This window comes from Kribbella antibiotica (assembly GCF_004349055.1).
GTDB lineage: Bacteria > Actinomycetota > Actinomycetes > Propionibacteriales > Kribbellaceae > Kribbella > Kribbella antibiotica.
In genome coordinates, this window is sequence record NZ_SMKX01000017.1 from 1 (window position 1) to 55813 (window position 55813).

Sequence of the window (55813 nt, forward strand, 5' to 3'; positions counted from 1 at the left end):
GCAGCACCCCACCGCCTCCCAGCACCCCGCCTCCCAGCACACCTCCAGCCAGTGCGCCGGTTCTGCCGTCGGTCAAGCCGTGGGCGCCGGGCGCGGGTGAGGTGGCGCCGGAGGCGAAGCGCACCGCGGTCGCTGCAGTCATGGAGATGCTGCAGCAGGAGAGGTCCGTCGTCGAGGTGATCGACGCCCAGTATGGCGGCATTCTCGCCAGCACGGCGAGCGTGTTGGTGCCATGTCGCGTGTACTCGCTCACCGATGGCCGAGTAGTCACCGGTGGCACGACAGTCGACGTACGGCTGAGTCGTTCCGGGGATGCATGGCGGGTCACGACGATGCATCCGGCGGTCCCCGGCCCGGCGGCGAAGACGATCTCGGCCGTGGCCCGGCAAGTGCTGGCCAGCAAGCAGATTCTGTTGCCGCCGGCATCGATTGCGGACGTGCGGTCCGGGCAGGTCCACGACAGCGTGCTGACCGCGATGCTTGAGCTCGCGAAGACCTACCGGATCGGCGTCAGTGTGATCCGCTCCGGCCACCCGCTCAACGTCTTCGGCACCGACCGGCCAAGCGACCACCCCCGCGGCCGCGCCTTCGACACCTGGCAGATCAACGGCCACGCGGTCGTGTCGCCAACCACCTCACGCAGCCTGATCTCGACGTACATGAAAGCTTCGGGGCGCGTCGGTTCCTACAATGTCGGTGGGCCGGTGATGCTGTCCGGCGCGGCCTACTTCTCCGACCAGACCCACCACGACCACGTCCACGCCGGCTTCCGCAGCTAGCGGGTCTTCTGCCGGAGGTCGGCGCCCGAGAGCTCGCCGGGCGCGAAGACAGCGGCTGCGATGCGAAGCCCGGGCGGTAGTGCTGACCAGAGCTCGTCCAGCAGGTCGGTGCGGTTCCGGGCTGTGCTGGTGACCTCGGTGAACGGGGCGCCGGTCGCGATGCCGTCCTCGTTGGTGCGGTAGGTCGTCATCAGTACGCCCTCGCCCGGCGCCAGGTCGCTGACGTGCAGGGTCAACCGGTTGGTGGCCGCCCGGTCTCCGACGCTGTGCCGCGCGGCGCCGAACCAGGCCCGCCCGCTACCTTCGCCTTCCGCGATAACGGTGAGGCGGGGCGTGAAGATGGGCGGGTCCGGCTCGTAGTCCAGCCCGTCGAGTGCCAGCAGCGGAGCCTGGCCGGAGACGAGCCGGTCAGCGACCGTGGAAACCTGTTCGCCGTTGCCGAAAACAACCTGCGCTCCGACTTGGCGGGCCGCGACGTAGTGCCGGAGGTGGTCATGCTCGCCGGGTTGGGACGGCGCCACAATCAACTCACCGTCGGAGGTGAGGTGCAGGGTGCGAGCTTGCGACGCGGCGCTGCGTCCGGTCAGGAAGTAGGCACCGAGCGCAGAGCCGTCGACGGTCCTGCACCACAGGACACCGCGGCCAGGATAGGAATTGCCGGTCAGCGCTTGAGGCAGTAGTTCCATGCTTTCTAGTCCCATTCCCAGGAGATCCCGAGCAGGCCGGGTTCGGTGGACGGCTCGATCACGTGGGCGCGGCCGTCGGGGGTGAGCATCAGGTCCTGGCTGTGGGCTTCGGCGCCGTCGGCGTGGCGGTGGCGGTATTCGTTCACGCGGACCGGCAGGGCGGCTCGGTCGAACTGGACCTCCAGAACGTAGTGCGTGCCGCCCCACTCGTCGAAGCGGTAGTAGTTCTTGGTGGGTAGACCGGTGAGGTCCTCGAGCTCGTACTGGACGACGGCCGTGTCGCCGGTCGCGAGGTTCCGGTCGAGCAGCAGCTCCGCGAGCAAGGCGCCCGCCTCGGAGTCGCGGGCGACCCGGCCGGTCCGGCAGCCGCTGAGCCCGTGAACGTTCAGCCGGTTGACGTCGCATCCCGGCTCACCTTGGTGGGCGATGATGATGCGGTCGACCGGCTGCACCGCCACCACGCACTGGATGACGTGGCGTCGCTTCAGAGCGCGGTCCGGGCCGTGGTGCACCTCCTCGAAGACGGAGAGGTTGCGGAGCCGGCCATGAGCGTCGCGGCGGAGCCGATCGAGCAGGTGCCCGAGAGCTTCGGCGTACTCGACGACGGCGTACGGGCGGTGGGTTGCGGCCAGGTCGGAGCGGGCCGGTGGGATGCGCACGGTCAGCCAGCCGTGCGGGACGTGCAGGAGCTCCTCGAGCGCGGTAATCACGGCGAGCGAGTCTTCGCGCGGGACCCGGCGGCCGCTCTGCCAAGTGCTGAGAGTGGCGACCCCGACATGCAGGCCGCGGTCGGCCAGATGGGTGCGAATGCGGTTGAGGGCCAGGCCGCGATGCGCGATCGCCTGCCGGAGGGCCGCGGCGAACGACGTGTCCGGCGTGACGTCGGGTACCGACGATCCGGTCATGCGCGTCAGTGTAAACGTTCACAGCCCCCGGCGATATTCGCCAGTCACGCGCTGTTCACGCTGCGTTGGGATTCACAGCCGAATGCGGGCCGGGAGTTACTTCTTGCCGGGGCCGCGGCACATCCTGACTATGGCGGTGCTGCTTATAGGTGGCACCACACCCCATCCAAGGAGGGTTCATGAGTCGGCTCCGCCCCCGCCGCTCCTGGTCATTGCTGCTGGCAACCGTGCTCGGCGTGGCCACCCTGGCCCCGCTCGCACCGATCGCCGCGGCCGCGCCTGGGAGCTACTACCTGAACGTCACCGGGCAGTCCCAGCAGAAGAGCAACTGGTGCTGGGCCGCCACCGGCAACAGCATCGCCGCCTTCTACGGCAAGAACTACTCGCAGAACCAGTTCTGCAACCTTGCGTTCGGCAACAGTCAGAACGCGACCTGCCCGAACAACCAGGCCACGCTGGGCAACGACCAGCGCGCGTTCAACTCGATCGGGATCAGCTCCGGCAGCTACATCTCGGGCACGCTCGCCTTCAACACCCTGGTCTCCGAGATCGCCGCCGGCCGTCCGGTGATGACGCGGATCGGCTGGACCGCCGGTGGCGGGCACATGATGGACATCATCGGGTACAACTCCGCGGACTCGACGATCAAGTACTACAACCCGTGGCCGGACGACCCGCGCTACAACTTCTCGACGTACAACTGGTACCGGTCCAACTCGCAGTTCACCTGGACGCACTCGCTCTACCGGATCGGAGCCTGAGATGGGCGGCTTGAAGCACTTCCTGTTCCGGGCGGGCGCCGTACTGGCCGCCGGTCTGGGACTGACGCTGAGCACCGCCGCGCTGGCGAGCGCTGCCGCTCCGCAGCCGGTTCCGGCCACTGAGTTGTCCAAGGCAACGACCGCGGCCGGTTCGCCGACCGCGCTCAGCCTCCTAGGCAAGGCGACGGCGGGGACTGCACAGTCGGTCAACGGCAAGGCGGCCGCCAAGCTCGCGGTAGGCCAGGACGCCCGCCCGGTCTACGCCCTCAATCCGGCCTTCGTCCGCGACGCCTCGGTGCCGGTCGCAACCTTCTGGTACGCCGCCACCACCGCAACCCGCGGCACCGATCGCCTGACGGTCTACACCGCCCCCGACGCCAAGGGCACCTGGCAGGCCGTCAACGTGGCGACCGGGGACACCGAGGCCCGCATGTTCACTGCGGCCCGCGGCGCCCTCGTCTTCACCGAACCGCAGATCGGCGCCTGGTACGCCCTCAACGGCGACCGCGTCCGCCCGCTCAACGCCTCCGCCACGAAGTCAATCGGCACCGCGCCCATCACGGTCGCCGCCTACCAGGACCTCGTCGCCGGCCGGTACGCCGACAAGCTCCCCGGCTCGCAGTACAACGACAACGGCACCGCCGGCGGCTACGACACCACTGCCACCACCGCAGCCACCACCACCAACACCACGGCCGCACCTAGCCGCAACCTGGCAATCCCAGCTACAGCAGCCGGCATCGCCCTTCTGGTGGCAACGGCCTTCGCCCTCCGGCATCGTCGTACCGCCTAACTGTCCACGCCTGCTCGCCGTACCACCTTCCCGGTGCGGCGAGCAGCCGCGCGGCGAAGAGGTCTGAGCGATTCGGCGAGCATCGCGCGCAGCGGATAGAAGGCAACGACCAGTACGACAGCATCGCGCGGACCGAGGATCGTGCCGAACCAATCGTCGATCGCCGTCTGGTCGGAGGTCGGGCGCTCGGTGTAGAGACCGCTCTGCGTGGTGTCGTAGGCGTCGCTGATGATCAATGTGGACGGATCGAGACGGTCGGCCTGACCGAGGCTGTCAGCGGCATCGGCCGCGATCCGCCGTACGGATTCCGGGACAGTTCCGCCCGGCGTCGGCCAAGTGGTGTCGGTGCGACCGGTCGCGGCCGACCAGGCGCTGTAGACGAGCGGATTGCCGGTGCGCATGACGGCGTACAGGGTCCGTGGCGCGGACCTGATGATCGCCGAGCGGAGCAGTACCCGCCAGATCGTGCTGGACAGGCCAGTGCCCTGGTATGCCGGATGCACGCCGGCGGAGTTTGCGTAGAAGCACTTCCGGCCGCCGAACCGGCGGAGGTTGCTCGCCACCCAGGCGACCGGCTGGTGGTCGTGGTCAACGACCAGGACGAGCCCCGACAGCTCATCCAGCTTCTCGTCGGCCAGCCAGGTGGTCCAGAACTCCTCAGTTGTCCCAGTGAACGCCTGTACGGCGACTGCGGGGAAAGTGTTCCGCAGGTGTGCTCGGTCGGGCTGAGTCAGTTGTGTGTCGAGCCGGGTCCAGAGCAGACCGGTGAGGCCGGCACGGACAGGGAATCGTTGTGCTCCGGCGAAGAGGCTCATCGGATCGGCTCGATGCGGGCCGGGACGATCTTGTGCCAAGGGCTTCCGGTGAACTTGTCGCGGCGGTTGTTGGAGGTGAGGGTGTTCAGCGGTACACCGACGGTGCTCCCGTTGTAGGCGAGGCCCATGCCGTTGGGGAGCGAAATGTGTCCTGGTTGCATGATGTCGTTGACCTCCACCGCCGTGCGGGCTGAGCCGGTTTCGGTCACCACCCGGACCATGTCACCGGTCTCGATGCCGAGCGCGGCCGCGTCCGAGGGGCAGAGCCGCAGGGCGCCTTCGGCATCGCGGCGGCGCCACTCGGGATTGCGGATGATCACGTTCGCGGTGAACGAGCGACGTTCACCAGCCGCCAGGACGAACGGGAACTCCGCGCTGGTGTACTGCGGTTCGACGCCGTCGATGCGGGCCAGTTCCTCGAGCAGAACCGGAATCGCCGCCTGGATCTTGTGGTCCGGATGCTGCACGTAGTTCCAGGCGTCGTCGTACCGGTCGTCGGCGAACAGGACCCCGCCGCGTTGAGTCCGGAACGCCTCGAACAGTTCCTCGCCCAACGCGAATCCGCGGGCGCTGAAACCGGCCCGGGCGACGGCATCAGGTTGGGCGATCGCGCACAGGTGCGCCATACCCCAGATCAGAGCGAGCGGTTTCTCGCCAGGCGGCAAGGTTTCGCCGAGCGTGCGGTAGAGCAGATAGGGCACTAGGCCGGCCAGTCGTGGATCGTTCTCGACGGCTGCGAAGAACGCGAGGCCGAAGGACTGCCGGCTGATGCGCGCTGCCGCGATGAGATCCGCGATCAGCCGGGGGTCGACGACGTTGAGACGGTCGATGACCTGGGCATAGATTTCAGGCTCGGGCTGTGTCCCCGGCAACGGGTCCATCAGCGGCGCGCGGACCTGGAAGGTGTTGTGCGGGAAGTGCAGCGTGAACAGCGACGCTTCGTATTTCTCGAACTGGCTGGCCGCCGGTAGGACGTAGTCGGCGCAGCGGGCGGTCTCTGTCATCCCGACCTCGATCACCACCGACAGGTCGAGCTTCCGCATCGCCTCGCAGAAACGCTGGGAGTCGGCCAGTGAGTGGGCCGGGTTGGAGGCGTCGATCCACATCGCGCGCAGCCGGTCCGGATGGTCGGTGAGGATCTCGTCGGCGATGGCGTTGCACGGCGTCAGCCCGGCGATGACGTTCGCGCCGCTGACCGGCGTGGTGCCGTTGGCATCCGGGCGGCCGAGGGCGTCGGCGATCCGGCGCGCGGACGGGACGGCGACCGCCTCGAAGAACGCTTGAAGAGCGCTCTCGGCGACCAGACCGGCGACTGCCCGGGAACCGCGGCCCTGTGCTTTGGCCAACGTCCGCCGCAACGGCTTCGCCGTACGGCGCATCGCTGTCTGGCCGAGCTTTTGGCGCGCCCGGAATGCGCGGGGCGGGCCTTCGGTGCGGGGGACCGGGTGCCAGCGGCCGGCGATCGGGAAGACCCAGGAGTGGATGTGCATCCCACCGGGTTTCGCGAAGTTGCCGGTGAGGATCCACAGCAACTTGTTCAGGTAGGAGATCAGCGTGCTGTTCGGACCCTGCTGGATCCCGAGATCCTCGTACGTCGCGGCGCTCTTCGCGGCGGCGATCCGGCGGGCCGCCGTACGGATCAGGTCTTCGGGAACGCCGCACCGGCGTGCGTAGTCGCCGATCTCGATCGCGCGCAGTGGGGCGAGCACCTGTTCGATACCGACGGTGTGTTCGTCGAGCCAGGCTTTCGCGATCAGGTCTTCCTGGACGAGGGTCGCGGCCAGCGCGGAGACACACCAGGCGTCCGTGCCCGGCTTGGTCTGCAGATGGATGTCGGCCAGCGCGGCGGTCTCGCTGACGCGTGGGTCGATGACGATGAGCGCCCGCTCCGGGTCGCGGGCCAGTTCCTTCAGGACCGGCCGCGTTCGAACCAGGCCGTGGGACTGCCAGGGGTTCTTGCCGATGAAGATCGCGACCTCGGCATTCTCGAAGTCGCCCGAGGTGTGGTTACCGTAGAGCTGCTTGTCGACCCAGCCCTCACCCAGCTTCTCCTGGGCCAGCGCATTGGACATGTATTCGGCGCCGACCGCATGGAACAAGGCGCGCCCGTAAGCACCACCCATGTGGTTTCCCTGCCCGCCACCGCCGTAGTAGAAGATCTTGTCGCCGCCGTAGGTGTCCCGCACGGCGGCCAGCCGCTCGGCGATCTCGTCGAGAGCGGTCTCCCAGCTGATCTCCTCGTAGCTGCCGTCCGGCCGCCGACGCAGGGGAGTGTCGAGCCGATGCGGGTCGCTCTGGTACTTGTCGAGCCGGAGCGGCTTCTCGCAGGTGTAGCCGGCCGAGGCCGGGTGGTCCTTGTCGCCGCGGATCTTCACCAGCTGGCGGTCTGCCACCTGCACCTCCAGCCCGCAGTTGCTCTCACACAGGATGCAGGCCGTCCTTGCCCATTCAGCGGTCATCGTGTGCACTCCCGACGTCATGGCTACTTCCGGGTAACTATGGTCTCTGTCATACTGCTGAGTCAAGGAGCTACTGTGTCGAGGAGCTGCTGAGTCAGGGGAGGTGGAATGCCGAAACCAGGTGAGACCAAGCAGCGGATGCTGATGAGTACAGTCACCCTGCTGCGTGAGCGCGGTGCCCGCGGGACCAGCATCGACGCCGTCCTAGCGCACAGCGGTGCGCCGAGGGGTTCCGTCTACCACCACTTCCCGGGCGGGCGGGCAGAGCTGGTGACGACCGCCGTACAGCAGGCAGGCGACTTCATCAGCTCAGTGTTCGATGCGGTCTCCGAGAGTGGTGACATCCGCGGTGGGCTGGAGTTGTTCGCCCAGTTCTGGAAACAGGCGCTGATCGATTCGGACTTCACGGCCGGCTGCCCGGTGGTCGCGCTCACGGTGGACGGGCATGACGACGTACCGGATGCAGTTGAGACGGTCGCCGGCATCTTCGCCCGCTGGCACGACGCCAGCGTCCGGCTGCTCGAACAGCACGGTTACGAGCCCGCCCGAGCCCAACGCCTGGCCACGCTGACCGTCGCCGCCATCGAAGGCGCCGTCGTCCTCTGTCAAGCCAGACGCAGCGCTGATCCTCTCGATGAGGTCCTCGTCGAGCTCCTGGCGATCCTGGACTGACATGCCCCCAATCGTCGCCGACTGCATGATCACCGCCCCGAAAACCCTGCCCCTCAACGCGTCCGTCGAGGCTGCTCGTGCAGAGTTCGAAGACACCCACGTCCACCTCCTGCTGCTAGTTGCCGACGGCATCCTTCACGGCACCATCCTCCGTACCGACCTCCTCAACGCCCCACCCGAAACCCCGGCCCTCTCCCATGCCACCCTCACCAACCGAACCATCGCCCCCAATGAACCCATCACCACAGCCCAGCAATCCCTAGCCCGTCTAGGCCAACGCCGCCTAGCAGTAGTAGACGCAACCAACCGCCTCCTAGGCCTCCTCTGCCTCAAACGCGACCACACCGGCTTCTGCACCGACGAAGGCGTAGCCGCCCGAGCACGCGAAAGAGATCACGCCACCAGGTGATCGACGATGAACTCGCACCAGGACCTGATCGCCAATGGAGCAGCAGTTCGATGCGTCCCGGGGAAAGCGATCAACGGCTTGTCCGGTGAGCCCAGGCGGTCGAACAACTCGAACTGCCCGGCGCGAGGGAACAGTTCGTCGTTCCACTGCACTGCACAGCGCAAACCGCGACCTGCGGCGGCCACGTACGGCAGTCCTAAACGAGTCCCCATCGATAGGCCGAGGTAGGCGACTCGGCTACCGTCGACCAGGTCCAGGTCGATGAGAGCGTTCAGGGTTGCGCTCCAATCGTCCGCCATGCGGTCGTGGTGTGGCCGGTCGCCGTGGAAGGGGCCGTCGATGGCAACAGCGGCTGTGTACCATCCGCCGGCGAACCACCGGGCCAGGCTCAGTTGCCGCGTGGCCTGCTTGTGTCCGCTGCCGCCATGTCCCAAGAGTACGAGCGGATACGGCGGGCGCGGATGGTCAATGCCTCCGGGCAGCCACAAGATGCCCGGCACGATGCCGGCCTCCCGGACGAGGTTGAAGCGGTGCTCGGCGACTCTGCCGTCGGCGACCGGTTCGCCGATCCAGTGCACGATGTCAGCCATCTGGTGCCTCCTTCGAGATGCGGTGGGTGCCGGTCGGGTCGACGCGGAAGACGAACCCGTGGGGAGTGGTCCACTCAAGGGTCTTGCGGTCGATCCGCCGGGCTCGCCATCCGTCGGCGTGCGTCTTCACCCGGTGACCGAAGCGGCTCAACGGTGCCAGGTTGTCCAGGCTGGTTTGCCCCGGTGGCCCGAGTGAGTCATAGGGCTCGATGTGGTCCAGATCGATGGTGTTGCTCGTCTCGCGCGTCCCGTAGGGAAAGAGTTCGACGGGATGGGTGAGCTTGACGCATTCGCGGATCTGGTGGGTGATCTCGTAGGCGTCGGAGCTGACGGCCTGGTTGAGATCGATGACCGGCTTCACTGCGTAGGGGCCGTAGCCGACGAGTTCGGTGAACTGGGAGGCGAGTAGCGGCCCGATCTCTTCGGCGCGGAGGACGCCGTCACCCGTGGCGAGGGTGTGGTCGGTGAGGTGCACAAAGACCTCGGTCTTCGCCGGCCGTGACGCGACGGACCGTTCACCGCGTGGGCGGGAGTGGGCGTCGTGTTTGACCTGGGCGAGCCGGGCCGCGAGGGCGCGCAACTCATCCGCACTCATCGCCTCAGCGGACTCAGGTGGGACGACGCCTGCTGCCTCGAACGGCTCTGTCGCCCAGCCAACTGACTGATCGAGTGGATCGGGGAGGTCACTCGTGCTGGGATGAGGCGCCTCGCGGTCAGCCTCATCATCCAGGCCAGGCTCGCCATCGAACCCAGGTGGGACGCTCATACCCGCCACCCGGTCAACCGAAATGTCGTTGCCTGCAGCAACAGAACTGGGCGCGAGGTTGCCACCAGAGGCACCGATGACATTGCGCGCAGGGGCGGACGCAGAGGCTGGAGCGGAACTGCGGGCGAGCGCAGGCGCTGACCCAGATCCAGGCCCAGAGCAAGGCTCGGGGTCCGGGGCGGTGCTGGGCGCAGAGGCGGGCACGCAGAGGCGCGCACGCGCAGGCGCCAAGTAAGGCGCCCGGACGGAGGCGCGGCTGGAAGCGGGACTGGTTTCGATATTGGCGCTGGGGCCGGCATCGGGACTGGGACTGGCATCAGAGCTGGGACCGGGATTGGCGTCGGGCATGGGGTTGGTGCGCTGGTGCTCTCGGGCTCGGGCGATGAGTTCGTCGGCGAAGGCGGAGTCGGGCATGATGCCGATCGCTTCTGCGCGCCTGGCCTGGATACTGCGCTTGTCGCCTTGGGCCTGCAGGGCGTCGGCGATCTCGTCGATCTTCGCCTTGTGCCGACGGACCGCCGCCGAGGCAGCCTTGATTACACAAGTCTTGGTGCCATGCTCATCGGACTGACCGACCCACACACCACGCTCGGCGGTTGTCTCGGCAGCCTCGGCCTTCGCCAGGTCAGGATCGGCGTACATCTTCGCGGCCTTGATGATCTTGGCCAGCCGGGTCGGCGAGATCGTGTCCAGCAGAGGCGCGACCTTCTTGTCCACAGTGAGTGCCGCCGCCAGCGACAACTTCTCGCAGTCCCGGGCCAGGTTACGCGCCTTCCACGCCGTGACTTCCTCGGTCAGCACCCGCGCCCACACGAACGGGAACCGGTGCCGCAGCGACAGCGAGTCCGCCAGATACTGCCGCGCCACTCCCGGCGACAGACCCAGCACAGCGCCGTACTCCCCGATGCAGAACTCCATGACCGGCGGACATCCGTCACCACCCAGCACCACCGCACGCTCCCGCCCGTCACTCACCCGCCGGCCCGGACGAACCGCGCACACATCCGGATGGAAGCGATCGGCATACACCACCGCATGCACCAGCGACCGCGTAGCGGATCGGTTCTCGGCCGTGCGCTCACCCGCGGCCGACTCCATCAAGTCGGTCGTCGAAAGCTCGGCAAGCTCATTCTCGAACATGCGTTCTATTTTAGTCACGAAAAGATAACGACGCAAATCCACCGTGCAGGCAAGAGAAATCAGGCATTCTGGTGGTCATGCCGTTCGCCGATGAGGTTCGTCCTGTAGCTGTTTCCGACTATCGCGTGAGCTGGCCGGAGGAGTTCGGGCAGCTCGCCGATCGCCTCCGCGGCGTGGTCGGCCACCACGCCGTCGCCATCGATCATGTCGGCTCCACGTCGGTGCCGGGGCTAGCGGCGAAGGACTGCGTCGACGTGCAGATTCGCGTGCTTGCGCTGGAGCCGCTGGTCGAACTGCTGACTGACGCGGGTTTTCGGTTGCGGCCGGAGGCATGGAATCGGGCGGAGGTCTCTGCCGGGGTGACGTGTCCGAAGCTGGTGTTCGCGCCGCCGGTGGGGGAGCGGGCGACCAACGTGCATGTGCGGCTGCACGACGGGCCGAACGCGCGGTATGCGTTGTTGTTCCGCGACTACCTGCGGGCGCATGACGACGTACGGGATGCTTGGGGTGCGTTCAAGAAGCGCTTGTCTGCAACGGTTTCCGACATCTTCGACTACGGGCAGATCAAGGCGCCGGCGACCGAGGTGCTGATGGCGGGAGCGGAGGCGTGGGTAGCATCGGGTGGTGGCTTTGGCTTTGGTGGAACCCAGCACTGACCTGTACGACGCCTGGCGCGCGGCGCATCGGGAGTGGGGGCCGGGGCTTCACGAGGACGGGTTCGGGCTCGAGACGACGGATGAGGTCGACTCGGTCGAGGGGTTTGCGACTTGGGTTGCGAGGGTGCAATCCAGGGGCGGGACGTCTCGGTGGATTGTTGAGGACGGGCAGGTGCTGGGCGGGATCGGGCTGCGGCATGAGCTGAATGAGCGGACCGGACATATTGGGTATGGCGTTCGGCCGTCCGCGCGCGGTCGTGGCGTGGCGAGTTGGGCGCTTGGCGCGATTCTCGTGGAGGCGCAAGCACTGGGGATCGGGCGGGTGCTGCTCGTGTGCTTGGCGGACAATCCGGGGTCGGCAAAGACCATCGAGCGCAATGGCGGTGTGCTGGAAGGGATTCGTGGCCCTGTCCGGCGGTATTGGATTGAGCTACCAGCGGCGGGGGAGTCTGGGGTGTTGGCAGAGGAAGGCGCCGACAGCTAGTTCGAGGGCCGGGTAGGAGCCCCAGAGGTCGGGGCGGCGGATCGGGATGATGTGCCAGCCGAGCTTCGCGAGATCCGTACGGCGATCTTCGTCGCGCATCTGCTGGCGATCGGTGGAGTGCCAGGCGTCGCTGTCGTATTCGAGCCCCAGCCAGCGGCCGTCCACCGGGTTGTCGGGGTACCCGATGTCGAGGCGGTAGCGCCCGACGGTGACCTGCAGCTCAGGTCGCGGAAAACCGGCGTCGAACAACCGCAACCGCAACCACGACTCACCAGGCGAAGCCGCCCGCCCATCCGCCAGCCGCAGGAGCAGCGCGGCCTGGGAGGTGCTGTCGTCGGCGAAGTAGGCGGGCGCGGCCGCTTGCAGTTCGGCGTGGGTGACGGCCTGGGTGTGCAGCAGCGCGTCGAGGGCGGACAGCGCGAAAGGGCGCGGCAGGCGTTGCGCCAGCTCGATGGCGGTGGCGGCGGGGGAGATGACCCGGAGACCGCACACGTCGACGGCCGGACGGTCGTCGAAGGTCCACTGCGGGTGGATGGTGGGCTCAGGCCCGAGCGCGGTGGAGTCGATGCCATGGAGCCAGGCCGCAGCGTCACCGTGCACAACGGCCTCAGATGGCAGGACAAGGCCGAGCGCCTCCGCCCGCAGCTCCAGGCTGTCGGGCACGCGGACGTCGACGTACACGCCCTTGAGCAGCTGACGGATCTCGCCGCGGCCGAGCAGCCACTGGAGTTTGCGGCCTACCTGATGGGCGCGGAACGGTAGGCCGGCGAAGACGTACGGGAACATCCCAGCAGGATGACCTATGGGGCCACACCCTGCTGGGAGTTATCCACAGGTCAGCGTCAGCTGAACTCGGCGACGGCGTTCTGGGCCTGGGTCAGCCACTCGCGGCGGGCCTCGATGGCTTCGCGGGCCTCGTTGGCCTTGCGGGTGTTGCCCTGGGCCTCGTGCTTGGCGGCCTGCTTCTCGAGGTCGGTGATCAGCGACTGGAGCTGCTTGACGGTGGCTTCCGCGCGGGCGCGGGCCTCCGGGTTGCTCTTGTTCCAGACCTCGTCCTCGGCCGACTTCACGGCCTGCTCGACGGCGCGCAGGCGGCCGTCGATGGCGCGCATGGAGTCGCGCGGGATCTTGCCGATCGCGTCCCAGCGGTCGAGCAGGTCACGGAGCTGGTCGCGCGCGGTCTTGGCGTCGTTGACCGGGAGGATCGCCTCGATCTCGACCAGCAGCGCCTCTTTGGCGGCCTGGTTCTGGATCTGCTCGGCGTTCTCCTCGGCCTGGACGGAGTCGCGGGCGCCGAAGAAGGTGTCCTGGGCGGCGCGGAAGCGGGCCCAGAGCTTGTCGTCGACCTCGCGTGGCGCGGGGCCGGCGGCCTTCCACTGGCGCATCAGCTCGCGGAAGCGGCCGGAGGTGGGACCCCAGTCGGTGTTCGCGGACAGCGTCTCGGCCTCGGCGGCCAGGCGCTCCTTGACGGTCGCGGCCTCTTCGCGCTTGGAGGAGAGCTCGGCGAAGTGCTGCTTGCGGTGCCGCGTGTACGTCGTCCGTGCCGACGAGAAGCGGTGCCACAGCTCGTCGTCGCTGCCCTTGTCGAGGCGCGGCAGCGCCTTCCACTCGTCGAGCAGCTCGCGCAGGCGGGTGACGCCGTGGCGCCAGTCCGTGCCGGCGGCGATGGTCTCGGCCTCGGTCGCGATCTTGGTCTTGGACTCGCGGGCCTCTTCGACCTTCGCGGCCCGCTCGGCCTTGCGCTTCTCACGCTGTACGGCGAGCAGCGGGGCGAGCGCCTCGAGGCGCGTCTTCAGCCCGTCCAGGTCACCGACCGCCTGCGCTTCCTCGAGCGAGCTGTTGACCTTCTTCACCGCTGCCCGGGCGTCGTCCGGGGACACCGTGCCCGCCTGGACGCGCTGCTCCAGCAGCTCCACCTCGAACGCCAAGGCGTCGTACCGGCGGGTGTAGAAGGCGAGGGCCTCCTCCGGCTTCGCGTCCGGCCACTGACCGACCGGCCGTTCACCGTCCTTCGTCCGTACGAAGACCGTTCCGTCCTCGGCTACCCGGCCCCAGCTCTCCTCGGCCACAACTCGCCCCTTCCGGCGGTATGTACTGCGCTCGTGCCCATTCTGGTCGGCCTCTGGTTCACACACGTGCTCAGGGGTCGGCCCGGGCGCGTCGGGCCTGGATCCCAACGCGTATCCCTGAACAATCACAAACTCCCAGCTCGTGCGCAACGGTGTTGCCTAACAATCCGGACGGAAGTCGGGCCAATCCGGACGGAAGTCGGGCCAATCCGGTTCGAAGTCGGCATCCGAGCACCGGTAACCTTGGGTGGTCCAGCAGTAATGCAGTACCGATTCGGAAGGTCTGTCGTGCTCATCGCCGGGTTCCCCGCAGGATCGTGGGGTACGAACTGTTACGTCGTCGCCACCGGCCAGGGCGCGGAGTGCATCGTCATCGACCCGGGGCAGGACGCCACCGCCGGGGTCGAGCAGGTCGTCCGGGAGAACAAGCTGAAGCCGGTCGCCGTGCTGCTCACGCACGGTCACATCGACCACATGTTCTCGGTGCTGCCGGTCTGCGGTGCCTACGACGTGACCGCCTGGATCCACCCTGACGACCGGCACCTGCTGGCCGACCCGATGGCGGGGATCAGCAAGGAGTCCGCGGCGATGCTGCTGGGCGGCAACCACGAGTTCGCCGAGCCGGACGACGTCGCCGAGCTCAAGGACGGGCTCTCGCTGGAGCTGGCCGGGCTCAACTTCACAGTCGACCACACCCCGGGCCACACGAGAGGCTCGGTCACCTTCACGACGCCGTACCTGGGCCCGGAGGATGTGCCCGCGGTGCTTTTCTCCGGTGACGTGTTGTTCGCCGGGTCGATCGGCCGGACGGATCTGCCAGGCGGCGACCATCCGGCGATGCTGCATACGTTGGCCACCAAGATCCTGCCGATGAGCGACGAGATCGTCGTCCTGCCGGGTCATGGTGGCCAGACCACGATCGGCCGGGAAAAGGCGACCAACCCCTACTTGCAGGACCTGGAGATTCCCAACTTATGAGCAAGGTGACCCCTCTCAGCGGGTTCCCCGAATTCCTTCCGCAGGATCGGATCGTGGAGCTGGAGTTCCTCGACAGCATCCGGGAGACGTTCGAGCTGCACGGCTTCGCGTCGATCGAGACCCGTGCGGTCGAGCCGGTCGAGCGGCTGTCCAACCAGGGCGAGGACGCCGACAAGGAGATCTACGGTGTCCGGCGGCTCGCGGCGGAAGCCAGCGAGGGCACGTCGCTCGGGCTGCACTTCGACCTGACCGTCCCGTTCGCGCGCTACGTGCTGGAGCACGGCGGCAAGCTGGCCTTCCCGTTCCGCCGCTACCAGATCCAGAAGGTCTGGCGCGGCGAACGCCCGCAGGAGGGCCGGTACCGCGAGTTCACCCAGGCTGATATTGACATCGTCAACGCCGGTGAGCTGCCGAACCACTACGAGGTCGAGCTGCCGCTGGTGATCGCGGAGGCGCTCCGCAAGCTGCCGGTGCCCGAGTTCGTGGTCAAGGTCAACAACCGCAAGATCCCCGAGGGGTTCTACCGCGGCCTCGGCCTGGACGATGTCGCCACCGTGCTCCGGATCGTCGACAAGATCGACAAGATCGGTCCCGAGAAGGTGATCGAGCGGCTGGTCGAGTCCGGTGCGACGGACAAGCAGGCGCAGCTCGCCGTACAGCTGGCTGATATCTCCAGCACGGACACGTCGTTCGTCGAGCAGGTTCGTGCGTTGGGTGTCGAGCACCCGACGCTGGATGAGGGCCTCGAGCAGCTCAGCCAGGTGATGGCGGCCGCGACAGAGCACGCTCCCGGTCTGCTGATGGCCGACCTGCGGATCGCGCGCGGCCTCGACTACTACACCGGCGCGGTCTACGAGATCTACCTGGTCGGCCAGGAGTCGTTCGGCTCGGTCGGCGGCGGCGGCCGGTACGACGCCCTCGCGTCCGACGGCAAGACGACGTACCCGGGTGTTGGTATCTCGATCGGCGTCTCGCGCCTCGTGCACCGACTGGTCTCCCAGGGACTGCTCAAGGGCAGCCGCAGTACGCCGACCGCCGTACTGGTCGCGTTGAACGCGGAGGAGGACCGGGCCGAGGCGATGCGGACCGCGGCGCAGTTGCGCAGCCGGGGAATCCCGGTCGAGGTCGCTCCGGCGGCGGCGAAGTTCGGCAAGCAGATCAAGTTCGCCGATCGGCGCGGGATCCCGTTCGTGCTGTTCAGCACCGAGAACGGGTTCGAGATCAAGGACATTCGCAGCGGTGAGCAGGTGGCGGTCGACCCGGCTACATGGGCGCCGCCGGCAGACGACGTACGACCAAGTATCGAGGAGATCCAGTGATCCGTACCCATCCCGCAGGCTCGTTGCGTGCTGAGCACGCCGGGCAGACCGTCACCCTGGCCGGCTGGGTGGCGCGGCGGCGCGATCACGGCGGCGTGGCGTTCATCGACCTGCGTGACTCCAGCGGCACGGTCCAGGTCGTCATCCGCGACGAGGAGGTCGCCGGGCCGCTGCGCTCGGAGTTCTGCCTGAAGATCGTCGGCGAGGTGAACGCGCGGCCCGAGGGCAACGCGAACCCGAACCTGCCGACCGGTGCGATCGAGGTCATTGCCGCTGATGGCACAGGGGTGGAGGTTCTGTCTTCCGCGGAGCCGCTGCCGTTCCCGGTCGAGGAGCACCACGCGACCCCGGTGAACGAAGAGGTCCGGCTCAAGTACCGCTACCTCGACCTGCGTCGCCAGGGCCCGGGTGCGGCGCTGCGGCTGCGCAGCAAGGTGAACAAGGCGGCCCGCGACGTCCTGGGCAACCACGACTTCGTCGAGATCGAGACGCCGACGCTGACCAAGTCGACGCCGGAAGGCGCCCGCGACTTCCTGGTCCCGGCGCGTCTGCAGCCGGGCTCCTGGTACGCGCTCCCGCAGTCGCCGCAGCTGTTCAAGCAGCTGCTGATGGTGGCCGGCATGGAGCGGTACTACCAGATCGCGCGCTGCTACCGCGACGAGGACTTCCGCGCCGACCGGCAGCCGGAGTTCACCCAGCTCGACATCGAGATGAGCTTCGTCGACCAGGATGACATCATCGCGCTGGCCGAAGAGGTGCTGGCGTCGCTGTGGAAGCTCATCGGGTACGACGTCCAGACCCCGATCCAGCGGATGACGTACGCCGAGGCGATGGCGCGGTTCGGGAGCGACAAGCCCGACCTGCGGATGGGCCTCGAGCTCGTCGAGTGCACCGACTACTTCAAGGACACCCCGTTCCGGGTCTTCCAGGCGCCGTACGTCGGTGCTGTCGTGATGCCGGGCGGTGCGGACCAGCCGCGCAAGCAGCTGGACGCGTGGCAGGAGTGGGCCAAGCAGCGTGGCGCTCGCGGTTTGGCGTACGTGCTGGTCGGTCAGGACGGCGAGCTCGGCGGTCCGGTCGCGAAGAACCTGTCCGAGGAAGAGCGCGCTGGTCTTGCTGACCACGTCGGCGCGAAGCCGGGCGACTGCATCTTCTTCGCCGCCGGTCCGATCAAGACGTCGCGGGCGCTGCTCGGCGCGGCCCGCCTCGAGATCGGTCGCCGCGGCGGCCTGATCGACGAGTCGACCTGGTCGTTCCTGTGGGTCGTCGACGCGCCGCTGTTCGAGCCGGCCGACGACGCCACCGCCGCCGGTGATGTCGCGGTGGGTTCGGGTGCGTGGACGGCTGTCCACCACGCCTTCACCTCGCCCAAGCCGGACTCGCTGGAGACCTTCGACACCGACCCGGGCAACGCGCTGGCCTACGCCTACGACATCGTCTGCAACGGCAACGAGATCGGTGGTGGGTCGATCCGTATCCACCGCGAGGACATCCAGAAGCGCGTCTTCAAGGTGATGGGCCTGACCGACGAGGAGGCGACCGAGAAGTTCGGCTTCCTGCTCGACGCGTTCAAGTTCGGCGCCCCGCCGCACGGCGGGATCGCGTTCGGCTGGGACCGGATCACCGCGCTGCTGGCCGGCACGGAGTCGATCCGCGACGTGATCGCGTTCCCGAAGTCCGGCGGTGGGTTCGACCCGCTGACCGCGGCCCCGGCGCCGATCACTCCGGCACAGCGCAAGGAAGCCGGCGTGGATGCACGGCCCGAATCGAAGTCGGCGGAGGCCAAGGAGGCCTGACGCTGTTGCGTACTTGAGCAACGCCCCAGGGGCGGTGGGACGGTGAAGTCATTCATCTCCTCCCGCCCCAGGAGTGCTCATGCTCAAGCGTGTCCTCGCGTCGGCCCTGGCCGTCGCAACCGCCAGTGTCGTCGCGACAGTCCCGGCGTACGCGGTGGCTTTCCAGACCACCGCGACCAACCTGAACATCCGGTCCGACGCCTATCTGTCGGCCTCGGTGGTCAAGGTGCTGGCCGGGCCGACCTCGGTCGAGGTCGACTGCCAGAAGGCCGGCGACTCCGTCATCGTCGGCTCCAAGACCACGACCTGGTGGGCGCATCTGCCGGCCCACGGCGGCTATGCCACGGTCGCGTACATCGACACCCCCGGTACGAAGCTTCCCGGCGTACCGGATTGTCCTCAGGATCCGCCGCAGACCAGTGACGTGACATTGGCCGACGTACAGGCGATGTTCGGGTCGCGGATTGCGAACCCGTCGCTCGTCCAGACCGGGCTTCCGTCGCTGAACAAGGCGATGCGCGATGCGCAGATCAACACGGTGTACCGCAAGGCGGCGTTCCTTGCGACGCTGGTGCACGAGTCGCGGCTGGAGTACAACATTCGCGAGATCGGCGACACCCGCGTGTACGGCGGCCGCGGTTACATCCAGCTGACCGGTGACTTCAACTACCGCCCGGCCGGTCAGTGGCTCGGCGTCGACTTGATCAACAATCCTGAGCTCGCCCGCGACATCCGTTACAGCGCTCAGATCGCCCGCTGGTACTGGACCGTCGCCCGCAACATCAACCCGTACGCCGACCAGCTGAAGATGGGCCGTGTCAACGCCGCGATCGGCTACCCGGCCGGCGCCGAGGACGGCCGCCGCTGCGCGACGTTCCGCACCGCGATCGCCTATCTGAGCGGCCAGCCGGCACCCGCGGTGGACTGCAGCCGGACGGCGAAGACGTCTGGTGACACCAGCAAGCTCACCCGGACCGAGTTCGACGCGCTGGCCAAGGCACCTGGGGCTCCCGGCACCGTCGGCTGATCCGCAAACAATTAGGCCTGGTCCGAAGGGGTTGTGAACGGGCGGGATCTGGAGGAAAGTAACCGGCAAGCGCGCCTTGCAGGAAACATTTCACCAATCCCGCCCCTCCGCCCCAGGAGCTCCTCATGGTTCTTCGCCGTCTCACTTCTCTTCTCGCGGGCCTCGGCATCGTGGCCGCCGGTCTGGTCACCGCGACCCCGGCCCACGCCGCCGTCTTCCGGACCTTCGGCACCGGCGTCAACATCCGCGCCGACGCCTATCTGTCCTCGGCTGTCGTCGGGACACTGCCCGGCCCGACCGATATCAACGTCGACTGCCAGAAACGCGGTGACCGCGTCACCATCGACGAAGGCACCAGCGAATGGTGGGCGCATGTGCCCGCCCTCGGTGGGTATGTGACCGTCGTGTACGTCGCGATTCCCGAAGACAAACTCCCCGGTGTCCCCGAATGCGGCGGCAATCCGAACCCGCCGGTCGGCGACATCACGCTCGCCCAGGTTCAGGCGATGTTCGGCAGCCGGATCGCGAACCCGAGCATCGTGCAGCAGGGGCTGCCCTCGCTCAACCAGGCGATGCGGGATGCCGGAATCAACACGGTCTACCGCAAGGCGGCCTTCCTGGCCACGCTGGTCCACGAATCGCGGCTCGAGTACAACATCCGCGAGATCGGCGACACCCGCGTGTACGGCGGCCGCGGCTACATCCAGCTCACCGGCGACTTCAACTACCGTCCCGCCGGCCAGTGGCTCGGCGTCGACCTGATCAACAACCCCGAGCTCGCCCGCGACATCCGTTACAGCGCTCAGATCGCCCGCTGGTACTGGACCGTCGCCCGCAACATCAACCCGTACGCCGACCAGCTCAAGATGGGCCGTGTCAACGCCGCCATCGGCTACCCCGCCGGCGCCGAAGACCAGCGCCGCTGCGACACCTTCCGCACCGCCATCGCCTACCTGTCCGGCCAACCGGCCCCCGCAGTGAACTGCAGCCGCACGGCCAAGACGCTCGGTGACACCTCCGCCATGACCCGCTCCCAGTTCGAAGCCGCAGTCAACCAAGGCACCCCCGGCAAGGGCTGACCCTCGAGCCACCCCGCGACCCGGCCGGACCCCCCGAGGGCCCGGCCGGTTCGTTGTCACCCGAACGTCGTGAAGAAAACCTGCTTGCCGTCCTTGTCGAAGGCGCGAACGTCGATCTCCGCGTTCCCGTGCTCGGCGACGGCGTCAGGCAGGATCCCTTCGAGGTAACCGGCCTGATCGACCGTGACGTCGGCGTACCAGGGCGAGACGCCATTGAGTCCACGGATCCGCAGCTCGACCAGGCCGACGTTCTTCGCGGCGCGGAACGAGTACGACGCTCGCACACCGGCCGACTTCCCTTCGCCGACGTTGTTCCACGCCCACGTCCCTGGGATCGGGTTCTGTTCGTTGGCCGCAGCCGCGGAGGTGTCCCAGCGCAGAATCTCGCCGTCGAGGCACTGGAACCAGAAGTTGCTGTTCGCGGTGACGAAGGTCTGCAGCAGCTGCCGCGACTTCCCGGGCACACCGAACGCCTTGATCCAGCGGGCGGACCTGATGGTCGCGGCGTCCGCATCCGCAGGACCGTACAGGTCTTCGGTGGTGCCGGAGACCGTCGTCTTCAGCTTCAGGCACTGCCTGGCCGCGGCTCGTGCCTGGCTGTCACTCGCATCGCCGAGGTCGAGCCACTCACGCTGCGTTTTGTCAGGAGACTCCTGCTGGATTCCGGTAGAGCCTGCCGGGTCGCCGCTGCGGCTGAGGGTGACGACGCTGGTGATGCCGATCGCGACGGCAGCGGTGGCGGCAACGACCGGAACCCACGCCAGGAACGGCGTCCAGCGCGGCGGCTTCGGGCGGAAGGCTTTGTAGGCGCCGCGGACTACGTTGCGCCGCAGCGTTTCGGTGTACTCGGGGTCGAGCTGCTCGACCGGTGGGGGCGTGGTGAGGTTCATCGGTGCTCCTCCAGTAAAGCGGGCAGACGGCGGCGGGCCCGGGACAGGCGGGCCTTCACAGTGCCTTCGGCGACCCCCAGGACCGCCGCGGCATCGGCCAGGCTCAGCTGTGCCCAATAGACGAGCTCAACGGTCTCGCGCTCATGACCCGGAAGGGCAGCCAGAGCTGCCCGAACAGCCCGGATGTGTTTCTCCGAATCCACCCGAGCCGCAACCGCCTCCGAGTGATCCGGCTGATGCAACGGCGCCGGCTGCCGCAGCAAGAACTGCGCCAACCGGCGTCTGGACCGGACACTGTTCCGCAGCTCGTTGCGCGCAATCGCCAGCAACCACGGCTTCGCGCTGCCGTGCTGCAGCGGCCCCGGATCCGAGCGCCCGAACTGCTTCCAGGCGGTGATAAACGTTGCCTGGACTGCGTCATCGGCGTACGCGTAAGAGCCCGTATGCCGGACCGCATAAGCGTGCACGGCAACGGCGTACCGGCTGAACAGATCGCCGAGCGCCTCCGGTTCCTGGCGGCGCAAGGCGTCCCAGAGGTCATCGTCCCGCACCTCCGGCGGGGGCCGATCCACCTGCCGCGAAATCGTCGTCATACCCCTGAGGGTCCGCACCCGCAGGTGTGGTTGCCACTGGTTAAATCGGCCGTGCCCGCACCCAGGCGGTGTTCGGCGTCAGGTACTCGTCCAGCCGCAGGCCCACCTCGGCCAGCTGGCTGGAGAGCTCCTCCTCGGTCAGATTCTGAGTCAGCACCCGCTGCGACCAGCTCTGTCCGTCACGCGTATGCGTCAACGTGGCCGCGACCTTGTTGCCAGGCAAATGCTCCACATCGGAGATCTCCATTCGGGTGTGCTCACTCTCCAACACCACAGGCCGCGCCAACTGCGAAGGCAACTGCTGCTGAATCACCACCGACCCACCCGGCAGCACATGCTCCGCGCACGTCCGCAACAACCGCAACCGCTCAGCATCATCAGCCACGTTGACCAAGTACGACATCATCAGCACCACGTCGAAGCGCCGCCCGAGCCGCAGCTCGCCGATGGTCGCCTGCACAGTCTCAGCCCCACGGACCCGAGCCAGCATCTCCGCCGACTCGTCCACCGCCACCACCTCATGCCCCCGTGTGAGCAGCGGCCGAGTGATTCGCCCAGTCCCACACCCCAACTCAAGAATGCTGCTCCCCGGCGCGATCGCCGCATCGATCAGCTCGTCCTCCCCACGAGCCTCCGCAAGCTCATACATCTCAACCTGACTACCATCCGGTGCCTGCGCCCCCGGCCCACTTCCACCTTGTCCGACTCTCATCCCTCCAGTCTTTCAGCCCTAGAAAATCTTTCGGCCCACACCGAAAGTCCACTATCTTTGGCCGCATGCCTCATATGCCGTCTTCGTCGCAGAGTTTTCGCGCCACCGCCCCGACCAGGGGCGCTGCGGAGGAGTCGGCCGGCCCCCCGAGGGCCCGGCCGGATCGTTGTCTGCCCCCGCGACCCCACTGGGGTGTGTCGAAGAGGGGGTGGGCGGTTCGTTGTAGGGGTGATAGGAGTTGACGGACGACGAACGGAGTTTGAGCTGTGAGAGTTCTTCTGACTTCCGGCGGCATCACGAATGCGAGTATCGAGAACGCCTTGGTGGACCTGCTCGGCCGGCCGATTGCGGAGTGCACCGCGCTCTTCATTCCGACTGCGATCTATCCCTTCCGGGGTGGGGCGGAGATGGCGTGGCGGGCGCTGAGCGGACAGGCGCCGTCGCGGTTGAGCGATCTCGGGTGGAAGTCGTTGGGGCTTCTGGAGTTGTCGGTGCTGCCGAGCATCGATGCGGAGGCTTGGGTACCTGCGGTCCAGGAGGCTGATGCTTTGCTGGCGTGGGGTGGCGATCCGCTGTTCCTGGCCAACTGGATGCGCCGCTCCGGCCTGGCCGATCTGCTGCCGACGCTGGACTCCGTCTATGTGGGGGTGAGTGCCGGCAGCATGGCCGTCACTTCGACCTTCGTCGAGACCTACACGGAGCCGCCGCGCGGCGACCACGGATCCCTGCAGTCCGAGCCTGCCGTCTTCAGTACGCCGCAAGGTGACGTCGACCGAACCCTGGTCACCGGGCACGGTGCGGGGCTCGTCGACTTCGCCGTCATCCCGCACCTGGACAATGAACGTCACCCCGACGCATCCCTGGCCAACGCGGAGAAATGGGCGGCCCGGATCCCGGCCCCGACCTACGCGATCGACGACCAGACCGCCGTCAAAGTCGCCGACGGCGGCACCGTCGACGTCATCTCCGAAGGCCACTGGAAACTCTTCACTCCTTGACGCCGGGAGAGCGTGCTACCCACCCACCCCGGCTCATCGCCGTCCTACCCCTGCGGACTACCGCCCGCGACCGACCTCGCTTCCACTAGAGGACGGGCAGCCTGGCTGCTGCGTTGGCAGCGGAAGTGGAGGATGCCGGGGACGGACTGCCAGACGGGACGATCGCCGACGGGTTCGGCCATCTGGGTGATGGGCAGGCCGGCTGCTGCGAAGGTGTTGAGGTAGGTGGACAGCATGCGGTGGTAGGCGACGCGTGGCAGGATTGCCAACCGGGTCGGGCTGGTGAAGGGGCCTTCGTCGAAGTAGCGGCCGACGATGCGTCGGGTGCCCCGTCGAAAGAGCCGGTGAAACCCGGCCCAGATTCTGGGCATCATCGTGGTGGAACTCGATGCCGCGCGTCGCGACCCTGCCCGCAAGCAACCGCCGCCACGCGCAGACCGTGGACATCGCCCACCAGTGCATCGAACGTCGGATCGTTCAGTCCGACGCCTTCGGGGTCAACACCTTCGTGGTAGACGTCGGCCAGTTCTTCGTAAGCGCTTGTGAGGTTGGGTATGCCGGGTGGACGGCGGTGCCGTCGTCGGCGTTCCGGACCGGTACGGCGTTCTGCCAGGAGCAGAGCGTTGACAGCGCTGGTTGGTACCAGGCGACACTGGCGGACTGCTTTTATTCTGGTGGTGGGGTGGTGCTGAAGATCGGCCAGCAAATCTCGGTGGCGGTGAAGGTTGTCGGATCCGGGGGCGCCCCGCCGAGGTAGTGTTCGCGGATTGGTCCCTGGTGGCTGATCAGATGCTCGTTTGCGTAGATTCCCAGCGCCCCGTAACTGCGGTCGATGCCTTCGTGGCCGCCGGAGTGGGTGAGCACCGCGAATTCGGCCTGAGGTAAGACCTCGGCACGGATGCCCTCCGGCGGATCCGCAGAGTGCGGTGCGGCGACGAACAGTGTTGCCTTGCCACGCGATTCGAGGAATAGCTCTCGGTCGTAGAGGCCACCCGGCACGATCACCGAAGGTGCGCTTGCTGCCGCTGCAACGGCGTCTCGCAGTTTCCGCACTGTCGACCCGAACCAGCTGTCGAGCTCAGAAACATCGAGGGTGGCACCGATGGACCACACCGCGAGCGCAGGTTCGTGGCGCAACTCCACGTGGGCGGGGGTGCACACGGGAGAAAGCAACTCACGCAGGGCGCCGACGGTGTCACGAGTTTGCTGCAGCTGCACCTCCATCTGCTCGAGATGAGTCGTGATGATGTCGGTGCGGGTCGCGGTGTCGGCTGTGCTCAGCAGCGCTTTGACGTCGGGAATGGACATGCCGAGAGAGCGGAACCGGCGGATGATGTGTGCATGATCGACCTGGCTGGTGTCGTAGAAGCGATAGCCGGTGTGGGAGTCGATATGGGCCGGTTCGAGAATGCCGATGTCGTGGTAGTGCCGCAGCGCCTTCCTGGTCAGGCTGGTCATCACTGCGAAGTCACCGATCGAGACCTGTGCACCCATGGCGTCCTCCTAAGCCGATCCGCCGCTCGCGTTATCGGATAGGCCAATCGTGCAGTTTCCCCCTAGGGCAAGGTCAACCGGGGCCTGGTTGTCGGGCGGTGCGGACACGAAGTCGCCGGCCGAGGTTGACCTTCCCCTTGGGGGAAGCTCCACCGTGGGCTCATGACCACCGAATGGGATGCACTCCCGGACACCATCAAGACGTTTATGACTGCGCTCGACGCCCGAGAGGGCGATCGAACGCTCGACACGCTCACCGCGGATGCCGTCGTGACCGACGAGGGCCACGACTACACGGGCCGTGATGAGATTGAGGCCTGGCTGACCACGGCGGCCAGTGAGTACACCTATACGACGGAGTTCACCGGTGCGACCACGACCGGGACGACCGTCGACGTCGGGCAGCACCTGGAGGGCAACTTCCCTGGTGGAGTCGTCGACCTGCACTATCGCTTCGCGTTGAACGGCGCGCTGATCAGCCGGTTGGTGATCGAGCCGTGACCCGGCGATGGTTCATCACAGGGGGCACGCCCGGCGGCTTCGGGATGGCGTTCGCCGAGGCGGCGTTGGAGACGGGAGATCGCGTGGTGCTCACCTCGCGGCGTCCCGAGGAGCTGCGGACGTGGGCGGACCAGTACGGCGACCGCGTTCTCGTCGTACCGCTGGATGTCACCGACGCGGCACAGGTGCTGCGCGCGGTGCATTCGGCTGAGGAGCGCTTCGGCGGTATCGACGTGCTGGTCAACAACGCTGGCCGCGGCTGGTACGGATCGATCGAGGGGATGGACGATTCCTCGGTGCGGACAATGTTCGAGCTCAACTTTTTCGCGCCGCTGTCCGTGACGCGGGCGGTGCTGCCGGGGATGCGCGCCCGCGGAAGCGGGTGGATCGTCAATGTGTCCTCGGTGGCCGGGCTACTGGCGGCGGTCGGATTCGGCTACTACAGCGCGACGAAGTTCGCCGTCGAAGCCACCACCGACGCGCTGCGCGACGAGGTCGCCGCGCAGGGCATCTCCGTGCTGGCGGTCGAACCGGGGGCGTTCCGCACGAACGCCTACGCCGGCTTCGCGAACGAGCCCGTCACGGAGGCGATCCCGGAGTACCACGACATGCTGGAGCAGGTCCGCGCCGCCTTCGTTGAGCTGGACGGCGTGCAACCCGGCGATCCGCGCCGTGGTGCCCGTGCGGTGATCGCGGCGATGGCCCAGGACGCGCCTCCCCGTCGGCTGGTCCTTGGCGGTGGCGGATACGACGCCGTGATCGATGCACTGGAGCAGAACCTGGCCGACATTCGCGCGAGCGAAACGCTCTCTCGCGGCGCGGACTTCCCGGCCTAGTAGGCCCGCCTGAGCGCGAGAAACAACGGCCCCGCTGACGACGTACCGTTCGTTGCGGATCTATTGGTTACTGAGGTACCAGGCGCGTGTTGCAGCCCGGGCGAGTTTGCCGCTGGAGGTTCGCTGGATGGTGCCGCGTGGGACTTCGAGCAGGTGCTGGATGTGCAGGCCGTGGTCGCGTTGGACGGCGGCTTTGATGGCACCCTCGGGCAGGTTGCTGCTCTCGATCAGTACGACGAGGTGTTCGGTGTCGGGTGCGGTGACGGAGAAGGCGACTGTGCGGCCCGGTTTGAGCTGTGGGTGGGCGGCCTCGACGGTGGCCTCGATGTCCTGGGGGTGATGGTTGCGGCCGTCGATGATGATCAGGTCCTTGAGACGGCCGGTGAGATAGAGCTCCCCGTCGTACAGGGCGCCGAGGTCGCCGGTGCGTAGCCAGGGGCCGGTGCCGTCGGCGAGGTGGGCACCGAAGACCTTGGCCGTGCGGGCGGGGTCGTTCCAGTAGCCGGCGGCGACGTTGGGGCCTTGGAGCCAGATCTCGCCGATGACGCCTGGACCGCAGGGGTGGCCGCCCGAGTCGACGATCTCCAGGCGCTGACCTGTTGGTTTGCCGAGCGAGACGAGCTCGTGGCCTCGGTCGGACGGCTTGAGCATGCCGATCCGCAGGGCCTCTCGATCGAACGCCTGCGCGGTGGGTGGTCGGGAGACGGCGGCGCTGGTGACGAAGACGGTGGCCTCGGCCAGTCCGTACGCCGGGGTGTGGGTCGCGGGCGGGACCTGGAAGGCGTTGGTGAAGGCCTCGATCGTGTGAGCCCGGACGGGCTCGGCGCCGTTCAGGAACACCTTCACCTGGGACAGGTCGACTGCGGCCTTGTTGGTGATGCGGCGCGTGCAGTAGTCGTAGCCGAAGTTCGGTCCGGCGGTGTAGACGTCGAGCGCCGAACGCGCGAGGTCGAGCCAGCGGGCCGGGCGCATCAGGAAGGCGAGTGGGTCGATGAAGCTGGACTGATCGCCGTACCGGAGTGGTACGCCGAAGGCGAGGACCAGGCCCATGTCGTGCCAGAGGGGGAGCCAGCTGACGGTCGTGGACCGGCCTGGCTGGAAGTGGAAGGCGGTGATGAGTTGGTCGATGTTCGCCACGAGGTTGGCGTGGGTGACCATCACCGCGGAGGGGGTTCCGGTGGCGCCGGAGGTGTACTGCAGGTAAGCGATCTCGTTGCCGTCGATCGGTTCCGGTCGCCAGTCGTGATCGCCGAGGTTGTCGAGGGCAACGACTGGGTAGTTGTCAACGGCAACGTCACCGGTGGTCAGGATGCAGACCGGTCTGCTGTGGGCGAGAGCGTTGTCGAGGCGTGCTCGGTGGCCGGACAGACCAGGCGGAAAGAGCGGGACCGCGATCGTGCGGGCGTAGAACGAGCCGAGGAGTGCGACCAGATAGTCGAGGCCTTGCGGTGCGAGGATCGCGACCCGGTCTCCCGGTACGGCGTGGCTGCGGATCGCTGCCGCTGTCGCACGGGCACGCCGGTCGACCCCACTCCAGGTCAGCGTGTGCCGCTGTCCTCCTGGATCGGTTTGGTAGTCGAGGAAGGTGTAGGCGGGCGCATGTGGCTTCTCCGTTGCCCATCGACGCACCAGATCGACGGCGGTCGGGGCCGTCATGGCCGGACTCGGAGTGGGAGGTCGGTGATTCGGCCTGCGCGTGGGGTCAGTGGGTGACCGAGTGCTTCGAGCGAGGCCAGTTGGCGGTGGAAGACGATCGCGGGGTCCTCTGTGCGAGGGAGAGTGAGGTCGAGGAAGAGGTGGTGGCCGGCTTGAGCTGCTGCTTCGCGTGACTCGTAGTACGGGATGCGTGGGGCTTTGGGGTCGGCCGGTTGGCCGGCGATGAGTTGCGCGCCTTCGGTGGCGGTGAGGGCGCCGGCGAGTACGGCAGCGGCCAGGCGGCCGGTGGAGAGTCCAACGACGGCGGCGGGCGTCAAGCCGAACTGGCGCCAGAGAAGGGCCAGGGCGAGCTGTACGCCGTACTGCGCGGCCGGCTCCTGCTCCGGCTCCGGCGGGGCGCCGGTGAGCAGCGTGTCGCGGAGGTGCAGCCCGGAAGCCCACTGCAGCAGCGGATCCAGCTCGCCGATCGTCGCGGCGAATGCGGGCTCACACTCCATCAATCCCCGCAGGCTGAACCACGGCTGCTCACCCGAGAACACCCAGACCGGCTGCGGAACCGCGGCGGCTTCACCAGCAACCACGGCCGGATGAGAAGTGTTGCCGGCAAGAGCCGACAATCCGGCGAGCAGTTCCGGCCGATCTCTGGCGACGACAACGGTTCGAACCGGTCCGCGAGCCACCTGCCGGGCGAGCGTGTACTCGACATTCGCCAGAGCGTCGCTGCCGACACGGAGGTGCTCAGCCAACTCCCCGGCATACAGGCTGATCCGCTCGATGCTGGTGTCGGACAGCGCGAAATGCCCGACCCCCTGCAGCGGTATGTCGGCCAACGACGCCCACACCCGCCGCAGTACCAACTCGGCGCCACTCGCATCCCGCAACCGCACCACCGGATCGCCGTCCAGCACAGCGTCAACCAGTTCGCCGACCTCGGCGTCCTCCGTCGACGTGAGCTCGCTGATCACCGACAGCACCCGGTCCCCGTCCCGCTCAGCGTCCGGCAGCCGCTTCAGCACGACGGACGCGCACCCGGCACTCACCCCGGTCGCCACCACCACATCTGCTTCCCCCGCCCGCAGCCGATCCACCCCTGTCCTGACTGCAACCACCGCGGACTCATCGACCACTGCACCCAACCGCTCGGGCTCGAACAACCCGGCTCGTTCCAACGCCTCCTGCTCGACCTGCGACCGGGCATCCTCGTCGCCCCGGCCCCAGCCGATGATCGCGATCTCGCGTCCTTCCGCGATCAGCCCGCGGACCAGCTGGTTCACCGTCGGATAGCGCCACAAACTCTCCGGCTGCAAGGGTCGATCCAGCAGTTCGCTCAACTCGCCCGTGATCGCCACCGCATCCCGCGAGGACAGCCCGTACTCGTTGAGTAGCCGATCCGGATCGATCTCCCCAACCCCAACCCAGCAGGCCTGCGCCAACCGCTCGACCAAGAACCCCCGCAACTCCTGGTCGCTGACAATGATCACGAGCTAACCGTAGCCACTGTGTGTGGGCTACCTGATCTCGCACGGGTCGACGACGAGTACGGAAGGACTCCGTTGGCAGCGGAAGTGGAGGATGCCGGGGACGGTTTGCCAGACGGGGCGGTCGCCGACCGGTTCGGCCATCTGGGTGATGGGGAGACCGGCTGCTGCGAACGTGTTGAGGTAGGTGGACAGCATGCGGTGGTAGGCGACGCGTGGCAGGATTGCCAGCCGAGTCGGGCTGGTGAAGGGGCCTTCGTCGAAGTAGCGGCCGACGATGCGTCGGGTGGAACCGTCGACGTGGTCGATCAGTTCGCCGGCGGCGGGGGTTTTGTAGCAGGGGTGCACGATCGAGGCGACGAACCAGCCGCCAGGCTTGAGGATTCGGGCGATCGAGTGCACCGTGGGCTTGAGGTCGGGGATGTCCATCAAGGCCATGTAGCAGACTGCTCCGTCGAAGGAGCCAGTGAAATCCGGACCCAGATTCTGGGCATCGTCGTGGTGGAACTCGATGCCGCGCGGATTCTGCTGTTCGAGCCGGCGTGCGTGTGACAGCAGCGATTCCGAGGCGTCGATGCCGACCACCCGTGCCCCGAGGTCGGCGAGGCGGCGTGCGTCGCGGCCCTGACCGCAGGCGACTGCGGCGACGCGCTGGCCGTGGATGTCGCCGACCAGTGCGTCGAAGGCCGGATCGTTCAGTCCGCTGCCGTCGGGATCGACGCCTTCGTGGTACGCGTCGGCCAGTTCTTCGTAAGCGCTTGTGAGGTTGGGCATGCCGGGTGAACGGCGGTGCCGTCGTCGGCGTTCCGGGCCGGTACGGCGTTCTGCCAGGAGCAGAGCGCGGTGGTCGAGGGCACGCGGGGTTGACCGCCGTACTTGACCTCGTCAGTTTGTATCAATACATTTGGTACAAACAAGCGGAAGGGGAGCGCGATGTACGTGATCTTGGGGGCCATGGTTGTCACGATGGTCGTGTTGTGGTTGGCGCGGGGGAAGATCGCTGACTCTGAGGTACGACGGTTGGTGGCGCGCGGTGGGTTGCCGGCTGAGGAGGGGTTGGTGGAGCCGGCGAAGGAGTGGTTCCGGCAGCGGCAGACGATCCTGGTGCTGGGGATTCTGGCCGGGACGGTGGCGGCCGGAGTCGTGCTGGCGGTGGCTGATGCGGTGCTCGGCGGAAAGCTGAAGCTGGGGCCGACTTTCGGGAGCGATTCCTTCGAGTTCACAGTGGACCTGCGTCTGTGGCTGTGGTTCCTGGCGATCACGGCGGCTTGGAGCGGGGCTGCGACCTTGCTGCACGGGTATCGCGCGGTGCGGCTGGCGCGGGTCGACGGGCCGCGGGCGGCGGCGTTGCGGCCGCGCAAGCTTACCGACTACCTGCATCCGATCGAGATCGCGATCTACTACGTCATTGTCCTGGTGCCCTTGATTTGCGTCGGCCTCGGCATCGTCGTGCTGGGGAGTGCGGATCAGCCGGAGCGGGGCTGGGTGCTGGTTGTCAGCGGAGCGATCGGTGTGCTGCTGTGGGGTGGTGGAGTGGTGGTGCAGCGACTCGCGTTGGGCGTCAGTCAGAGGTCGGGGCGCCCGGAGGAGCTGTTGTGGCAGGAGGCGTTGCGGGCAACGACCCTGCGAGACATCGGGACGGCGATGATCACGGTGAGCTGGCTGTTGGGAGCTGGGGTGCCGTTCTCGTTCAGTTGGCCGTCGGACGTGCCGACGTCATTCGAATGGATGGGATGGGGCCTGCTCATGGGGGCGCTGCTGCTGAGCATGGTGGCCAGTGCGGTCGCACACAGCCCGTGGGGGCTGCCGCGGGTACGGCGGGTGGTCGGATGATCATCTCGGTGGATCCGGCGGGAGCGAAGCCGCCGTACGAGCAGGTGAAGGAACAGATCGACGGGCTGATTCGGCGTGGGGATCTCGCGCAGGGGACGCGGTTGCCGACGGTTCGGCAGTTGGCGGGGGATCTGGGGCTGGCGGTCAACACCGTGGCGCGGGCGTACAAGGAGCTCGAGGCCGATCGGATGATCGAGACCCGTGGCCGGAATGGGACATTTGTGCTTGCGTCGCGGAGTCATGTCGACGACGAGGAGACGCGGGCGGCGGCGACCGTGCTGGCGCGGGCGGCGCGGCGGGCCGGGATCAGTTTGCCGGAGGCGACCGAGATCCTGCGCCAGGCCTGGTAGAGATCCGATCTCCCGGAAACGATTCCAAATACCCCGACGAGCCCTGTACACGCTCTCACGGGATTGCTACTGTCCGGCCAGATTTGACATCGATGTCAGCGACAGGGAGTGGTCACGATGGTCTCGAGACGAACGTTCCTGGCGGGCAGCGGTGCAGTGACGGCAGGCGGGATCGGACTGGTCCCGACGCTGACAACCACTGCGGCTGCAGCATCATCGACGTCCGGCAGCCCCGCCCGGCTGCTGCCGGCCTTCAACCGCCCCAAGCATCTGCACTACGGCGATGCCAGCAAACTCAGCGGTCACGACCAGACTCTGCTGACAACGTTGCAAGGCATCGTCAACCGTACTAAGCCGGAGCTGTACTTCCTCTACGACACAGGCACCCAGAGCACGCCGGACGCCAAGTGGCTGACCGACATGCACCTGCCGACGACGCTGTACAAGAACCCGCTCGACCTGGTGGCGAAGTACCGGCACCGGGTCCGCGGTGCGATCGTCTACGACCCCGCCGTACCGGATTCGCTCAACGTCGCGACCACGCTGGCTGGCCTTGAGGACTGCGTTGTGGCAGACGCGGATCAGGCCAAGGCGCACGGACTCAGAATCGTGAAGGACCTGCGGGGGAAGTTCGACGACGACCGGGTGAAGACGTACCGGTGGCAGCTCGACAACCTGTTCCCGCGGGTCACGCACAAGCTGCTTGCCGGCCTGCCGCCGACCAGGGTGGTCGCGGTGGAAAACGTGCAGTGGAAGGAGATTGCCCGCGAGACCCGCCAGATCCGGGACTCGTCCAACCGCGGCAACTTCGACCTTGACGTCTCGGCCAAGCTCGGCAAGGGCAAGGTCTACGTCCGCTGGCAGGACTCGTTCGGCGACGACGGCTGGGGTCCGTCGGTGTCCGAGGTGTGGGTGAAGGCGAACGGCGTCGAGATCGCGCACTTCAAGCCGAACACCCCGGAGGAGGCGCAGTACCTCTTCGACGGCGCGAACTCCAGCATCGGCGGCGACGCCAACCGCTTCTGCGACGGAGGCGGCTACTACATCTACGCCTTCGACCCACCAGCCGGTACGACGTCCCTCGTGGTGACCGTGACCATGTGGAACCAGTACCTCGTGTCGACCACCGACACCGCCCCCACGCGGATCGAGCCGTTCGCGTACTTCCGTGACTACGTGGTCGCCACGAAGGCCATGGTGAGCTGGCTGCCGCCTGGTGGTGCAACCGGCGCACTGCTGACCGAACACTTCGCCAAGTGGCCGACACTGGCGCCGTACATGGGCTGGTTCGCGAACGACGTCTCTGGCGAGTGGGACGGCGTGGACCTTGCCTCCAAGGGCGGATCGCCCGTCATAGCGGCCGACTTCTACATGAACGGGACTGTGCACGCCGGGTTCACCGCACCGATCTCGGAGAAGGTCCGTCCGGTCCGGCGGATCACCAAGCCGAAGAACAAGGTCTATCTGACGCTGACCTTCGGTGAGGGCGACAACATCCAGTACTGCCAGCGCCACATGCGCGATCTGTGGGACGACCCGAAGCGTGGCGAGGCTCCTGCCAACTGGACGATCAGTCCGATGTTGCTGGAGACAGGTCCGGGACTGTTCAGCCACTTCCAGCGCACTGCAACGGCCAACGACCTCCTGGTCTGCGGACCGTCCGGTGCGGGCTACACGTACCCCGGCTCCTGGGTACCGGCCGAGTTCACTCAGTTCCTGAAGCTCACCGGCTCGCAACTGCGCCGTACGGGCATGGACCAGGTGTACTCGTACAGCCACCGTGAGAACGACAAGTGGGTCGTGCTGTCGGAGGAGATCGCCAGAGGCTTCGCCAAGTACACACCGCTCAAGGGCATCATGCAGACCTGGGACGGCGACCTGCTGGCGGTCCGCCAGGGCGGTCTGCCGATTGCCGGTCAGTGGGGTGCTCCGGGCAAGGCGGGGGAGTACAAGACCGCTCTGGACGCACAGGTGGCGAAGTGGGACGGTACGAAGCCCTTGTTCATCTCAGGCGGTATCAACGCCTGGAACTGGACCCCGTCCGATATCGCGGAGTTGGCCAGCCTGCTCGATGACCGGTACGAGCTGGTGCTGGCCAACGCCTTCTTCGATCTGATGGGCCGAGTGCTGCCGTAATCAAATGCACAGCATCACCAGTGGTGGGCCACGTCCACCACCAGACGGGTATTCGCGCCCGGACCGGTCACCGTGGAGACGCGGAACGGCAGCCGGGCGCGAACGCCGACGCCGATCGTCGTCTGCCCTTCGAAGCTTCCGGCGTACGCGACCTGCCGGAAGGTGTCGTAGCCACGGACATCCGGGGCCTTGAGGGGCCGGTTCGATGGCGCCCGTACGACGATCTGCAGCTTCGCGCCGCCGCGCAGCGGAACCGGGAAGCCGGAGCCGTCCTGGGTGACAGTGCCGACGTAGCGAACGTCGTACCCGGGGGATCGGCCCTGCAGGTCGACGACCAGCCGGTCGAAACAGGCATGCCGTCCGGTGCGGACGCCGACTACCGGCGACTGGACCATCCGGGCGTTCGCTTCGGGAAGCGACCCCCAGCCGGATGGGCAAGACGTGGCAGCGACGGTCTGAGGGGCGGGGGACGAGCCGGGGACGGCTAGTGCGGCTACTGGAATCGCAGCCACCGCCAGCGCGGCGAGGATCGTCTTCGTGGGGATGTGGTTGAGCTTCATGATGGTCCCCCTCTCAGGACTTACTCGTTGGACGCCAGCGGGGTGAGGTTGGTTCACTGCGACCATGACGCCTGACGAGCTGCTCGACGTGTTCCACCGCCGCATCCGGTTGCCGGACGCGGACACGATCCCGGGCTGGAAGGTCGAGCACGAGGGCTTCGTCCATCGCTCGTACGTCGAGGGCGCGGAAGGCGCGGGTTTCGTCGAGACACCGCGCGGGCTGGGCGACGACCCGGATGCCGTGATCGCTGGTGAGCTCGCCTTCTTCCAGGAGCGCGGCCTGCCGTTCGAGTGGAAGACCTACGCGTACGACGAACCGGCCGACCTTGGTGAGCGGCTGATTCGCGCGGGGTTCAGCCAGGAGGATCCGGAGACGCTGATCCTCGGCGAGGTCGACCGCATCCTGGAGCGCCCCTCCGCACTGCCCTCCAAGGCGGTACTGCGGGAGGCGGAAGGACCTGAGGACTTCCACCGGATTGCAGTTCTCATGGACACCCTCTGGCACAGCGGCCTGACCGGTGTGGAGGAGCGCTTGGCCGCTGAGGCGCGCATGTTCCCCGAGCGGCTCTCGGTGTTCCTGGTGGAGGACGGGCTCAAAAGAGAGGGCCCAGTGGCGTCCGCGGCCTGGATCCGGTTCCACCCGGGCACAGGGTTCGCCAGCCTCTGGGGTGGCGGCACACTGCCCGAGTGGCGACGCCAGGGCCTCTACAGCACGCTGCTGGTGCACAGGGCCCGCCTGGCGAAGGACCGCGGCTACGAATTCCTCCGCGTCGACGCCTCCGAAGACTCCCGCCCGATCCTGCAGAAACTGGGCCTCTACGGCGTCACCACCACCACGCCGTACGAGTGGAGTCCTGAGACACGCTGACCTGGTCTGCGGAACGACACGCCGAGCCTGTACGTTGCCGTCATTATGGCTCTGAAAATCACCTCGCGCTTTCGCCGGCTGCTGCAGCGCCCCGGATCGATCAACCTTGGCCCCTACGAGCGGCTCTCGCAGCTCGTACTGGAGGCGGAGGAGTCCGTCGAGCCGCTGACCGACGAGGAGCTCACCGAGTCCGTCAGTGAGCTCCGGACCACCGGTGGGCTGCACGAGGACGAGCAGATCGAGTTCCTGGCGCTGGCCCGCGACGCTGCCCGGCGCACGCTGGGGGAGTCTGCGTTCGACGGCCAGATCGTCGGCGCACTGGCGATGCTGCAGGGCCGCGTGGTCGAGATGGCGACCGGTGAGGGCAAGACGCTCGCCGGTGCGTTCGCCGCGGCCGGGTACGCGATCGGTGGCCGCCGGGTGCACGTGCTCGCGGTCAACGACTACCTGGCCCGCCGTGACGCGGAGTGGATGGCGCCGATCTACGAGCTGCTCGGTGTGACGGTGTCGCACGTCGGCCAGGCCTCCACACCGGAGGAGCGACGAGCGGCGTACCAGGCTGAGGTCTGCTACGTGCCGGTCAGCGAGGTCGGCTTCGACGTGCTGCGCGACCGCCTGGTGAACGACGTGGCCGATCGGGTCACCCAGACGCCGGACGTGGCGCTGGTCGACGAGGCCGACTCGGTGCTGATCGACGAGGCCCGGGTGCCGCTGGTGCTGGCCGGGGCGACCCGGACCGAGGAGCTGGACGACGACGTCGTACAGATCGTCCGCACGCTGCGTGCCGGGGTCGACTACGAGATCGACGGCGACGGCCGCACGGTCGCGCTGACCGACACGGGCACCGACAAGGTCGAGAAGCTGCTCGGCGAGCGCGTCGCCGCGGCTGAGGCCGCCGTCGAGCCCGAGGCCGTCGTCGAGGACGAGGCAGCTGAGGACGAGGCAGCCGAAGACGAGGACAAGACCGAAGACGAGACCGCGGACCAGGTTGAAGCCGAGGCCGAGCGCCCCGCGTTCAACCTGTACGACGACGAGAACCTCGACCGCCTGACCCAGATCAACGTCGCGCTGCACGCCGAGGTGCTGCTGCGCAAGGACGTCGACTACCTGGTCCGCGACGGCAAGGTCAGCCTGATCAACAACAACCGCGGCCGGATCGCCAAGCTGCAGCGCTGGCCCGACGGTCTGCAGGCCGCCGTGGAGGCCAAGGAGGCCGTCCCGGTCAGCGACTCCGGTGAGGTGCTGGACAGCATCACCGTGCAGGCGCTGGTCAAGGGCTACAAGTCGCTGTGTGGCATGACCGGTACGGCGGTAGTCGTCGGCGAGTCGCTGCAGGAGTTCTACGAGGTCGAGGTGGCCGTCGTGCCGCCGAACAACCCGAACATCCGCAAGGACGACATCGACCGGCTCTACCTGACCGTCGAGCAGAAGAACGCCGCGCTGGTCGAGCACATCGCCGAGGTGCACGAGACCGGCCGCCCGATCCTGATCGGCACTCACAGTGTCGAGGAGTCCGAGCAGCTCAGCGACCGCCTCGAGGCCGCCGAGATCCCGCACGTCGTCCTGAACGCGAAGAACGACGCCGAAGAGGCCTCGATCATCGCCGAGGCCGGTGTGCCCGGCACGGTGACGGTCTCCACCCAGATGGCTGGTCGCGGTACCGACATCCGCCTCGGTGGCAAGGACGAGTCGCACGACAAGGACAAGGCCATCGAGCTCGGCGGCCTGTACGTGATCGGCACCGGCCTGCACGCCTCCAGCCGGCTCGACGATCAGCTCCGTGGTCGCGCCGGCCGCCAGGGCGACCCGGGTGGCTCGCTGTTCTTCGCCAGCCTCGCCGACGAGCTCGTCATCCGGTACTCCGTTTCGTCCGGCCTGCGCCCGCATCCCGACGAGGCCGGCCGCCTGACCGACCGCAAGTCGGTCGGCATCCTGGACCACGCCCAGCGGGTCGCGGACGGCGCCAATGCCGAACTGCACCGGACGACCTGGCAGTACCACCGCCTGACCGGTCAGCAGCGCTCGATCCTGCTCGCCACCCGCGAGGACATCCTCACCGACGACCTGGCCGCGACCGAGCTGTCCGAGCGGGTCAAGGAGAAGTACGACGAGCTGGTCGAGGAGCACGGCGAGGAGAAGGTGAAGGACGCCGCCCGCCGGATCGCCCTGCACCACCTCGACCGGAAGTGGACCGACCACCTGGCCTACCTGGCGGACCTGCGCGAAGGCATCCACCTGCGCTCGCTGGCCGGCGGCATCGTGCACATGAAGCCGATCGACGAGTTCAACAAGTCCGCGATCGCGTCCTTCGACACGCTGATCGCCGACTCCTGGAAAGAGTCCGCCGAGACCTTCGCCGAAGCCTCCATCACGGACTCCGGCCTCGACGAGGAAGCTTCCGGCGTCCCGCGCCCGACCGCGACCTGGACCTATCTGGTCAACGACAACCCCTTCGGCACCGAGGCCGACCGCATCCTCGGCCGCCTCCGCAACGCCATCCGCCCGCAGTCCGGCGCGGAGGCCGAGGAGATCCTCCCCGAGAAGTTCGACGAGGACGAGCTCCCGGAGGAACTGCGCGACGTCGATGACGAGACCGGCGACGAGGACGACAAGAAGCAGGACAGCAAGAGCTGAGATGACTCAGTCCGAACTGCAGGAGCTGATCCGGACCGGCGCAGCGGCACCACTGCTCGCCGGTACCGAGATCGGCCCCACCTGGTACGACGGGCAGTGGTGGCACATCCCCGGTGATGCGCCTGACGACGCGGACTACGAGCTCGCCGACGCTGAGCTGTCAGCACAGTTCGATTCGCTGCGCCGCCGTACCCGATTGCTCGAAGGCTGACGGTGCCGCGCGACGAAGAAGTGGTCGCCATCGAGCAGGTGATGGACCTGTTCGCCACCGAGGCTCTGCTGGCGCTGGAGAAAGCCGATCGGCCGGCTGAGCGGCTCGCCGAGCAGTGGCAACGGCTGGGGCTCGATGAGCTCCAGCTCAGCGACTCCGAAGCCCAGCAGCACCTGGCCGCCGCGGTCGCCGGAGCCCCGATGGACAGCAGCGACCTCCGCCGGGAGTATCGGGATTCCTACGGCCGGAGCCACGTTCCACCGCTGGCGGACCAGTGGCTGGACGAGTCGCTCACCCGCCTGGCGCGCGCCGGCGTACTGCGCGATGTCGTCGCAACCGGCACCAAGCTGAAAGTCAGCGAGCCACTGCGGAAAGCGGCCGATGATCTGGTTCGCGAGGGTATGCAGCTGCTCGAAGGCCGCCGCTTCCTGGACCACCAGCAGACTGCTCCACTCCCCGGACGCAAGGCGCAGATCCTCGGCTACGCGACCGCCCTGACAGCCTGTACGGCGTACGGGACGGCTGTGCAGTCGCTGTCGCAGCCAATCCCCGTCCAGGCGGTGCTGCTGGCACCGGCGCTTGTCTACCTGACTGCCAGGTACCGGAATCTCGAGCGCGACTGGATGGTCGGCCGTCACAACCAGGTGACGCCGGCCAAGGATCAGTTGGCCGATGCCCGTTGGGACGCGGCAGACGCGGTTGACGCCGCAGCTCAGCCGACGCGCGCCGACACACGGGTGATCCGGGCCGCTCGCCGAGAGGCTGGTCCGTCCCGCTAGCCGACGTTGTCGGTGCGGGTGGATAGGCTCTGGGGGTGAGTGAGGGCTTGTTCGATCTGCCGGGAGCTCCTGCGCCTGCGAGAGGCGGCGGGAGCCTTTCCGACGTGGACCACGCGGCGGCGCCGCTGGCTGTCCGGATGCGTCCGCGCAGTCTGGACGAGCTCGTCGGGCAGCAGCATCTGCTGGCGCCGGGCTCGCCGTTGCGACGGCTGGTCGAGGGTGACCAGCCGATGTCGCTGTTGCTGTGGGGGCCGCCCGGGACCGGCAAGACCACGATCGCGGCAGTCGTCTCGCACCAGACGAACCGCAAGTTCGTGGAGCTGTCCGCGGTCACCGCTGGCGTGAAGGACGTCCGCCAGGTCATCGACGGCGCGCGACGGGACCTGGCCAGGCCGGGTGGTGCTGTCGAGACGGTGCTGTTCATCGACGAGGTCCACCGCTTCACGAAGGCCCAGCAGGATGCCCTGCTCCCCGGCGTCGAGAACCGCTGGGTCACCCTGGTCGCCGCCACCACCGAGAACCCGTTCTTCTCGGTGATCTCGCCGCTGCTGTCCCGCAGCCTGCTCCTGACACTGGAGTCGCTGACGGACGACGACATCTCTGTGCTGCTCGACCGAGCCCTGGCGGACGAGCGGGGGCTGGCCGGCGAGTTCACGCTGGCGCCCGACGCCCGCGACCACCTGCTGCGCATGGCCGGAGGAGACGCCCGCCGCGCCTTGACCTACCTGGAGGCGGCGGCAGGCGGAGCCCGCGCCAAGAACGCAGCTGCTGATGGCGCCGCGACCTCGACCATCGACCTCGAAACGCTCGAGACCGCGGTCGACCAGGCCGCCGTACGGTATGACCGGGCGGGCGACCAGCACTACGACGTCGCTTCGGCGCTGATCAAGTCGATCCGTGGCTCAGATGTCGACGCCGCAATGCACTACCTGGCGCGGATGATCGTCGCCGGTGAGGACCCGCGGTTCATCGCCCGTCGCCTGGTCATCTCGGCCAGCGAGGACATCGGCATGGGTGACCCGACCGCGCTCGGCGTCGCAGTCGCCGCAGCAGACGCCGTACAGCTGATCGGTATGCCGGAAGCCCGCATCAACCTCGCGCAAGCTGTGGTCGCACTAGCCCTGGCGCCCAAGTCGAACTCCGTCATCAGCGCGGTCGACGCGGCCATCGCCGACGTGAAGGCCGGCAAGATCGGCCCAGTCCCGTCCCATCTCCGCGACGCCCACTACGCCGGCGCCAAGAAGATTGGCCACGGAGCGTCGTACCAGTACTCCCACAACGACCCCCGCGGCGTCTCGTCGCAGCAGTACGCCCCCGACGTCATCGACGGCACCGACTACTACACCCCGACCCGTCGCGGCGGCGAAGCTGCCTACGCCGACCGCGTCGAAGCCATCCGCAAAATCCTCCGCAACCGCTAGTCCTCCGGGTAGGGCATTGCTGCCCGGCGTTCGAAGGGCCAGGGCAGAAGCTCGGGCGCCCAGAAGTAGTCGCTGACCACCAGGTCGGCGCCTCGGCGCAGCAGCAGGATGCGTTCGTAGTCCTGCTGCAGTACGGCGTCGCCCGGTTCCGCAGCCAGTACGGCGATCACGTGCCGCGCGATCTCGGCGTACTGCGGCTCGGGCTCGGCGACCTTGTCGAGCCGGAAGCCGATGCTGATCTCGGGTTCGCCGAGGACGAGGTTGGGACGGCCGTCGCGGTGCACGGCGATGCGGAGGTCGGTCGGCGTCCGGTGGGTGGTGACCGGCGGTTGCCACGGCTGTGCGGTGAGCAGACCGCTGATCGCCTCCGGGGGTGTCGGCGTACAGAGCTGAAACGTGTACTCGATCGCCATCGCGCCAGCGTAGAGGCCCAACCACTACCCACCCTCGCGTGTGCGCCCACCCCCGGTCGTGCCGAGTGAACCCACTGGCGCTCCGTCCCCCGTTGTGTCGAGTGAACCCAGCGTGCTCAAGAATCGTCGAGTGTGCGGACCGTGTTGCTGGCAAACCCTTGCCGTCGACAATCTCCTGCCACTCGACACGGTGGGTTCAGTCGGAGACGCCGTCGTGTCGAGTGAACCCACTGGCGCCTCGCCGACCCCCGGGTCGTGCCGAGTGGACCCACTGGCGCTCCGTCCCCGTTGTGTCGAGTGAACCCAGCGTGCTCAGGAATCGTCGAGTGTGCGGACCGTGTTGCTGGCAAACCCTTGCCGTCGACAATCTCCTGCCACTCGACACGGTGGGTTCAGTCGGAGACGCCGTCGTGTCGAGTGAACCCACTGGCGCCTCGCCGACCCCCGGGTCGTGCCGAGTGGACCCACTGGCGCTCCGTCCCCGTTGTGTCGAGTGAACCCAGCGTGCTCAGGAATCGTCGAGTGTGCGGACCGTGTTGCTGGCAAACCCTTGCCGTCGACAATCTCCCGCCACTCGACACGGTGGGTTCAGTGGCGAGCCGGTACGGCGGGCGGACGGAGTGCCAGTGGGTTCAGTCGGTACGACGGTGGGGGCGGAAGGCACGGTGGGTTCAGTCGACGCAGGGGCTGTGGATAACGGAATCGGCCGAGAGGAGATTTGGGGGAGAGTGGGGTGATGCGGAGGGTCGGCGCGGTGAGCGCAGGGTGGCGGCGGGATTTGCTGGCGGCGGGGATCACCCGGGCGCAACTGCAATCGGCGGATTGGGTCTCGCCGCATTTCGGGTATCACCGCAGCACCGGGCTTCGCGATGAGGTCCGGCAGCGCATCGTGGATGTGGCGGCGGTGATGCCACCCGAGGGGGTGCTGGGTGGATGGGCCTCGGCATACCTGCAGGGCGTTGCGTTTCTCGATGGAGGTTGGGCTGCGCCCGGTACTGCGAGCGGGCTGCGAGGCGAGCCGGTGCTCGTCGTGCTTCCACCTGATCGGCGGACGGGCCGGTCGGACATCAGTTCGTTGCGCGCGGCGCTGGATCCTGCGGACGTGGTCGAGGTCGGTGGGATCCGCTGTACGAACGGCGTGCGGACCGCGTTCGACATGCTCAGGCTCGCGCCCGATCTGACCGAGGCTGTGGTCGGCGGCGACTGCCTGCTCCATGCGGGGCTCACTACAGCTCCCGGCCTGGCGAGGTACGCCGACAGTCACCAGGGGCGGCGCGGCGTCCGGCAGTTGCGCGCGGCACTGCCGCTGCTCGAAGGGCTCGCGGCGTCGCCGCCGGAGTCGAGGCTGCGGCTGTTGTGTCACCAGGCGGGGCTGCAAAACATTCTCGTGAATGTGCCCGTCTACGACCTCGACGGGACGTTCCTGGGGATCGTTGACCTGCTGGAAGACAGCACCGGCCTCTCGCTCGAGTACGACGGCGAGTACCACCGCGAGCTGGGCCAGCAGACTCGGGACAACCACCGGGAAGAGCGCCTCGAACGGGTGGGTCTCACGATGCTCCGGGTGACTGCCCTGGACATGCAGGAGCCCGGGTCATTGGTGCGCCGCATTCGCCAGGCGCACCAGGCTTGCCGGTCTGATCCCGCACCTCGCCAATGGGTTCATCAGCTCCGCGCCGCCTAGAGGGAACCCGGTTTGGTGGGGGACTGTTATGTGGGGGATGGTGTCCTGAAGAGTTGTGTTGTATGGGCGCGCGATAGGGTCGTGCGGTCCACGAGGTCGCAACGGAAGGTGGATCGTTTCCATGAGCGTCGGTGAAGTCGCAGGGCTGATAGCGGCCTGCGCACTGCTCATCCTGGTGGGCCTGCTGGCCTATCCGATCCTGAAGCTGGGCAAGGTGCTGGACGAGACCCGGATCATGGTGAAGGGAGTCTCCGACTCCAGTGTGCCGTTGCTGGGCGAGGTCACCACGACCGTCGCGACCACCAACGCGCAGCTGGCCAAGGTGGACACGATCACCGACAACGCGACCACGGTGACGACGAACGCGGCGGCGCTGATGTCGCTGTTCTCGGCGACCGCGGGTGGGCCGCTGGTGAAGGCGGCCGCGTTCACGTACGGCGTGCGCCGGGCGCTCGGTGAGAACCAGCGGCGTGATGTGAGCCGCCGGGTGAAGGACGAGATGAAGGCCGAGCGGAAGGCGCGGAAGCGATGAAGCGGATTCTCTGGCTGATCATCGGGATCGCCGTGGGTGTCTACGCGGTGACCCGGCTGAAGAAGCGTGCCCACGTGCTCGCTCCGGAGGCTGTGCAGGAGTCGGCGGCCAAGCTGGCCGCGGCGGTGCGGCACTTCGGCGACCAGGTCCGCGAGGGCATGGCCGAGCGGGAAGCAGAACTCAAAGACGCGCTGGGCATAGACGCCGCCGCGAACGAACGTGAGGACTACCGGTAACACCATGGATACCAGTGAGATCAGGCGGCGGTTCCTGAACTACTTCGAGGACCGCGGCCACACGGTGGTGCCGAGTGCGCCCCTGCCGTCGCCGGACCCGAACCTGCTGTTCAACGTGGCCGGCATGGCCCAGTTCGTGCCGTACTTCGTCGGCCAGCAGACCCCGCCGTACGCGCGGGCGACCAGCGTGCAGAAGTGCGTGCGGACGCTCGACATCGAAGAGGTCGGCAAGACCACCCGGCACGGCACGTTCTTCCAGATGAACGGCAACTTCTCCTTCGGCGACTACTTCAAGGAGCAGGCGGTCCAGTACGCCTGGGAGCTGGTCACGAAGTCGCAGGCCGACGGCGGTTACGGCTTCGACGAGTCCAAGCTGTACGCCTCGGTGTACTACGAGGACGACGAGGCGATCGACATCTGGAAGCGGGTCGCCGGGCTGCCCGACGACCGGATCGTCCGGCTCGGCATGAAGGACAACTTCTGGTCGATGGGCATCCCGGGTCCGTGCGGCCCGTGCTCGGAGATCCTGATCGACCGCGGCCCGGAGTTCGGCGCGGACCGGGACTGGGAGGCGGGCGACCGCTACCTGGAGTTCTGGAACCTGGTCTTCATGCAGAACATCCGCGGTGAGGGTGGCGGCAAGGACGGCTACCCGATCCTCGGCGAGCTGCCGAAGAAGAACATCGACACCGGTCTCGGCCTCGAGCGCGTCGCGTACCTGCTGCAGGGCGTCGACAACATGTACGAGATCGACGAGATCTTCCCGGTCATCGAGCAGGCCTCGGAGCTGACCGGCCGCAAGTACGGCGTCGACCAGGTCGACGACGTGCGGTTCCGCGTCATCGCCGACCACGTCCGCAGTGCGCTGATGCTGATCGGCGACGGTGTCACCCCGGGCAACGAGCAGGGCGGCTACGTCCTGCGCCGGCTGCTGCGCCGCGCGATCCGGTCGGTGCGCCTGCTGGGTTACGAGGACCCGAGCCTGGTCGAGCTGCTGCCGGTCAGCCTGCAGCAGATGAAGAAGTCGTACCCCGAGCTGGAGGCCGACTTCGGCCGGATCAGCCAGGTTGCGTACGCCGAGGAGGACGCGTTCCGCCGTACTCTCACGGCCGGTACGACGATCTTCGACCTGGCCGTCAAGGAGACCAAGGCCGGCGGTGCGCAGCAGCTCGGGGGCGCGAAGGCGTTCCAGCTGCACGACACCTACGGGTTCCCGATCGACCTGACCGTCGAGATGGCCTCCGAGCAGGGCATGCAGGTCGACACCGACGGCTTCCGGTCGCTGATGAAGGAACAGCGCGACCGGGCCAAGGCGGACGCGCGGGCCAAGAAGTCCGGTCACGCGGACACCTCGGGCTACCGCGAGCTGCGCGAGTCCGGTGTCACCGAGTTCACCGGCTACCAGGAGCTCAGCACCGATTCGCAGGTGCGCGGTCTGCTCCGCGAGGGTGTCGTCGCGAACGCCGCTGAGCAGGGCGAGACCGTCGAGGTCGTGCTGGAGAAGACGCCGTTCTACGCCGAGTCCGGTGGCCAGATCGCCGACGAGGGCGTGATCGTGGCCGACGGCGTCAAGCTGAAGGTGCTCGACGTCCAGCGTCCGGTCAAGGGTCTGATCGTGCACAAGGTCGAGGTCCTGGAGGGCGTACTGCGGCCGGGGCTCGATGTGCACGCCGAGGTCGACCACGAGTGGCGGGTGTCGGCCTGTCAGGCCCACTCCGGCACGCACGTCGTCCACGCGGCTCTGCGCCAGGTGCTCGGCCCGAACGCGCTGCAGAGCGGTTCGTACAACAAGCCCGGTTACCTGCGACTCGACTTCGCGTGGGGCTCGGCGCTCGACCAGGCCACTCGCTCCGAGATCGAAGAGGTCGCGAACCTCGCCGTACGGCAGGACCTGCCGGTCGCGGCGCAGTACATGACGCTTCCGGAGGCTCGGGAGTGGGGAGCGTTGGCGCTGTTCGGTGAGACGTACGACGAGCAGGTCCGCGTCGTCGAGATCGGCGGCCCCTGGTCGCGTGAGCTCTGCGGTGGCACGCACGTCAAGCACTCGTCGCAGGTCGGTGCGCTGACCATCACCAGCGAGTCCTCGGTCGGCGCCGGTGTGCGTCGCGTCGAGGCCTTCGTCGGCATGGACGCGCTGCGCTACCTGGGCAAGGAGCGGTCGCTGGTCCGGCTGCTCAGCGAGAACCTGAAGGCCCGTCCGGAGGAGCTGGTGGCCAAGGTCGCCGACCTGTCCGAGCGGCTGAAGGCGGCGGAGAAGGAGCTCCAGCAGGTCCGCGCTGCCCAGGTGCTGGAGGCTGCGGCCGAGCTGGCGAGCGCCCCGAAGGACGTCTTCGGCGTCCAGTACGTCGGCCACCGCGCGCCCGACGGCGTGAATGGCGGGGACCTGCGCAAGCTGGCTCTCGACATCCGCGGCCGGATGGGCGAGGACAAGCCGTCCGTTATCGCCGTCCTGAGCGTGAACGACGGCAAGCCCGGCATCGTGATCGCACTGAACGACACTGCCCGCGAGTGGCGGCTGTCGGCCGGTGACCTGGTCCGCGTTGCGGCCGAGAAGCTCGGTGGCAAGGGCGGCGGCAAGGCCGATGTCGCGCAGGGTGGTGGCACGGATGCAGCCGGTGCCGAGGCAGCGCTGGACGCTGTCGAGTTCACCGTCGGTCAGCTCGTCACGGGCTGACGCATGCGACGGGGGGTGCGGATCGCACTGGATATCGGCGACGCCCGGATCGGCGTCGCCACCAGCGATCCGCACGGAATCCTGGCCACCCCGGTGGAGACCGTCCGCCGGGGGCCTGGTGACCTGGGTAGGATCGCGGCACTCGCCGCCGAACTGGAGGCGTTCGAGATCGTGGTCGGGCTGCCGCGTTCCCTGTCCGGGGGCGAGGGCCCGGCGGCGGTGAAGATCCGGGAGACGGCGAAGCAGGTGCAGGACTTGGTGCAGGTGGGGAACGCAGGGCTGGCGGTGCGCCTGGTGGACGAGCGGTTCACCACGGTCACCGCCGAGCGGATGCTGCGCGAGCGCGGGAAAAAGGGTGCCAAGCGGCGGGCAGTGGTCGACCAGGCCGCCGCGGTCGTGATTCTGCAACACGCGCTCGAGTTCGAGCGGGAGACCGGGAACCCACCGGGGAGGGCCTTGTGACGACACCGGCTGGGGACGACGACGATCTGGACCTGGGCCTGCGCCCGGAGAGCCGTGTCGAGCGGCGCGCGAACCGGCGCAAGCAGCGGGCCCGGCGCGGTTTCGGCTGTTTCGCGGTGATCATCTCGCTGCTCGTCGTCGGCTCGCTGGTGGGCGGCGCCGTAGTCGGATTCGGCAAGGGCAAGGACGCGCTCGAGAAGATCTTCGCCGCCCCGGACTACGAGGGCGAAGGCTCTGGTGTGGTGACGGTCGAGATCACCAAGGGCCAGGCTGCGGCCTCGATCGCGGACACCTTGGAGAAGAAAGAGGTCGTCAAGAGCGCCAAGGCGTTCGAGCGGGCCGCCCGCAACGACAGCCGCTCGCTGCAGATCCAGGCCGCGACGTACACGCTGAAGAAGCACATGTCGGCCAAGGCCGCGCTCGAGCTGATGCTGAACACCGACGAGTCGGTCAAGGTGCTGCGGTTCAGCGTTCCGGCCGGGAAGACCAAGGCCGAAGTGATCAAGATCCTCGAGGCCCCGAAGCTGAAGCTGCCGGCCGGTGCCGCGGCCGCCGCGATGGGCAAGCCGGCCTCGCTGGGACTGCCGGCGTACTCGAACGGCAACGCCGAGGGCTTCCTGTTCCCGGGCACGTACGACGTGCCGAAGGGCGCGACGGCGTTCTCGATGATCAAGCAGATGACCGCGGAGTACGCGAAGAACACGGCCGCGCTGAACTTCGTGAAGACCGCGCAGGGCAAGGATCTCGATCCGTACCGCGCGCTGATCGTGGCCAGCATCATCCAGGGTGAGTCGAACCGTAAGCAGGACTACGCGAAGGTCGCCCGGGTGATCTACAACCGGTTGCAGGCCGACATGCCGCTGCAGATGGACTCGACCGTGCACTACGCCGTCGGCCGGGGCGGCGGTGTCTTCACCACCGACGAGCAGCGGAGGTCCGACTCGCCGTACAACACCTACAAGCACAAGGGTCTGCCGCCGGGACCGATCAGTTCGCCGACCAAGGACACCCTGCGGGCGGCGATCAACCCGGCGAAGGGCCCGTGGCTGTACTTCACGCTGGTCAACCTGGACACCGGCGAGACCGCCTTCGCGGGCACCAAGGCCGAACACGACGCGAACGTGGCGAAGCTGCAAACGTGGTGTGCCGCCAACAAGGGCCGCTGCTGATGCGTTGCGCCGTGCTCGGTTCGCCGATTGCGCACTCGTTGTCACCGGCCATGCATCGGGCCGCGTATGCGGAGCTCGGGCTCGATTGGCGGTACGACGCCTTCGAGGTGGCCGAGGACGAGTTGCGTGGGTTCGTCGCGTCGCTGGGTGATGACGTCCGCGGGTTGTCGCTGACGATGCCGCTGAAGCGCGTTGCGCTCGACCTCGTGGACCACGTCGACCCGGTCGCGGAGCTGATCGGTGCCGCGAACACGATGATCTTCGAGGCCGACGGATCGCGGTCCGCGCACAACACCGACGTCCCGGGGCTGGTGAACGCGTTCGCCGAGCGCGGGATCACGGTCGCGGATTCCGCCATCGTGGTGGGCGGGGGAGCGACGGCGGCGTCGACGCTCGCCGCTCTGCGGAGTATGAAAGTCAGCGAGGTGACCATCGTCGTCCGCGACCGGTCGCGTGCGGAGCGGCTGCTCGATCTCGCTGCCGAACTGGGACTCCGGACTTCGGTTGCAGATTTTTCCCAGATCGAGCGAACCGGAGGGTTCGATCTGTGCGTCTCAACAGTGCCTGGTGGAGCAATCGATCCCTGGGTGGAGCACTTCGCGAACGTCGCCCCGGTGGTGTTCGACGTGGCGTACCACCCGTGGCCGACCCAGCTCGCCATCGCGGCGCACCGGATCGGTACAGAGCTGTTGAACGGGCTTGATCTCCTTGTGCACCAGGCAACTCTGCAAGTGGAGATGATGACTGGTAGGTCGCCGGCACCTCTGGCGGCCATGAGGGCCGCAGCCCGTGAGGAGCTCAACGATCGTGAGCCAGCTTGACCGTCGTACCGTTCTGAAGGCAGGCGGCGCTGTTGCCGCCGTCGCCCTGACCGCCGCCCCGGAAGCGATGGCGGCAACGACCGCCGCGCCGAACTGGAACCGGCTGTCCAGATCGCTGCAGGGCGGCAAGTTGTTCATGCCTTCGACGCCGGGTTACGCCGCTGCGCATCAACTCTTCAACCCCCGCTGGGATTCGGTCCAGCCGGCTGCGGTCGTCCGCGCCGCGAAGACCGCTGACGTGATCAGCACGATCAACTTTGCCCGGGACAACAAACTGGTGCTGGTGCCGAAAGGTGGCGGTCACTCGTACGTCGGTGCATCCGTGATCAGCAAGGGGATCCAGCTGGATCTCAGCGCCCTGCGCGGGATGACGTACACGCCGAACGGAGTCCTCACTGTCGGTGCGGGCGCCAAGCTGTACGACGTGCACGCGTTCCTCGACAAGCACGGCCGTTCGCTGCCGACCGGGACCTGCCCGACCGTGGGTGTGGCCGGTCTGGCGCTCGGCGGCGGGATGGGGATTCACACCCGCGCCTGGGGGCTGACCTGCGACCGCCTGGTCGGGATGAGTGTGGTCACCGCTGACGGCAAAGCCCGCGTCATCAACACCAAGTCCGACCCGGATCTGTTCTGGGCGCTGCGCGGTGGCGGCGGTGGAAACCTTGCCGTCGTCACATCGTTCCAGTTCGCGACGATCCCGGCCCCGAAGATCGGCTTCTTCCGGCTGACCTGGCCGGAGGCCAAGGCCGCGGCGGTCGTCGCCGGCTGGCAGAAGTTCATCGAGAAGGCGCCCAGTACGGCGTGGGGCAACCTGCATCTCGATGCCAAGAGCAACGGAACCGTCTCGGTCCACGTGCTCGGCATTTCGACGACCGGAAACGCTGCCGCTGCGGCGGCGCAGCTGGAGTCCTTCGTCGGCTCGAAGGCGACCACTCGCTCGATCACCGTGAAGACGCACATGGAGGCCGTGAAGTACCTCGGCGGCGGTACCACCAGCCCCCGTCAAGGTTTCCTGGCCGGCTCCGACGTCCTGCGCGCCCCGATGAACTCGACCTCGATCACTGCACTGATCGGCGTGGTCAAGTCCGCGGCACGCGCCAAGACCCCGGCCGCGGCGATCATCGATCCGCTCGGCGGCCAGGCCGCCAAGCAGCCCGCCGGTGGCGCCGCCTGGCCGTGGCGCTCCGCGCTCGGCGTCATCCAGTGGTACGTCGGGACGGCCGCGCACCCGTCGTCGGCCCAGCTCAAGGCCGCGCAGACGTTCATCGACCAGGGTCACGGCGCCGTCCGCTCGTTCTCGGCCGGCGGCTACGTGAACTACGTCGAGGCCCGCCGCGGCGTCGCCACCTACTACGGCAGCAGCCTGACCCGGCTGCGCGGGGTCAAAAAGAAGTACGACCCCCAAGGCTTTTTCCGCACTCCCTACACCTTCGTCTAAGTAGAGTCTCCCGCCATGAGGTTGTGGCGGGGGATAGCAGGAGTGCTGGCGCTCGGGTTCGTGGCGGCCGGGGTGACGCCTGCCTGGGCGTGTGCCTGTGGTGGCTACTTGCCGAGCTTGGAGTCGCGGGCGCGGGCATCCGGTGAGAAGGCGCTCGTCCGCCACACGGCAGGCATCGAGGAGATCACGCTGTCGATGGCGATCAACGGGTCGTCGAAGAAGGCGGCCTGGATCATGCCGGTCCCGAGTGCGGCCAAGGTCGAGCTGGGCGACGTCGAGTTGTTTCCGCGCCTACAGGCGATGACCGAGCCGAAGGTCGTGGAGCGCACGACCTACTGGCCGTTCCTCGGGTTGCACCTCTTCCCGGATCAGCCCGGCGACTCTGCCGGAGCCCCGCCGGCCGGCGTGAATGTACGCGAGCAGATGACACTCGGGCCGTTCGAGATCGCGCGGCTGGGCGGAGGCAGCGCGACCGCGGTGACGGACTGGCTCCGGACCAACCAGTACGTCGTACCGGACAGTCTGGGCGCCAACCTGACGCCGTACGTGCGTGAGGGTTGGGAGATCGTCGCTGTGAAGCTGGCGCCGAAGTCGACCGGGCAAGGCTTGTCGGGGTCAACGCCGCCGCTGCGGCTGACGTTCGCCTCGGACAAGATCGTCTACCCGATGCGGCTCAGCAAAGGCGCGACCACTCCGCAGGTGGTCACCGTGTACGTCGCGGCGCCGCATCGCGTCGAGCCGACCACGCTGCCGATCGCCTACGTCAAGCCGGAGCTCCTATACGCCGGTCGCGCGAGCGATCCCGCGATGGCGGCGCCGGCGGACTTTCTGACCGCGTTCGAAGTGATCTACCGCGAGCCGCAGCAGATCACCGCCGACTTCACCTTCGCCCAGGCGGCCACCGACGATCCGTACCAGCGAGTCGTGTACATCACCCGGAACGAGTCGGGTTGGAGCACAGTCGGCGTACTGGTGCTGTTGTTCGGTCTTGGTGGTTTTGTCCTGTTCCGTCTCCGGTCTAGGCTCCGGAACCGTGCCGGCTGACAATGCGTTGCTTGCCGCAGGGGTGGGAGTCGTCCTCTGCGGGCCGGCGGCATTTGTCCTTGGCCCGTGGCTGATGCGACGAATCCCCGAGCCGGTGCTCGAGGAAGGCGACTCCAAGGTCCTGTACGCCGATCTGGCCCGACCGCGAGCGGCGTACTGGTGTGGTGGGCTGGCGGCTGTGTCCGGCGGACTGCTCGGTTGGGCGCTAGGCACGAGTCCTGGCCTCGCCGCGTGGCTGCTGCTTGCGGTGGCCGGCGCGGTGCTCGGCTACATCGACGCTCGGACGCGGTTTCTGCCGTCGGCGATCATCTGGCCGACGTACGGCGTGGTGTCGCTGGCGCTGGTGGTTGCGGCGCTGGCATCGGGGGAGTGGGGTTCGCTGCGCCGGGCTGCGATCGCGGGGCTGATCGGGTTCGGGGTGTTCTTCCTGCTGTGGTGGGTGTTTCCGCGCGGCGTCGGGTTCGGCGATGTGCGGTTGTCCGGGCTGCTGGGGATCGCGCTCGGATGGCTGGGGTGGGGCGAGTTCGCGAGCGGTCTGTACGGCGGGTTCTTCCTCGGAGCCGTGGTGGGGGTCGTGCTGATCGTGGCGCGGGTGATGACGCGCAAACAGCTGGTTCCGTTCGGCCCGTACATGCTGATCGGCGCGCTCGCCGGAGTGTTCGTCGGCTCTCCCTTGGCGAGGCTCTACACCGGATAGGGGATGGGCCCGCTCCACCAGATGGCTGATGTGGCCGAACCCTGATTCTTCGTAGGTTCGAACCAGCCGAACGAGTGGGGAGAACGTCATGCCAATCAGTCGCCGGGGCCTTCTGGCCGGCACTGCCGCTACCGGAGCGGGACTCGCAGTACCAACCACCGCAGCTGCCGTCAGCGTTGCGGGTGTCGCCGCGGGAGAGAAGATCCGGCCGGGCGACGTCCGGTACGCCGACCTGGCGCAACGCGGCCAGAACAAGCGCTTCACCGCCAAGCCCGAGTACGCCCGCGTGATTCAGTCGGCGGAGGACGCCGTACGGGCTGTGCAGGAGGCGGTTCGGTCCGGGAAGCGGATCGCGGTCCGCAGTGGCGGGCACTGTTTCGAGGACTTTGTCGACTCCAGCGACGTTCAGGTGCTGCTCGACATGTCGACGTTCGACGACGTCACCTTCGACGAGCGCTACCGGGCTTTCTCGATCGGGGTGGGCGCGACGCTGGAGAAGGTCTACAAGGATCTGTTCTACGGCTGGGGTGTGACACTGCCTGCCGGTGGTTGCCTCGGTGTCGGTGCCGGCGGCCACTTTGCGGGCGGTGGGTATGGGCCGCTGTCGCGCAAATACGGATCGGTGGTGGACCACCTCTACGGGGTTGAGGTGGTTGTCGTCGACAAGCAGGGGCGGGCGCGACTGGTGGTTGCGACCCGGGACAACGCGCACAAGGACCTGTGGTGGGCGCACACCGGAGGCGGCGGCGGGAACTTCGGCGTCGTCACCCGCTACCTGATGCGGTCGGCGGGCTCAACCGGCCGGACGCCCGCGGAGTCGTTGCCCAAGGCCCCTTCTGAGCTGCTGTCGAACATCATCGTCTACGACTGGAAGACGATCGGAAAGGCCGGCTTCGTCCGCGCCCTGCGGAACTTCTTCGACTTCTTCGAGGCCAACAACACGGCCGATTCGCCGTACGCGACCTTGTACAGCCCGTTCATCCTGTCGTCTGCGTCGGCCGGGAACTTCCTGATGTCGAACCAGCTCGACGCCTCGGTGCCGAACGCTGCCGCGCTGCTGCAGAAGTTCACCGACGCGATGCTCGCCGGGCTGGACCCGAAGCCCGTGGTGTATCCGGTCCCGGCCGGGCCGTTCCTGCTCAAGACGATCGAGCGATCGATCCCGGCCGGACCCAACACCACCCGCAACAAGTGGAAGGCCGGCTACCTGCGCAAGGGCTACACCGACACCCAGATCGAGCTCATCCACGACCGGCTGCACGACGCGGGCAACACCGCCGAGACCTCCGTCCTGTTCGTCCCGTACGGCGGCAAGGTGAACACCGTCAAGCCGGACGCGACCGCCACCGCGCAGCGCGACGTCATGTGCAAGATGGTGATGAGCATGAGCTGGAACGACGCGAGCGAGGACGCCAAGAACGAGGCCTGGGCGCGGAAGATCTATGCCGACATCTACAAGGACACCGGGGGAGTGCCGGTGCCGAACGCGTTCAACGCCGGCTCGTACATCAACTATCCCGATGCCGACCTGGCCGATCCGGCGTTCAACAAGTCCGGGGTCCCGTGGCACGACCTGTACTACCTCGGCAACTACCCGCGGTTGCAGCAGATCAAGGCGAAGTGGGACCCGCGCAACGTGTTCCACCACAAGCTGTCGATCCAACCCTGAGTCTCACGAGCTCGGGTAGCGCTTCGCGAACCCCGGGCGCGACTCCGTGCGGCTGAACTCGTCCACGAAGTCGTCCGCCAGCTGGAGGATCACCGCACGACCCTCGACGGTGGAGGCGAGCTCTGTAGGCAGCGCCGCCTCACCGTGGAGGGCACCCAAGATGTTCCCGCAGATCGCGCCGGTGGAGTCGCTGTCCCCGCTGTGCGTTACTGCCAGCGCCAACGCATCCAGGACCTGCTCAGGCTCTTGATGGATGAGCGACACGTAGACCGGGATCGCCAGTGCCTCCTCGGCCACCCAGCCGCCGCCGAGCTGCTCGATGGTGGCCGGCCGGTGGGCGGGAGGCAGCGCCGCCAGCTCCCTGGCATCAGCTAGCGCGTTACTGGTCTCTTCGTGCCCCTCGTGTCGGGTTAGCAGCTCCGCGGCAGTGTCGAGCGCCGCATCCAGCGTCGCGCCGCTGCAGATCCGATGGATGATCGCCGCGAGCGCACCGGAGGCGAGCTTCCCGCTCGGGTGCCCATGCGTGTATCCGGCTGCGGTCGCAGCAGAGTCGAAGACCCACTCCGTCTCGAAAGAGTCCGGCAGCAGCCCGAACGGCGCCACCCGCATCACGCCGCCGCAGCCCTTCGAGTCGTTCACCACTTCCACGCCGTACTGCGTGATCCGCGGCCCGCCATGTCGCGAGCCGCGCAGTGCGGCCAGGCAGGTGCGCCCCGGGGCGCGGCGGGCGTACAGCCACTGCTCACCCTGCAGCCAGCCGTCGCGCTCACCAGTCGGGGCGGAATGCTGCTGGGTGTCCAGCCAGCGGTCGTAGGCGTGGTGTACGGGAGCCAGCGTTAGCCCGAGGCCGCGGTGCGCCCGGACGCTGGCCCGGATCAGCCCTTCGATCGTGAACAGCGTCATCTGGGTGTCGTCGGTGATCGTTCCCGGCGGCCAACCGGAGCCGCCGCTCACGAACGTCCGCAGCAGCTGCGGATGCTCCTTGCGGATCTTCGGCCCGCTCTCGAACTCCACCGGAGCGCCTAGCGCATCCCCGATCGCCCCACCCAAGAGAGACCCCCGAACCCGGTCCTGCCACGCAACTTCCGCCCCTGCCCTCATGTCAGAAGCCTACGAGCATGCCAGAACCCTAGGAGATGGTGGTGCCAGCGCTACCCCCAAGACGGGATCTTGCGCCAGGGTGCAACCATTCGGGGACTTCTACGGTCGTAGTACCGAGAAACGACCGCGAGGAGCGCACCAGAATGACTACCAGATTCCGCCGGAACGCCGCACGCGTGGCAGCTGCGGTGCTGGCGTCGACCGCGTTGACCGGCGCTGCCCTGGCCGGCGCGTCCGCCGCCACGGCGTCGACCGAATGCGACAAGTCCCCGATCGTCAAGACTTTCGACACCGTGCTGAAGTTCCGCAACGGCTTCAACTCCGACCAGGCACCGACCTGCCGCTGAGCGTGACTCTGTGGTGGGACCTGTGGTGAGACCGGGGTCCGGGCGGTCCGGCCGCCGTGGGAGGATGGCGGCATGCTGCGCTGGCTCACCGCCGGCGAGTCGCACGGACAAGCGCTCGTCGCCGTACTCGAAGGTCTTCCCGCTGGGGTCCAGGTCACCACGGATGATGTGGCCGATGCCTTGGCCCGTCGTCGGCTCGGCTACGGCCGAGGCGCCCGGATGAAGTTCGAGCGGGACGAGGTGACATTTCTCGGCGGCTTCCGGCACGGGCTGACCATGGGCAGCCCCTGCGCGATCCAGGTCGGGAACACCGAGTGGCCGAAGTGGCAGCAGGTGATGAGCGCGGATCCGGTCGATCCCGCGACCCTCGCCGAGCTGGCCCGGAACGCTCCGCTGACGCGGCCGCGGCCCGGTCACGCCGACCTGGCGGGCATGCAGAAGTACGGGTTCGACGAGGCCCGGCCGGTGCTTGAGCGGGCCAGCGCGCGGGAGACCGCGGCGCGGGTTGCGCTCGGCGAGGTCGCAGCCCGGTTCCTGAAGCAGGCGTACGGCGTGACGATCGTCAGCCACGTGGTCGAGCTCGGGACGGTCAAGGCGCCGTACGGCGTCATTCCGTCGTACGCCGATGTTGCCAAGCTGGACGAGGATCCGGTCCGCTGTCTCGACGCGGACGCGAGCAAGCAGATGATCGCCGAGATCGACGCCGCCCAGAAGGCCGGTGACACCCTCGGTGGTGTCGTCGAGGTCGTCGTGGACGGGCTTCCGCCGGGCCTCGGCAGCTACGTGCACTGGGATCGGCGGCTGGATTCGAAGCTGGCTGGTGCGCTGATGGGCATCCAGGCGATCAAGGGTGTCGAGCTCGGTGACGGGTTCGACCTGGCCCGGACGCCGGGTTCGAAGGCACACGACGAGATCGTCGCCGAGGACGGCACGATTCGCCGGACCAGCGGTCGCTCCGGCGGGACCGAGGGCGGTATGAGCACCGGCGAGACGCTGCGCGTGCGCGCCGCGATGAAGCCGATCGCGACCGTGCCGCGGGCGCTGCGCACGATCGACACGAGCACGGGCGAGGCCGCGGCCGCGCATCACCAGCGTTCCGACGTCTGCGCCGTACCGGCTGCCGGGATCGTCGCCGAGGCGATGGTGGCGCTGGTGCTGGCCGAGGTTTCGCTGGAGAAGTTCGGCGGTGACTCGGTGACCGAGACATCGCGCAACCACAAGTCGTATCTGGCGGCGCTGCCGACCACGATCACGCCGCGGGAGTGGACCGAGCAGTGAGCCCTGTTGTCGTACTCGTCGGCCCGCCCGGTTCGGGCAAGTCGACCATCGCCGCCCTGCTCGCCGAGCGGCTGCAGATCCCGCACCGCGACACCGACGCCGACGTCGAGATCGG

The 55813-nt window shown here is 67.7% G+C and carries 56 protein-coding genes (1 of these 56 cut by a window edge); 37 read left to right on the top strand and 19 right to left on the bottom strand.

The window, feature by feature from the left end:
- On the top strand, positions 1 to 779 hold a 779-nt coding region (locus tag E1263_RS08105; protein ID WP_238161122.1), incomplete at its 5' end, for a type 1 glutamine amidotransferase family protein.
- Here the strand turns inward: E1263_RS08105 and E1263_RS08110 are convergent.
- The gene (locus tag E1263_RS08110) at positions 776 to 1465 is read right to left on the bottom strand and encodes an IMP cyclohydrolase (RefSeq protein ID WP_132166564.1); all 690 of its coding nucleotides are present in this window, start codon (positions 1463 to 1465) and stop codon (positions 776 to 778) included. The genes E1263_RS08105 and E1263_RS08110 overlap by 4 nt on opposite strands.
- A 5-nt stretch (positions 1466 to 1470) precedes the next feature.
- A complete protein-coding gene (locus tag E1263_RS08115) occupies positions 1471 to 2370 on the bottom strand; it encodes a hypothetical protein (protein WP_132166565.1) in 900 nt (299 codons plus the stop codon).
- 179 nt (positions 2371 to 2549) lie between these two features.
- Here E1263_RS08115 and E1263_RS08120 point away from each other — a divergent pair, with 179 nt between their 5' ends.
- Both E1263_RS08120 and E1263_RS08125 read left to right on the top strand, forming a co-directional pair.
- On the top strand, positions 2550 to 3131 hold the full coding sequence (locus tag E1263_RS08120; protein ID WP_132166566.1) for a papain-like cysteine protease family protein: 582 nt from the start codon (positions 2550 to 2552) through the stop codon (positions 3129 to 3131).
- 1 nt (position 3132) lies between these two features.
- Complete coding sequence (locus E1263_RS08125) at positions 3133 to 3924, top strand: hypothetical protein (protein WP_132166567.1); 792 nt, start codon at positions 3133 to 3135, stop codon at positions 3922 to 3924.
- Here the strand turns inward: E1263_RS08125 and E1263_RS08130 are convergent.
- Positions 3921 to 4739: a GNAT family N-acetyltransferase gene (locus tag E1263_RS08130; protein WP_132166568.1), complete on the bottom strand. Its 819-nt coding sequence runs from the start codon at positions 4737 to 4739 to the stop codon at positions 3921 to 3923. The two genes, E1263_RS08125 and E1263_RS08130, sit on opposite strands and share 4 nt — an antisense overlap.
- On the bottom strand, positions 4736 to 7198 hold the full coding sequence (locus tag E1263_RS08135) for a molybdopterin-dependent oxidoreductase (RefSeq protein ID WP_132166569.1): 2463 nt from the start codon (positions 7196 to 7198) through the stop codon (positions 4736 to 4738). The genes E1263_RS08130 and E1263_RS08135 overlap by 4 nt, the downstream gene beginning before the upstream one ends.
- 108 nt (positions 7199 to 7306) lie before the next feature.
- Here E1263_RS08135 and E1263_RS08140 point away from each other — a divergent pair, with 108 nt between their 5' ends.
- Together E1263_RS08140 and E1263_RS44040 are read left to right on the top strand one after the other, a co-directional pair.
- The gene (locus E1263_RS08140) at positions 7307 to 7870 is read left to right on the top strand and encodes a TetR/AcrR family transcriptional regulator (RefSeq protein ID WP_202868780.1); all 564 of its coding nucleotides are present in this window, start codon (positions 7307 to 7309) and stop codon (positions 7868 to 7870) included.
- Between the two features lies 1 nt (position 7871).
- Positions 7872 to 8279 (top strand): CBS domain-containing protein, encoded by a 408-nt coding sequence (locus tag E1263_RS44040; RefSeq protein ID WP_165956547.1) that lies wholly within the window; start codon positions 7872 to 7874, stop codon positions 8277 to 8279.
- Here E1263_RS44040 and E1263_RS08150 read toward each other — a convergent pair.
- Together E1263_RS08150 and E1263_RS08155 are read right to left on the bottom strand one after the other, a co-directional pair.
- Positions 8264 to 8869, bottom strand: coding sequence for an alpha/beta hydrolase family protein (locus E1263_RS08150; RefSeq protein WP_202868781.1), 606 nt, complete (start codon positions 8867 to 8869; stop codon positions 8264 to 8266). The genes E1263_RS44040 and E1263_RS08150 overlap by 16 nt on opposite strands.
- The gene (locus E1263_RS08155; RefSeq protein ID WP_132166571.1) at positions 8862 to 10775 is read right to left on the bottom strand and encodes a hypothetical protein; all 1914 of its coding nucleotides are present in this window, start codon (positions 10773 to 10775) and stop codon (positions 8862 to 8864) included. The genes E1263_RS08150 and E1263_RS08155 overlap by 8 nt, the downstream gene beginning before the upstream one ends.
- 77 nt (positions 10776 to 10852) lie before the next feature.
- Here E1263_RS08155 and E1263_RS08160 point away from each other — a divergent pair, with 77 nt between their 5' ends.
- Entirely contained in the window at positions 10853 to 11431 is a 579-nt protein-coding gene (locus E1263_RS08160) for a GrpB family protein (RefSeq protein ID WP_132166572.1), read from the top strand.
- Positions 11415 to 11915 carry a GNAT family N-acetyltransferase gene (locus E1263_RS08165; protein ID WP_272949653.1) on the top strand — a complete coding sequence of 167 codons (501 nt, stop codon included), beginning with the start codon at positions 11415 to 11417 and terminating at the stop codon, positions 11913 to 11915. Before E1263_RS08160 ends, E1263_RS08165 begins: the two co-directional genes overlap by 17 nt.
- On the opposite strand, the gene E1263_RS08170 is transcribed toward E1263_RS08165, so the two are convergent.
- Together E1263_RS08170 and E1263_RS08175 are read right to left on the bottom strand one after the other, a co-directional pair.
- Positions 11862 to 12701 (bottom strand): hypothetical protein, encoded by an 840-nt coding sequence (locus E1263_RS08170; protein ID WP_132166573.1) that lies wholly within the window; start codon positions 12699 to 12701, stop codon positions 11862 to 11864. The two genes, E1263_RS08165 and E1263_RS08170, sit on opposite strands and share 54 nt — an antisense overlap.
- 56 nt (positions 12702 to 12757) lie before the next feature.
- Complete coding sequence (locus E1263_RS08175; protein ID WP_132166574.1) at positions 12758 to 13984, bottom strand: DUF349 domain-containing protein; 1227 nt, start codon at positions 13982 to 13984, stop codon at positions 12758 to 12760.
- Positions 13985 to 14272: 288 nt separating this feature from the next.
- Here E1263_RS08175 and E1263_RS08180 point away from each other — a divergent pair, with 288 nt between their 5' ends.
- The 5 genes from E1263_RS08180 to E1263_RS08200 all read left to right on the top strand — a co-directional run bounded on the left by E1263_RS08180 (position 14273) and on the right by E1263_RS08200 (position 20183).
- On the top strand, positions 14273 to 14962 hold the full coding sequence (locus E1263_RS08180; RefSeq protein ID WP_132166647.1) for an MBL fold metallo-hydrolase: 690 nt from the start codon (positions 14273 to 14275) through the stop codon (positions 14960 to 14962).
- Complete coding sequence (gene hisS / locus E1263_RS08185) at positions 14959 to 16281, top strand: histidine--tRNA ligase (protein ID WP_132166575.1); 1323 nt, start codon at positions 14959 to 14961, stop codon at positions 16279 to 16281. The genes E1263_RS08180 and hisS overlap by 4 nt, the downstream gene beginning before the upstream one ends.
- The gene (aspS, locus tag E1263_RS08190) at positions 16278 to 18077 is read left to right on the top strand and encodes an aspartate--tRNA ligase (RefSeq protein WP_132166576.1); all 1800 of its coding nucleotides are present in this window, start codon (positions 16278 to 16280) and stop codon (positions 18075 to 18077) included. Before hisS ends, aspS begins: the two co-directional genes overlap by 4 nt.
- Positions 18078 to 18156: 79 nt before the next feature.
- Positions 18157 to 19104, top strand: coding sequence for a glycoside hydrolase family 19 protein (locus E1263_RS08195; RefSeq protein WP_132166577.1), 948 nt, complete (start codon positions 18157 to 18159; stop codon positions 19102 to 19104).
- Between the two features lie 125 nt (positions 19105 to 19229).
- On the top strand, positions 19230 to 20183 hold the full coding sequence (locus tag E1263_RS08200) for a glycoside hydrolase family 19 protein (protein ID WP_132166578.1): 954 nt from the start codon (positions 19230 to 19232) through the stop codon (positions 20181 to 20183).
- A gap of 56 nt (positions 20184 to 20239) precedes the next feature.
- Here the strand turns inward: E1263_RS08200 and E1263_RS08205 are convergent, their stop codons facing one another.
- Genes E1263_RS08205 through E1263_RS08215 form a run of 3 tightly spaced genes read right to left on the bottom strand, consistent with a single transcriptional unit; the run spans position 20240 to position 22315 of the window.
- Positions 20240 to 21073, bottom strand: coding sequence for a hypothetical protein (locus tag E1263_RS08205; RefSeq protein WP_132166579.1), 834 nt, complete (start codon positions 21071 to 21073; stop codon positions 20240 to 20242).
- A complete protein-coding gene (locus E1263_RS08210) occupies positions 21070 to 21666 on the bottom strand; it encodes an RNA polymerase sigma factor (RefSeq protein ID WP_132166580.1) in 597 nt (198 codons plus the stop codon). The genes E1263_RS08205 and E1263_RS08210 overlap by 4 nt, the downstream gene beginning before the upstream one ends.
- Before the next feature lie 40 nt (positions 21667 to 21706).
- Positions 21707 to 22315, bottom strand: coding sequence for a class I SAM-dependent methyltransferase (locus E1263_RS08215; RefSeq protein WP_165956548.1), 609 nt, complete (start codon positions 22313 to 22315; stop codon positions 21707 to 21709).
- 329 nt (positions 22316 to 22644) lie between these two features.
- Between E1263_RS08215 and E1263_RS08220 the strand changes: the two genes are divergently transcribed.
- Complete coding sequence (locus E1263_RS08220; protein WP_132166582.1) at positions 22645 to 23376, top strand: Type 1 glutamine amidotransferase-like domain-containing protein; 732 nt, start codon at positions 22645 to 22647, stop codon at positions 23374 to 23376.
- A gap of 44 nt (positions 23377 to 23420) precedes the next feature.
- On the opposite strand, the gene E1263_RS08225 is transcribed toward E1263_RS08220, so the two are convergent.
- Both E1263_RS08225 and E1263_RS08230 read right to left on the bottom strand, forming a co-directional pair.
- Entirely contained in the window at positions 23421 to 23747 is a 327-nt protein-coding gene (locus E1263_RS08225; RefSeq protein ID WP_132166583.1) for a hypothetical protein, read from the bottom strand.
- A 295-nt stretch (positions 23748 to 24042) separates the two neighbouring features.
- The gene (locus tag E1263_RS08230) at positions 24043 to 24870 is read right to left on the bottom strand and encodes a MerR family transcriptional regulator (protein WP_132166584.1); all 828 of its coding nucleotides are present in this window, start codon (positions 24868 to 24870) and stop codon (positions 24043 to 24045) included.
- Between the two features lie 162 nt (positions 24871 to 25032).
- On the opposite strand from E1263_RS08230, the gene E1263_RS08235 reads away from it, so the two are divergent.
- Both E1263_RS08235 and E1263_RS08240 read left to right on the top strand, forming a co-directional pair.
- Complete coding sequence (locus tag E1263_RS08235; RefSeq protein ID WP_238161123.1) at positions 25033 to 25371, top strand: nuclear transport factor 2 family protein; 339 nt, start codon at positions 25033 to 25035, stop codon at positions 25369 to 25371.
- Positions 25368 to 26207, top strand: coding sequence for an SDR family NAD(P)-dependent oxidoreductase (locus tag E1263_RS08240; RefSeq protein WP_132166585.1), 840 nt, complete (start codon positions 25368 to 25370; stop codon positions 26205 to 26207). The genes E1263_RS08235 and E1263_RS08240 overlap by 4 nt, the downstream gene beginning before the upstream one ends.
- 60 nt (positions 26208 to 26267) lie before the next feature.
- On the opposite strand, the gene E1263_RS08245 is transcribed toward E1263_RS08240, so the two are convergent.
- The 3 genes from E1263_RS08245 to E1263_RS08255 are packed head-to-tail and all read right to left on the bottom strand — an operon-like array spanning position 26268 to position 30115.
- The gene (locus E1263_RS08245; RefSeq protein ID WP_132166586.1) at positions 26268 to 27863 is read right to left on the bottom strand and encodes a fatty acyl-AMP ligase; all 1596 of its coding nucleotides are present in this window, start codon (positions 27861 to 27863) and stop codon (positions 26268 to 26270) included.
- Complete coding sequence (locus E1263_RS08250) at positions 27860 to 29344, bottom strand: acyl carrier protein (protein ID WP_132166587.1); 1485 nt, start codon at positions 29342 to 29344, stop codon at positions 27860 to 27862. Before E1263_RS08250 ends, E1263_RS08245 begins: the two co-directional genes overlap by 4 nt.
- Positions 29345 to 29371: 27 nt before the next feature.
- On the bottom strand, positions 29372 to 30115 hold the full coding sequence (locus E1263_RS08255) for a class I SAM-dependent methyltransferase (protein ID WP_132166588.1): 744 nt from the start codon (positions 30113 to 30115) through the stop codon (positions 29372 to 29374).
- 159 nt (positions 30116 to 30274) lie between these two features.
- On the opposite strand from E1263_RS08255, the gene E1263_RS08260 reads away from it, so the two are divergent.
- The 3 genes from E1263_RS08260 to E1263_RS08270 all read left to right on the top strand — a co-directional run bounded on the left by E1263_RS08260 (position 30275) and on the right by E1263_RS08270 (position 33660).
- Entirely contained in the window at positions 30275 to 31174 is a 900-nt protein-coding gene (locus E1263_RS08260) for a hypothetical protein (protein ID WP_132166589.1), read from the top strand.
- Positions 31171 to 31524 (top strand): GntR family transcriptional regulator, encoded by a 354-nt coding sequence (locus E1263_RS08265; protein WP_132166590.1) that lies wholly within the window; start codon positions 31171 to 31173, stop codon positions 31522 to 31524. Before E1263_RS08260 ends, E1263_RS08265 begins: the two co-directional genes overlap by 4 nt.
- Positions 31525 to 31641: 117 nt before the next feature.
- Entirely contained in the window at positions 31642 to 33660 is a 2019-nt protein-coding gene (locus E1263_RS08270) for a GxGYxYP domain-containing protein (RefSeq protein ID WP_132166591.1), read from the top strand.
- A gap of 14 nt (positions 33661 to 33674) precedes the next feature.
- Here E1263_RS08270 and E1263_RS08275 read toward each other — a convergent pair whose 3' ends face one another.
- Positions 33675 to 34220, bottom strand: a complete 546-nt coding sequence (locus tag E1263_RS08275; protein ID WP_132166592.1) for an AMIN-like domain-containing (lipo)protein — start codon at positions 34218 to 34220, stop codon at positions 33675 to 33677.
- Between the two features lie 64 nt (positions 34221 to 34284).
- Between E1263_RS08275 and E1263_RS08280 the strand changes: the two genes are divergently transcribed.
- From E1263_RS08280 to E1263_RS08300, 5 genes are read left to right on the top strand one after another with little or no spacing between them, the layout of a single operon-like run.
- Positions 34285 to 35088, top strand: coding sequence for a GNAT family N-acetyltransferase (locus E1263_RS08280; RefSeq protein ID WP_132166593.1), 804 nt, complete (start codon positions 34285 to 34287; stop codon positions 35086 to 35088).
- Positions 35089 to 35133: 45 nt separating this feature from the next.
- Positions 35134 to 37722, top strand: coding sequence for a preprotein translocase subunit SecA (locus E1263_RS08285; RefSeq protein ID WP_132166594.1), 2589 nt, complete (start codon positions 35134 to 35136; stop codon positions 37720 to 37722).
- A 1-nt stretch (position 37723) separates the two neighbouring features.
- Positions 37724 to 37933: a hypothetical protein gene (locus E1263_RS08290; protein ID WP_132166595.1), complete on the top strand. Its 210-nt coding sequence runs from the start codon at positions 37724 to 37726 to the stop codon at positions 37931 to 37933.
- A gap of 2 nt (positions 37934 to 37935) precedes the next feature.
- Positions 37936 to 38712, top strand: a complete 777-nt coding sequence (locus E1263_RS08295) for a hypothetical protein (protein ID WP_132166596.1) — start codon at positions 37936 to 37938, stop codon at positions 38710 to 38712.
- A gap of 35 nt (positions 38713 to 38747) precedes the next feature.
- Positions 38748 to 40133 carry a replication-associated recombination protein A gene (locus E1263_RS08300; RefSeq protein WP_132166597.1) on the top strand — a complete coding sequence of 462 codons (1386 nt, stop codon included), beginning with the start codon at positions 38748 to 38750 and terminating at the stop codon, positions 40131 to 40133.
- Here the strand turns inward: E1263_RS08300 and E1263_RS08305 are convergent.
- A complete protein-coding gene (locus E1263_RS08305; RefSeq protein WP_132166598.1) occupies positions 40130 to 40546 on the bottom strand; it encodes a SitI3 family protein in 417 nt (138 codons plus the stop codon). The two genes, E1263_RS08300 and E1263_RS08305, sit on opposite strands and share 4 nt — an antisense overlap.
- Positions 40547 to 41282: 736 nt before the next feature.
- Here E1263_RS08305 and E1263_RS08310 point away from each other — a divergent pair.
- The 11 genes from E1263_RS08310 (at position 41283) to E1263_RS08360 (ending at position 52972) form a co-directional block, all read left to right on the top strand.
- Complete coding sequence (locus E1263_RS08310; RefSeq protein ID WP_132166599.1) at positions 41283 to 42230, top strand: PDDEXK family nuclease; 948 nt, start codon at positions 41283 to 41285, stop codon at positions 42228 to 42230.
- A 121-nt stretch (positions 42231 to 42351) separates the two neighbouring features.
- The gene (locus tag E1263_RS08315; protein ID WP_132166600.1) at positions 42352 to 42762 is read left to right on the top strand and encodes a DUF948 domain-containing protein; all 411 of its coding nucleotides are present in this window, start codon (positions 42352 to 42354) and stop codon (positions 42760 to 42762) included.
- Complete coding sequence (locus tag E1263_RS08320; protein WP_132166601.1) at positions 42759 to 42998, top strand: DUF6167 family protein; 240 nt, start codon at positions 42759 to 42761, stop codon at positions 42996 to 42998. The genes E1263_RS08315 and E1263_RS08320 overlap by 4 nt, the downstream gene beginning before the upstream one ends.
- A gap of 4 nt (positions 42999 to 43002) precedes the next feature.
- A complete protein-coding gene (alaS, locus tag E1263_RS08325) occupies positions 43003 to 45672 on the top strand; it encodes an alanine--tRNA ligase (protein WP_132166602.1) in 2670 nt (889 codons plus the stop codon).
- A 3-nt stretch (positions 45673 to 45675) separates the two neighbouring features.
- On the top strand, positions 45676 to 46134 hold the full coding sequence (gene ruvX, locus E1263_RS08330) for a Holliday junction resolvase RuvX (protein ID WP_132166603.1): 459 nt from the start codon (positions 45676 to 45678) through the stop codon (positions 46132 to 46134).
- The gene (gene mltG / locus E1263_RS08335) at positions 46131 to 47303 is read left to right on the top strand and encodes an endolytic transglycosylase MltG (protein ID WP_132166604.1); all 1173 of its coding nucleotides are present in this window, start codon (positions 46131 to 46133) and stop codon (positions 47301 to 47303) included. The genes ruvX and mltG overlap by 4 nt, the downstream gene beginning before the upstream one ends.
- Positions 47303 to 48124, top strand: coding sequence for a shikimate dehydrogenase (locus E1263_RS08340; RefSeq protein ID WP_132166605.1), 822 nt, complete (start codon positions 47303 to 47305; stop codon positions 48122 to 48124). Before mltG ends, E1263_RS08340 begins: the two co-directional genes overlap by 1 nt.
- Entirely contained in the window at positions 48111 to 49562 is a 1452-nt protein-coding gene (locus E1263_RS08345) for an FAD-binding oxidoreductase (RefSeq protein ID WP_238161124.1), read from the top strand. The genes E1263_RS08340 and E1263_RS08345 overlap by 14 nt, the downstream gene beginning before the upstream one ends.
- Positions 49563 to 49577: 15 nt before the next feature.
- Positions 49578 to 50606, top strand: coding sequence for a DUF2330 domain-containing protein (locus E1263_RS43570; RefSeq protein ID WP_132166606.1), 1029 nt, complete (start codon positions 49578 to 49580; stop codon positions 50604 to 50606).
- Positions 50596 to 51303 (top strand): prepilin peptidase, encoded by a 708-nt coding sequence (locus E1263_RS08355; protein ID WP_238161125.1) that lies wholly within the window; start codon positions 50596 to 50598, stop codon positions 51301 to 51303. Before E1263_RS43570 ends, E1263_RS08355 begins: the two co-directional genes overlap by 11 nt.
- Positions 51304 to 51391: 88 nt before the next feature.
- Positions 51392 to 52972 (top strand): FAD-binding oxidoreductase, encoded by a 1581-nt coding sequence (locus E1263_RS08360; protein WP_132166608.1) that lies wholly within the window; start codon positions 51392 to 51394, stop codon positions 52970 to 52972.
- A 3-nt stretch (positions 52973 to 52975) separates the two neighbouring features.
- On the opposite strand, the gene E1263_RS08365 is transcribed toward E1263_RS08360, so the two are convergent.
- Positions 52976 to 54073: an ADP-ribosylglycohydrolase family protein gene (locus tag E1263_RS08365; RefSeq protein ID WP_132166609.1), complete on the bottom strand. Its 1098-nt coding sequence runs from the start codon at positions 54071 to 54073 to the stop codon at positions 52976 to 52978.
- Between the two features lie 143 nt (positions 54074 to 54216).
- Between E1263_RS08365 and E1263_RS08370 the strand changes: the two genes are divergently transcribed.
- From E1263_RS08370 to E1263_RS08380, 3 genes are all read left to right on the top strand, one after another.
- Positions 54217 to 54420: a hypothetical protein gene (locus E1263_RS08370; protein ID WP_132166610.1), complete on the top strand. Its 204-nt coding sequence runs from the start codon at positions 54217 to 54219 to the stop codon at positions 54418 to 54420.
- A 72-nt stretch (positions 54421 to 54492) separates the two neighbouring features.
- A complete protein-coding gene (gene aroC / locus E1263_RS08375; protein ID WP_132166611.1) occupies positions 54493 to 55698 on the top strand; it encodes a chorismate synthase in 1206 nt (401 codons plus the stop codon).
- Positions 55695 to 55813, top strand: partial view of a shikimate kinase gene (locus E1263_RS08380; protein WP_132166612.1) — the 5' end (the start) only. It continues 382 nt past the right edge of the window; only the first 119 of its 501 coding nucleotides appear in the window; its start codon is at positions 55695 to 55697; its stop codon lies off the right edge, out of view. The genes aroC and E1263_RS08380 overlap by 4 nt, the downstream gene beginning before the upstream one ends.

What these genes read in the sequence shown, in the direction of transcription:
- E1263_RS08110 (WP_132166564.1), bottom strand. Translation starts at nt 1,465, where the DNA reads ATGGAACTACTGCCTCAAGCGCTGACCGGCAATTCCTATCCTGGCCGC.
- E1263_RS08115 (WP_132166565.1), bottom strand. Translation starts at nt 2,370, where the DNA reads ATGACCGGATCGTCGGTACCCGACGTCACGCCGGACACGTCGTTCGCC.
- E1263_RS08120 (WP_132166566.1), top strand. Translation starts at nt 2,550, where the DNA reads ATGAGTCGGCTCCGCCCCCGCCGCTCCTGGTCATTGCTGCTGGCAACC.
- E1263_RS08125 (WP_132166567.1), top strand. Translation starts at nt 3,133, where the DNA reads ATGGGCGGCTTGAAGCACTTCCTGTTCCGGGCGGGCGCCGTACTGGCC.
- E1263_RS08130 (WP_132166568.1), bottom strand. Translation starts at nt 4,739, where the DNA reads ATGAGCCTCTTCGCCGGAGCACAACGATTCCCTGTCCGTGCCGGCCTC.
- E1263_RS08135 (WP_132166569.1), bottom strand. Translation starts at nt 7,198, where the DNA reads ATGACCGCTGAATGGGCAAGGACGGCCTGCATCCTGTGTGAGAGCAAC.
- E1263_RS08140 (WP_202868780.1), top strand. Translation starts at nt 7,307, where the DNA reads ATGCCGAAACCAGGTGAGACCAAGCAGCGGATGCTGATGAGTACAGTC.
- E1263_RS44040 (WP_165956547.1), top strand. Translation starts at nt 7,872, where the DNA reads ATGCCCCCAATCGTCGCCGACTGCATGATCACCGCCCCGAAAACCCTG.
- E1263_RS08150 (WP_202868781.1), bottom strand. Translation starts at nt 8,869, where the DNA reads ATGGCTGACATCGTGCACTGGATCGGCGAACCGGTCGCCGACGGCAGA.
- E1263_RS08155 (WP_132166571.1), bottom strand. Translation starts at nt 10,775, where the DNA reads ATGTTCGAGAATGAGCTTGCCGAGCTTTCGACGACCGACTTGATGGAG.
- E1263_RS08160 (WP_132166572.1), top strand. Translation starts at nt 10,853, where the DNA reads ATGCCGTTCGCCGATGAGGTTCGTCCTGTAGCTGTTTCCGACTATCGC.
- E1263_RS08170 (WP_132166573.1), bottom strand. Translation starts at nt 12,701, where the DNA reads ATGTTCCCGTACGTCTTCGCCGGCCTACCGTTCCGCGCCCATCAGGTA.
- hisS (WP_132166575.1), top strand. Translation starts at nt 14,959, where the DNA reads ATGAGCAAGGTGACCCCTCTCAGCGGGTTCCCCGAATTCCTTCCGCAG.
- E1263_RS08195 (WP_132166577.1), top strand. Translation starts at nt 18,157, where the DNA reads ATGCTCAAGCGTGTCCTCGCGTCGGCCCTGGCCGTCGCAACCGCCAGT.
- E1263_RS08200 (WP_132166578.1), top strand. Translation starts at nt 19,230, where the DNA reads ATGGTTCTTCGCCGTCTCACTTCTCTTCTCGCGGGCCTCGGCATCGTG.
- E1263_RS08205 (WP_132166579.1), bottom strand. Translation starts at nt 21,073, where the DNA reads ATGAACCTCACCACGCCCCCACCGGTCGAGCAGCTCGACCCCGAGTAC.
- E1263_RS08210 (WP_132166580.1), bottom strand. Translation starts at nt 21,666, where the DNA reads ATGACGACGATTTCGCGGCAGGTGGATCGGCCCCCGCCGGAGGTGCGG.
- E1263_RS08215 (WP_165956548.1), bottom strand. Translation starts at nt 22,315, where the DNA reads ATGTATGAGCTTGCGGAGGCTCGTGGGGAGGACGAGCTGATCGATGCG.
- E1263_RS08225 (WP_132166583.1), bottom strand. Translation starts at nt 23,747, where the DNA reads ATGCCCAGAATCTGGGCCGGGTTTCACCGGCTCTTTCGACGGGGCACC.
- E1263_RS08230 (WP_132166584.1), bottom strand. Translation starts at nt 24,870, where the DNA reads ATGGGTGCACAGGTCTCGATCGGTGACTTCGCAGTGATGACCAGCCTG.
- E1263_RS08235 (WP_238161123.1), top strand. Translation starts at nt 25,033, where the DNA reads ATGACCACCGAATGGGATGCACTCCCGGACACCATCAAGACGTTTATG.
- E1263_RS08245 (WP_132166586.1), bottom strand. Translation starts at nt 27,863, where the DNA reads ATGACGGCCCCGACCGCCGTCGATCTGGTGCGTCGATGGGCAACGGAG.
- E1263_RS08255 (WP_132166588.1), bottom strand. Translation starts at nt 30,115, where the DNA reads ATGCCCAACCTCACAAGCGCTTACGAAGAACTGGCCGACGCGTACCAC.
- E1263_RS08260 (WP_132166589.1), top strand. Translation starts at nt 30,275, where the DNA reads ATGTACGTGATCTTGGGGGCCATGGTTGTCACGATGGTCGTGTTGTGG.
- E1263_RS08265 (WP_132166590.1), top strand. Translation starts at nt 31,171, where the DNA reads ATGATCATCTCGGTGGATCCGGCGGGAGCGAAGCCGCCGTACGAGCAG.
- E1263_RS08270 (WP_132166591.1), top strand. Translation starts at nt 31,642, where the DNA reads ATGGTCTCGAGACGAACGTTCCTGGCGGGCAGCGGTGCAGTGACGGCA.
- E1263_RS08275 (WP_132166592.1), bottom strand. Translation starts at nt 34,220, where the DNA reads ATGAAGCTCAACCACATCCCCACGAAGACGATCCTCGCCGCGCTGGCG.
- E1263_RS08280 (WP_132166593.1), top strand. Translation starts at nt 34,285, where the DNA reads ATGACGCCTGACGAGCTGCTCGACGTGTTCCACCGCCGCATCCGGTTG.
- E1263_RS08285 (WP_132166594.1), top strand. Translation starts at nt 35,134, where the DNA reads ATGGCTCTGAAAATCACCTCGCGCTTTCGCCGGCTGCTGCAGCGCCCC.
- E1263_RS08290 (WP_132166595.1), top strand. Translation starts at nt 37,724, where the DNA reads ATGACTCAGTCCGAACTGCAGGAGCTGATCCGGACCGGCGCAGCGGCA.
- E1263_RS08305 (WP_132166598.1), bottom strand. Translation starts at nt 40,546, where the DNA reads ATGGCGATCGAGTACACGTTTCAGCTCTGTACGCCGACACCCCCGGAG.
- E1263_RS08310 (WP_132166599.1), top strand. Translation starts at nt 41,283, where the DNA reads ATGCGGAGGGTCGGCGCGGTGAGCGCAGGGTGGCGGCGGGATTTGCTG.
- E1263_RS08315 (WP_132166600.1), top strand. Translation starts at nt 42,352, where the DNA reads ATGAGCGTCGGTGAAGTCGCAGGGCTGATAGCGGCCTGCGCACTGCTC.
- E1263_RS08320 (WP_132166601.1), top strand. Translation starts at nt 42,759, where the DNA reads ATGAAGCGGATTCTCTGGCTGATCATCGGGATCGCCGTGGGTGTCTAC.
- alaS (WP_132166602.1), top strand. Translation starts at nt 43,003, where the DNA reads ATGGATACCAGTGAGATCAGGCGGCGGTTCCTGAACTACTTCGAGGAC.
- ruvX (WP_132166603.1), top strand. Translation starts at nt 45,676, where the DNA reads ATGCGACGGGGGGTGCGGATCGCACTGGATATCGGCGACGCCCGGATC.
- E1263_RS08340 (WP_132166605.1), top strand. Translation starts at nt 47,303, where the DNA reads ATGCGTTGCGCCGTGCTCGGTTCGCCGATTGCGCACTCGTTGTCACCG.
- E1263_RS43570 (WP_132166606.1), top strand. Translation starts at nt 49,578, where the DNA reads ATGAGGTTGTGGCGGGGGATAGCAGGAGTGCTGGCGCTCGGGTTCGTG.
- E1263_RS08360 (WP_132166608.1), top strand. Translation starts at nt 51,392, where the DNA reads ATGCCAATCAGTCGCCGGGGCCTTCTGGCCGGCACTGCCGCTACCGGA.
- E1263_RS08365 (WP_132166609.1), bottom strand. Translation starts at nt 54,073, where the DNA reads ATGAGGGCAGGGGCGGAAGTTGCGTGGCAGGACCGGGTTCGGGGGTCT.
- E1263_RS08370 (WP_132166610.1), top strand. Translation starts at nt 54,217, where the DNA reads ATGACTACCAGATTCCGCCGGAACGCCGCACGCGTGGCAGCTGCGGTG.
- aroC (WP_132166611.1), top strand. Translation starts at nt 54,493, where the DNA reads ATGCTGCGCTGGCTCACCGCCGGCGAGTCGCACGGACAAGCGCTCGTC.